Here is a 57671-nt window from a genome sequence, read left to right as displayed (position 1 = left end):
CCTGACGCACGAGTACGTGCATATTAATGCTGACTACGAAAGCTGACGGAAGATGAGCCAACTTAAAGGACCTGGATATCATCTGGACGTGCACACCGACTTGCGCCCAGACCAGAAGGCTGAAGTACTGATTGAAGCGCTGCCGTGGCTGCAACAATTCGCGGGCAAACGAATCGTAGTCAAATACGGTGGCAACGCCATGATTGACGAACATCTGCAGCAGTGCTTTGCGCAAGACATGGTGTTCCTGCGTCAAGTGGGGCTGCACCCGATTGTTGTGCACGGGGGAGGACCACAGATCTCTCGCATGCTGCAGTCACTTGGCATTAAATCAGAATTCCGAGGTGGCTTGCGCGTTACCACGCCAGAAGCAATGGACGTGGTGCGCATGGTGCTGACTGGAAAAGTTTCACGCGATCTCGTCGGGCTCATTAATGCACATGGTCCGTATGCTGTTGGTCTTTCTGGAGAAGATGGTGGTCTGTTCTCAGCTTCGGTGCGTGAGCCGATTGTGAATGGACAGCCAATTGATGTGGGTCTTGTTGGTGATGTTGTTGGCGTGGATGCGTCGGCAGTGGAAGACCTTGTTATGGCCGGGCGAATTCCAGTGGTGTCATCGGTTGCGCCAGTTGAAGAGGATCCAACAACGGTGCTGAACGTCAATGCAGATTCGGCTGCTGCAGCATTGGCCGCAGCAATTGGTGCCGAAAAGCTCGTTATTCTCACCGATGTTGCAGGCCTGTATGAGGACTGGCCGGATCGTAATTCGTTAATTGATGCGATTGGTGTGGAATCACTGCGTGATCTTCTACCGTATTTGGAAACGGGTATGCGTCCAAAGATGGAAGCATGCGTGCGAGCAATTGACGGTGGCGTGAAAACGGCGCACATCATTGATGGTCGCAAGCCGCATTCGATTCTTAATGAGATTTTTACTACAGCAGGTATAGGCACGATGGTCAGTGCCGGAGAAGGTATGAGTATGCGCAGCAATTATCGAGACTAAACGACGTAGAACAGTTGCAGCACCGAAACAAAAGCCAAGAGCGGGTGCTGCAACAGAACAACTGAGATGCTTGGGAATAGGAGATTGAACAGTGAGTGACAGTCATATAACTGATTCGAATCTGAACGAATCACAGCAGTGGCTTACCCATTACGACGATGTACATATGCATGTGTTTGGCAAGCCGTTGCGTGTTATGGATCATGGTCAGGGTGCGCGTATCTGGGATATTGATGGCAATGAGTATCTCGACTTTTTGGCTGGTATTGCCGTCAACGCACTCGGCTATGCACATCCAGCATGGGTCAAGGCATGTAGCGAGCAGGCAGCGAAAGTAGCGCATGTCAGCAATTATTTTGCAACGAAGCCACAAATTGAACTGGCCCAAAAACTCATTGATCTGGCTGATGCGCCACAAGGTTCGCATGTCTATTTCGGTAACTCTGGTGCCGAAGCCAATGAAGCAGCATTGAAGCTGGCCAAGCTCTACGGCCATACATTGCCAGGTGCAAAAACAGCCGTGGATGGTAAGCCAACTCGTATTTTGGCACTGACACATGGTTTCCATGGCCGTACGATGGGTGCGCTTTCGGCAACCTGGAAGCCAGCTATTCGTAAGCCTTTTGAACCGCTGCTGCCAGATATTGAATTTATTGAAGCCAATAATCTCGAAGCCATGCACGATGCCTTTGCAGAAACTGGTGTTGGCATTTATGGCAAGGGGCCTGTGGCTGCCGTCATTATGGAGCTCATTCAGGGTGAGGCTGGCGTTATGCCATTGGATGCCGACTATGTGCGCGGTGTTCGCAAACTTTGCGATAACCATAAGGCATTGCTCATTATTGATGAAGTGCAAACGGGTATGGGGCGTACTGGCTCGTGGTTCGCATTCCAGCGCGAGGATCTTGGCGGTGTTCGCCCAGATATTGTTTCGTTTGCAAAGGGCGTGGCCGGTGGCTTCCCAATGGGCGGCATTATTGCATTCGGCGAAGAACTGTCTGCCTTGTTCTCAGCAGGTAAGCATGGTTCCACGTTTGCAGGCAACCCATTAGGTGCTGCTTGCGCGTTGGCCACGATTGACACGATTGAACACGATGGCCTGATTAGCAATGCTGAACAGCGTGGTGAACAGCTGCGTCGTCAGGTTATGAACTGTGGCAATAGTTTGTTCACGTCGGTTCGTGGCCGTGGTCTGCTCAATGCAATTACACTCAAGCATCCATGCGCGCATGCAGCTATGGAGTGGGCTCTTGATCATGGCTTGATTATTAATGCCGTTGCACCAAACGCATTGCGCCTTGCGCCACCGCTGATTATTAGCGAGCAAGACGTAGACGAAGCAGTCAATATTTTGAAGCACATTCCAACTGATCTGTCAAATGATTAGTAGATAATACACGACCACACAACAACAGATAAAGGGGTAGTTATGGCCGGCACTTTACGACACATGCTGCGCGACGACGATATTACGCATGACGAGCAGAAGCAGATTCTTGAACTCGGTATGAAGTTCAGGCAGGACCGTCATTATCACATGCCATTTGCAGGACCACAGGGCGTGGCCGTGCTGTTTGATAAACCAAGCACGCGTACACGTAGTAGCTTCTCTGTTGGTGTGGCTGAACTTGGTGGTTACCCGCTCGTCATTGATAAGTCGGGTTCTCAGCTTGGCCGTGGTGAGCCAGTGGCCGATACGGCTCGTGTGCTGACGCGTATGACAAGCGCTATTGTGTGGCGCACCTTTGGTCAGGACCGTGTAGAAACAATGGCTAAATATGCAACGGTGCCAGTCGTGAATGCACTGACCGATGACTTCCACCCATGCCAAGTCCTTGCTGATTTCTTAACAATGGCACAGTTCCAAGGCGGTGTTGATGCATTGCCAGGAAAGACAATTGCCTATGTTGGCGATGCAGCAAACAACATGTCGAACTCGTATCTACTGGCCGGCGCTATTGCTGGTATGCATGTGCGCGTTGCTGGTCCAAACGGATTCCTGCCACGCCAAGACATTGTTGAACAGGCCGAGCGACTCGCCGCAGCCAACGGTGGTTCAATTCTCGTAACCACCGATGCACGTGAAGCAGTTGCTGATGCTGATTGTGTGTTCACTGATACATGGGTGTCGATGGGCGAGGAGGGCGAATATGCAATTCGTTCAAAGCCTTTCTGGCCATATCAGGTCAATGCTGAGCTCATGAGTTTAGCCAAGCCAGACGCACTGTTCCAGCACTGCCTGCCTGCATACCGCGGCAAGGAAGTGACCGAGGATGTTATTGATGGTCCTCAATCAGTCGTCTGGGATGAAGCCGAGAATCGTTTGCATGCACAGAAGGCATTGCTGACCTGGCTTATTGGCCAGCAGCGAGGTGATGCCAGCCTGCTGGAGTAGTACGGAAGTACTGGAACAGCCGCGAACTTACGGTAAATCAGACTGATGAAGGAGTAATCATGCGAGCAGCGCAGGATGCGCACGACATGCACGATGAGGGAGCACAGCCAAGCATGTCAGGCCGACCTGGCACGAAGGCAGCACGATTAAGTGCTATTGAAGAGGCTCTGACTCAACATGTAGTGACATCACAAGCAATGCTTGCTGAGATTCTGCAAGCACAAGGCTTTGAAGTAACGCAAGCAACGTTGAGCCGTGATCTTGATGAGATGAATGCGGTCAAGGTGCATCGTCCTGATGGATCCACTGCCTATGCCATTAGTGAGCAGAACCAAGAGGTATCGGTTAACGGTTTATACAATGCAACGCGCGTAAAAGCGCAAATGGCTAAGGTACTCACTGGCCTCGTAACGTCGGTTGCACACGCTTTTAATCAAGTTATTGTGCACACCAATCCTGGTGCTGCACAGTATGTGGGTAGCGTTATTGACCGATACCCATCCACGAATGTGCTCGGCACTATTGCAGGTGATGACACGCTGCTGTTGATTTGCAAGGATGAGCAAACAGCAACAACTGTTGCAGAGTGGCTTCTTTCGCTTGCATAACCAATAAAGACATAACTGGTACAGGCGTAACCGGCACTTGCATAACCAGTAAATGCATAACTATACAACAACCAAAATCCGAGAATTTCAACGATTGAAATGAATAGTTATGCAGTCGAGTGTATATAATGTAAATAAAGTTCGAAGAGTATTCGCAATGAAGAAAGGGCTTCCATGAGCGAAACGAACACGACGCAAGACAAGAACCGCATTGTCTTGGCCTATTCGGGTGGCCTCGATACGTCGGTTGCTATTCCATACCTGAAGGACCGCACTGGTAAAGATGTGGTCGCTGTGTCTCTTGACGTCGGTCAGGGTGGCGAAAGCCTCGAAACGATTAAGGAACGCGCATTAGCATGCGGCGCAGTTGAGGCATATGTGGTTGATGCTCGTAACGAGTTCGCCAATGAGTACTGCATGATGGCGCTGAAAGCCAATGCTATGTACGAAGATGTGTATCCACTCGTGTCGGCTATTTCCCGTCCACTGATTACGAAGCACTTGGTGCGCGCTGCACACCAGTTCGGCGCCGATACGATTGCACACGGTTGCACGGGCAAGGGCAACGATCAGGTACGTTTCGAAGTCTCGATTCAGTCGATTGATCCAACGCTGAAGGCAATTAGCCCAATTCGCGATCTGTCGCTGACGCGTGACGTTGAAATTGCTTACGCCAACGAGCACAAGCTGCCAATCGTGCAGACCGAGAAGTCGCCATTCTCGATTGACCAGAACGTGTGGGGTCGTGCAATTGAAACGGGCTTCCTTGAGGATCCATGGAATGCTCCTACGAAGGATTGCTACTCGTACACGGACGATCCTGATTTCCCACCTGTTGAAGACGAAGTCGTTATTGAGTTCAAGCAGGGTGTGCCAGTCAAGATTGACGGCCGCGATGTTACGCCGCTGCAGGCTATTGAAGAAATGAACCGCCGCGCAGGTGCACAGGGCATTGGCCGCGTGGATCTGATTGAGGATCGTCTCGTCGGTATTAAGTCACGCGAGCTCTACGAAGCACCAGGCGCTATTGCTCTGATCACGGCACACAAGGAACTCGAGAACTGCTGTCTCGAGCGCGAACAGCATCGCATTAAGCGCGACATTGATAAGCGTTGGGGCGAGCTCGTTTACGATGCACAGTGGTTCAGCCCAGCCGTTAAGTCGCTTAATGCCTTCATTAACGATACGCAGCAGTATGTGTCGGGTGAAATCCGCATGGTGCTGCACGGTGGCCGCGCTGTGGTTGTTGGTCGTCGTTCCGATTCGTCGCTGTATGACTACAACCTCGCAACCTATGATTCCGGTGATTCCTTCGACCAGAACGCATCGAACGGCTTCATCGAGATCTACGGTCTGCCTACGAAGGTGGCTGCAGCTCGCGACGTAAAGTTCGGCAATGGCGTGGAAGTGCCAACGAATACGGTCGAGTAGTCCTAGAGACAACTGGAAAACAAACCGTTGCAAACACGCGGGTTTTCAAAACCGCTGTCGAGTAACTCGAGTAAATCAAATACGTCGTAAGACGTCAGCATTCTCGAGGAAATCGGCGTAATAACACGAATTGTGTTCATGCAGCAGTCGTTATGGCTTGTGTCATAACGACTGCTGCTAGTCTTACGGGAGTAATCACCGCAAGACTGCTTAAGACTTAACCAGTCTGCAAACCAAGGAGGATTGCCGCGATGGCAGAGCAGAACGAACAGCAAGGTGAGCATTTGGCTCTTTGGGGAGGTCGTTTTTCGTCGGGCCCATCACCAGAACTAGCCGCTCTGAGCAAGTCCACGCAATTTGATTGGCGCTTGGCAGACGATGATATTGCTGGTTCGCGCGCCCACGCTCGTGCACTGGGTCACGCGGGTCTGCTGACTCAGGACGAACTTGCGCGCATGGAAGCTGCGCTTGATGAGCTGCAGCGCCAGGTCGATTCGGGCGAGTTCGCTCCAATTGAAGACGATGAAGATGAAGCTACAGCTCTGGAGCGCGGCCTGCTCATGATCGCAGGTGACGAGCTCGGCAGTAAGCTGCGTGCTGGCCGTTCGCGTAACGATCAGATCGCTACATTGATCCGCATGTGGATGCGCCGCAAGGCTCGTTCTATTGCCACGCTTGTGCTCGACGTGTGCGATGCGCTCATTGAACAGTCGCAGGCAGCTGGCAAGGCTGTTATGCCAGGCCGCACGCACATGCAGCACGCTCAGCCAGTGCTGCTCGCGCACCAGCTCATGGCCCATGTGTGGCCACTGCTGCGCGATGTCAAGCGTCTGCAGGACTGGGATCAGCGCTGCGATGCCAGCCCATACGGCTCGGGTGCTCTAGCAGGTAATACGTTGGGCTTGGATCCAACGATGGTGGCTCGTGAGCTGGGCTTCTCGACGGTCACGTCGAACTCGATTGATGGCACGGCCGCTCGTGATCTCGTGGCTGAGTTTGCGTTCATTAATGCGATGATTGGCGTTGATATTTCGCGTATTAGCGAAGAAATTATTATTTGGAACACGCAGGAGTTCGGATTCGTCACGCTGCACGATTCCTATTCGACAGGCTCGTCGATTATGCCGCAGAAGAAGAACCCAGATATTGCTGAGCTCGCTCGTGGTAAGGCTGGCCGTCTTATTGGCGATCTGACTGGTTTGATGACCACGCTGAAGGGCCTGCCAACGGCTTATGCTCGCGATCTGCAGGAAGACAAGGAAGCCGTTTTCGATCAGGTCGATACGCTCGAAGTTGTGCTGCCTGCTTTCGCTGGCATGGTGCGCACCATGCAGTTCGATACGGAGCGTTTGGAACAGGAGGCTCCAACTGGTTTCGCTTTGGCCACCGATATCGCAGAGTGGCTTGTGCGCAACGGCGTTCCATTCCGCCATGCTCACGAGCTTTCGGGCGCTTGCGTCAAAATCGCTGAGGGTCGCGGCGTTGAACTCTGGGATCTGAGTGATGACGATTTTGCTCAGGTATTTGAGGAGTTCCTGCCTGCTGAAACGTCGGCTCAGGTACGTGATGTGCTGTCGACCTCTGGCTCGGTTGCCGCTCGTAATGGCAAGGGCGGTACATCGCCGCTTCGTGTGCGCGAGCAGATTGGTCAGGCTCATGTTGACGTGGAGCAGCTGCGCGGTTTTGCGCACTCTAAGTGCAGCGGCCCAGCTTTCCACACGCCAAAGGCCTGAGTTCACGCCAGTTTTGATCAGCTCAGATCTACAGTTCGTAGGTTTCTTAAGCTGAGCACAAGTTTTTCAAGAGTCCCGGAAGTTTTTCGGGACTCTTTGTGTTGTACGGGGTACAAGTACTTCACGGTTCTGGCAAAGCTGACAGTGCCGCCGCAACTACAGAAAAGGTGAGTTTTGACCTATTTATCGGACGAGCGTATTGAGCAAATTGTTCAGCACTATGGTGCCGAGATTTTAGATCACGACAACATGCAGGTTATGCAGGACGCTTTCCAGCATGGCCGCATCAGTACGTACGATCACTCTGTACGCGTCGCCTGTTTAGCCGTTAAACTCGCCGACCGTCTTCATTTATGGCGGCGAGTTGATTTGAAATCTCTCGTTCGTGCGGCCTTACTTCATGATTATTTTCTTTATGACTGGCATCACCACGATGGCGGTACGCACCGCTGGCATGGCTTCAGGCACGGCCGTACTGCGGCAACGAACGCGCATAGGGATTTCAACCTCAATCATGTGGAGCACAACAGCATCCATCGCCACATGTTCCCATTAACGCCAATTCCACCAAAACATATAGAAGGTTGGCTCGTCACTTTTGCCGATAAAATCAGCGCCACTGTAGAGACACTGTTCCATAGGTGAAATTGCGCAAACGCCTAGGTAATCGTGTCAAGTGTCTTTGAGATGATGAGACGTTGTGCGGCTTAAATGCGCGCATATCTGTTACAACACATGTTTTTCATGCAATATCTGAAAAGGGGTGGCCCTGCATGGCTCACGTCATTGATTTCAAACAGGCCGGATTTGATTCGGTACTCGATGAACTGGAATGGCGAGGGTTGGTCAATCAGTCCACAGACCGTGACCGACTCGCCGCAGCGTTGAACGGAGACCCCATTACCTATTATTGCGGTTTCGATCCAACGGCTGCATCTCTGCACATCGGCAATTTAGTACAGCTTATTCTTATGCGCCACCTGCAAGAAGCAGGCCATCATGCAATCGCACTGGTGGGTGGTGCAACGGGTCTTATTGGTGATCCACGTCAGTCGGGTGAGCGCACGCTCAACGACAAGTCGATTGTGGCTGAGTGGGCAGAACGTCTGAAGCGCCAGATCGGCAGCATTCTCGTTGTCGACGGTCCTAACGCTGTGCAGTTCGTGTCGAACTACGACTGGACTGCCAACATGAGCGTTATCGACTTCCTGCGTGATGTCGGTAAGAACTTCCGCTTGGGTACGATGCTGTCGAAGGATACGGTTGCTCGTCGTTTGAACTCGGAAGACGGCATTAGCTTCACTGAGTTCAGCTACCAGGTGCTGCAGGGTAACGACTTCCTGCACCTGTACGACGAATACGGCTGCACGCTCGAAACGGGTGGCTCCGATCAGTGGGGCAACCTGACGAGTGGTCTTGACCTGATCCACAAGGTGCGCGGCGTTGACGTGAACGTTATGACGACGCCAATCATCACCGATGCTCAGGGTAAGAAGTTCGGCAAGTCCGAAGGCAACGCTGTGTGGCTCGATGCAGACATGCTGAGCACCTACAAGTTCTACCAGTTCTGGGTAAATCGTCCTGATGCAGAAATGGAAAGCCTGCTTAAGGCATTCACGTTCCTGCCAAAGGCCGAGATCGAACGCCTCGTGGAGCAGGTTGCTATTAACCCAGGTGCTCGTGAAGCTCAGAAGACGCTGGCTTGGGAAGTGACGAGCCTTGTGCACGGTGAAGAAGCTACGAAGCATGCAATCGAAGCTTCTACGGCTCTGTTCGGTCGCGGTGGCGATCTTGCAGGCATTAACGCCGACACGCTCGAAGCAGCTCTCGAAGGCGTGAAGGTTGAGCTCGAAGACGGCACGAAGGCATTCGCTGCTGTTGAACCAGATACGCGCATTATTGAGGCAGCTGTTAAGGCTGGTCTGGTCAAGTCGATGTCCGAAGCACGCAAGACGATCCGCAGCGGCGGACTGTATTTGAACAATGTGCGCGTTGAGGACGAAGAAGCGACACTCAATGGCGAAGACTTCTTGCACAACCGTTTCGCGGTGATTCGCCGCGGCAAGAAGTCGATTGGTGCAGTCGAACTGCACTAAAACTGACGTTACTGACACCGCAACTCTGCCCATTTCTGTAGAGTTGCGGTGTCATACTGTGTGCAGGGCGGTATAACGGTTCGCCGCCTTGCTAATTTTGTTTGTAACCGACTGCAAAATCGGTTAGTCATCATCGACGGAAAAAGAGAATCAAGAGGCATCCATGGCAGAGGAACGCGGTTCACGAGGTAACGAGCACGGACGCTCATATGGCAATAACAACCACCGCTCAGGTGGTAACGGACACGGTGGATCGCATCGCCCTAACGGCGGTCACCGTAGCTTCAGGGGTCACGGTAACGGCGGCGACAACGACAACCGTCGTAACAACAACCACGGCAGGCCATCACATAACAAGTTCCGTCGTGATGACCACGCTGGTCAGCATAGGAACGGTGGCTCTGATCGCCGTTTCAACCGCGACGATCGCAACCGCAATAATCAGCATGATCATAACGAGCGTCACTCGAGTGGCGAGCGTAACTTCGACCGCAGCAAGCCAAGGACGGGCAACAAGCGTTACGATTCCAAGCGTAACGATCGTTTCAACCGTTCTGACCGCCGCGATTACCAGGATCGTCGTAACCGTAACGAGCGTAAAGACCGTAATGATCGTCGCGAGTTCACGCAGGAAGAGAAGGCACAGTACCGCGAGCAGAAGCGCCGTGAGTACATGTCGAAGTCGCACCGTAACTCCGATGGCACGGTGAGCTTCCCATCGCAGAACCCATACACGGATCGTCGTCCAGGCGAGCCAAAGATGCCAAAGGGCATCGAATGGTCGATGCTGTCTAAGGAAGAGCGTGAGCGTCTGCGCGGCCTGTCGAAGGAACACGCAGAGAACATTGGTCTGCACATTCTGGCTGCTTACTCGCTCGAAGAGTCTGATCCAGAAGCTGCTCTGGCACACGCAAAGTGGGTTGCTAAGCAGGCTTCGCGCGTTGATTTTGCACGTGAGGTGCTTGCTTTCGTGGCATACCGTCAGGATCAGTACAAACTCGCGCTGCGCGAATTTAAGACTGCTAAGAGGATGAACGGGTATCTTGATTACCTACCGTTCATTGCAGACTGCGAACGCGGTCTGGGCGAACCGAAGAAGGCTATTGAAGTTGCTCTGTCCGATGAGGCAAAGCAGCTCAAGGGCGAGGCTAAGACGGAAATGTTCCTCGTCTATGCAGGCGCATTGGCTGATCTGGAAATGTGGAACCAGGCCATTGAAGTAGTGGCTAAGCTCGCACACGCTAAGGGTCTGCCAGGCGAGTACCGTATGCGTGCTCTGCAGGCTGAGCAGTACTTCCTCGATGAGTCCGGTCGCAGCGACGAAGCCGTTGCTCTGGACGAAATCATTGATAAGTTCGAGGAAAGGTACGCCGACATGGAGCCTGACGAAACTGACGACGATTACGTCGTTGACTATGACGTTGAGGATCTGCCAGAAGATCTGCAAGCAAAGCTTGGTGTGACTGAGGATGACGCTCAGTATGCACCATTCGATGGTAATGATGCCGGCGTCAACAAGGATGACGAGACTGAGGACGACCAGGAAGAAGAACTTTCTGGCGCCGAAATGGATGTGGAGCCAGCTGAGCTCATGGAGCGCAACGAGCGCGACTACGAGAACGGCACTGAAGGCGATCCAGACCTCGACGATGAGAATCGTGACGAGGCTCAGCTCGGTGACGACGAAGATGAAATTCAAGGCGAGATGGAGTGACCCTAGGCGTGCTGCAATCTACAACTCAACCGCTCTGTGAACAATACAAACTTGCTCTGCTCGATCTGGATGGCGTCGTGTATCGCGGCGCTGATCCAATCGAATATGCAGCCGATGGCATTCGAGACGCTGAGTCTCGTGGCATGACGATTGAATATACAACGAATAATTCATCGCGTATGCAGGCCACGGTTGCACAGCAGCTGCAAAGCTTTGGCCTTGGTGTTGAACCTTGGCAGGTTATTACATCGTCGGTGGTTGCAGCACGTATGGTTGCTAAGCATGAGCCTGCTGGCGCTCGAGTACTCGTACTCGGCGCCGAGCATCTACGTCAAGAAGTGGAACGTGCTGGCCTGACTGTAGTCGATTCAGTTCAGGATGAGCCAACGGCTGCAATTCAAGGCTGGTACCCACAGATGACGTGGGAAATGATGGCTCAAATTTCGTACGCAGTGGAGCATGGCGCCGCCTATTACGTGACGAATCGTGATTTGACGATTCCTCGCGAGGCTGGCATTGCTCCAGGCTGCGGTTCTATGATTCAGGCTGTTATTAACGCCACACATGTGGAGCCAATTGCTTCTGCTGGCAAGCCTGAGTCGGCTATGTATGATGAAGCCCGCGAACTCGCTGCTCGTGATGGTGAAGACATGGTTTCTGTTGCAGCATCACTGGCAATTGGTGACCGTCTTGACACCGATATTGAAGCCGGTAACCGCGGCGGTTATGACTCGCTGTGCGTGCTGACTGGTGTTACTGATCACCGTCAGCTGCTGACGGCTCCAGCACATCTGCGTCCAACCTATATTTCAGCTGATCTGCGTGGATTGAGTGAGGCTCAGCCAGAGGTTACCGAGGTCGACGGCGCTTTCGTCTGCCGTAACGAACGCGCTTGGTTCGATGGCAATACGCTTAAAGTTTCGTCGCTGACGAGCGTTGACGCATTGCGTGCTGCTTGCCAGCTCGCTTGGACTGCAGCCGATAAGGGCGTTGATATGAGCGCTATTGAGCTGCCAGATATGGAGCCAGCCGAGTGATTCGCGAACGTCTTGACGTGATGCTCGTAGAGCGCGGACTTGTAAATTCGCGCTCTCGTGCGCAGCGACTTATTGAAGCCGGTCAAGTACTTGTTGATGGCAACGTCGTTACCAAAGCAAGTACGAAGGTCAGCGAAGCGAATCACGTCAGCGTTGATAAAGGCGACGATTATGTGTCGCGTGGCGCATACAAACTCGTCGGTGCATTTGACGAGTTTGGTGATGCCGATCCCGCTTTAGTTGATCCAACTGGACTGAATTGTCTTGATATTGGCGCTTCAACTGGCGGTTTTACGGAAGTGCTGTTACGTAGGGGAGCAGCTCACGTTATTGCGCTCGATGTTGGTCACGGCCAACTCGTGTCTCGTATCGCTCAAGATCCTCGCGTTATTGAGATGAGCGGCACGAATATTCGTGACGTTGAGGCCAGCGACCTTCCGTTCCGTCCGCAAATGATTGTTTCGGACGTCTCATTTATTTCTTTAACATATGTGATTCCTGTGGTTGCACGCATTGCAGCTCCAGGCGCCGCAATTGTTCTGCTCGTGAAGCCACAGTTCGAAGTTGGTCGAGCAGGCTTAGACCATAACGGCATTGTGAAAAACGATGCTCTTCGTCAAGATGCATTACATAGCATTGTGGCCTGTGCTCAGCAGAACGGCTTAACAGTGGTTGGTACTGCCGATTCGCCAATTGAAGGCACACACGGTAATAGCGAATACTTGTTGTACGCCCGTGCCTGATTGCTTGATTTGATCAGTGTAATTACTTGGCTTAGTCAGCGTGATAGCTCGATTTAAGCAGCGTAATTACTTGACCTAATCAGGTTACAGCACCAAGTTGCAACAGTTTAGATTGCTAAGCTATTCAACATTTCTTCGGCATTCGCAAAGCGGGTCTTTCCGCTCTCTACAGTCCGTTCTGCTTCCTGAAATGCTTCTTCGAGCTCGGTATTGTGACGTTGAATAAACTGTTTGGTTGGTGCTGCCGACTGATCCTCAGATCTTGTTGTTCCTGAAGTACCACTCATCAAAATTACCTACTACTAATCAGCGCTTACCAATCAGTGCTTACTAACAAAATCGTAGCAATCGCGGTACCGTTCAAAACTCTGCATAGGTTCAAATGCCATAGGGGATTGGCAATTGCACGGGGATCGACAATGGCTTAGAGGATTGAGCATGGCCTAGGGGTTAGCAACGGTGCGTGTGAAGAATAGCTTTCTCTTTTCGCTATTCCGCATGATGAACTTTGAGATGAAAAGAGTTTTGGATGCTATAACGAAGGGGGTATGTTAGGCCCATAGTCTGGGGAGCTGGACTGCAGATCGAACAAAGGTGTTCCATCTGTGTTTGAGAGAAGGAGACCCCAATGAAGGGCAATTGGAGCAAACGGCTGCTTGCATTTTCTGCCGCATGCTTGGCCGTTACCTTACCAATAACAATAGGTGCAACAGTAGCGATCGCAGAAGATGGAAGTTCAATTCCAATTAATGCTACATATTTTCCTGATGAAGTATTTCGCGAACTCGTGCGTGATGAATGGGATGCAAATCACGATGAAATGCTGACACAGGCCGAGTGTGAGGCTGTTACCATAGTTTCGTTCGATGGATCTCGGAATAATGGATCTACAATTTCTACGTTACAAGGCATAGAATTTGCGCCAAATGTAACGTATCTCGATGTTTCAAACAATACGATCGCATCATTAGATGTGTCGCAGAATCTTAAGTTGAGAACGCTACTGGTAAGAGCAAACAAGCAGATTCAACATCTCGATGTATCGAATCTTACTAATTTGGAATGGATTGATGCGACGAAAACAGATCTGGCAGAACTTGATGTATCACATAATGCCAAACTGTCGAATCTAGCAATATCTTCGAATCGGTTGGAAACAATTGATGTGTCGCAGAATCATGAACTGGAGGAACTGTCTGCGACGGTGAGCAAAATGACATCTTTTGACGCATCACCTAATCCAAAGCTGAAATACCTAAATCTGTCTAACGGCATACTCTCATCACTGAATGTGTCGCAGAATCCTGATCTTGAGGAACTTTCGGTACAAAATAATCAGCTTGGTACGCTTGATCTCTCGGCCAATATTAATTTGGAAGGAATCAACATTGAGAACAATAACTTAACATCGCTCACTTTGCCAGAAAACTCACCACTAGAAGATATGCAGATATCGAATAATAAACTGCCTTCGATTGATGTAACAGGTCTTCCTGACTTACAAGACTTAGATGTTACGAATAACGTTTTAGGTTCGCTCGATGTTTCGAAAAATCCGCAGCTCAAGGAACTAAGAGTTAAAAATAATGGCGTAGGTTCTCTTGATGTATCTCACAACCCTGAACTTCAACTGCTTGATGTTGAGAATAACGGACTTAAGTCGTTGGACATTACATCAAATACCAAACTCCGTGCGTTGTTTGCTCAGATTAACCATTTGACGGCACTCGATCTGTCACACAATGAGACGTTATCGTATCTTTTCGTTTACAATAACGATCTCACGTTCCTCGATTTCCCTCAGACCCATAATGTATACGAAGAGAATATGGGACTAATACATGCCATAGTAATGAACAATCCCTTGTTAGGCATGAGTTATGTGTATGAACCGTATTACTTCGAAACAGGGTCAATTAATGACGAGTCTCGCGCATATCAAACATCACAAAGACAACTGGATCTTGTAAAGGTCGCACCTCAATTAGATCCCGCGAAGATTAGCAATGTACAAGGTGGCAAACTCATTGGCTCGGTGCTGATTGCTCAAACGTATCCAGGAACGGTGACCTATCAATACGATATGGGACAAGGTAAAAAGTGGGATGCAAAGGTCAAGTTTACGGAAACATATAATGCTGTATTTACCGATGTAACTGATGCGACACCTCATCAAGAACATATTTACTGGTTAGCAGATCATAAGATTTCTGAGGGATACAAAAACACTGACGATTGGTATCGCTTCGAGCCGATGACTGATGTGTATCGTCAAGATATGGCTGCATTCCTACGCCGACTGGCTGTTAAGAACAAAATCGGTGATGCCGCAACGTGGAAGCCTACTGCGGCTGATTGGAAGCGCTTTACCGATGTGAGCAAGCAAACACCTCATGCGGAAGATATTCTGTGGCTTGCACATGCGGGTATTTCAACAGGGTATAAGAATGCTCATGGATCCACTCGTTTTGAACCAATGACTGTTGTCTATCGTCAAGATGCAGCGGCATTCTTGCACCGATTGGCCAAGTGCGCTGGCAAAGATGGTGGAGTAACACCAAAGCAGTTTAGCGATGTTACTGTGAAAACGCCTCATGCCGATGATATTGCATGGCTCGGTGGTACTGGTATTTCAACGGGTTATGACAATAAAAATGGTACATGGCGGTTTGAAGGAATGACTCATACGTATCGCCAAGATATGTCGGCATTCTTGCACCGCATCGATGATTACATTAACCAATAGTTACTCAACGTAGAGGAGTAACGAAAAAGCCGTGCATCATACGAACTCTATGATGCACGGCTTCTTGTGTTATCGCTCAAAATAGAGCTGAACGATGTTGAAAGGATCAGCCACGAATAAAGTGATCGATTTGATCCTGCTTGCCCAGAATAATGAGCTCGTCGTTACGATGCATTTCAAGATCATTCGAACCGTAGGCGAACTCGTGAGCAGGAGCCTTCACACCAATAATCGTGATGCCATAACGCTCATTAACATGAGCATCAGCAATTGTGGTGCCAACAGCCCAGCCTGGCGTATGGATCTTAACGACGTTATAGGCACCTTCGAGCTCGATGTAATCCATGTAGTTGCCAGACACCAGATGGCCAACGCGCTTGCCTGCATCAGTTTCTGCGTTAATAATGTGACGAGCGCCAATACGCTGCAGAATACGTGCATGCTCCTTGGACACACTCTTAGCCCAAATATCAGAAATACCAGCATCGAGCAGGTTGCCTGCAGTAATAACCGAAGCCTCAACACTGTCGCCAATAGCTACAACAGCAGTATCAAAATCAGAAGCGTTGAGCTGCTCAAGAGCGAGCACATCAGTGGTATCGGCCTGCACAGTTGGGATCTGCGAGCTCCAACGATTCACGAGTGTTGCATCGCGGTCAACAGCAAGCACATCTTGACCCATAGCGTCAAGCGTCGTTGCAACGGCACTGCCGAAACGGCCAAGTCCCACCACTAACACACTTCTGGTATCTGCCATTGTTGTCCTTTCGAATTAGCCCACAACAATCTGATCAGTTGGGTAACGCACAGCGTCTACGACATGTGGACGGCCTACAGCGTAGGCGATAGTCATTGGTCCGAGTCGTCCAATAATCATTGTGGCTGCGAGAACATAGAGAGCGGCCGGATAGTCGGCGTCGGCGACGCCAACCGAGTAGCCGCCCAAACCAAATGCTGAGCAGGCGTCGAACAGAGCGTGACTGAACGACACATCTTCAATCATCATCAACGAAACGGAAGCGACGAACACCAGTGCTAAGCAGCTGACTGTAATCGAAATAGCGGTCATAACCACACGCATATGAATACGACGATGGAACACGTTGACATCAGCGTGACCCGAGAAAGCCGTCTTGCAGACGAGGAAGATCACAGCCAGCGTCGTCACGCGAATACCGCCAGCAGTCGAGGTTGAGCCGCCGCCAATGAACATAACCATGCTCATAAAGACCTTCGTTGGCTCACTCACCTTTGGTACCCATGACAGATCAAAGCCCGAACTACGCGGCATAACAGCGGCCACAACACCGCGGCGCATACGCTCTTCAATACCAGCGTTGTGGAACAGTGCCTGATTGTTCCACTCCACAATAAGGAACCAGAACAGCGAAATCAGCACAATAATAAACGTCGTCAGCAGCGTAACCTTCGTGTGCAGGTTCAGACGACGAACGCCCTTGTGCTGGCGGGCGGTACGCACGAGATTCAAAATAACAGGGAAACCAAGCGTGCCACAGAATGCGCTCAACATAATTGGCATGCCGACTTCCCATTTATCAACGTACAGGCCAGCGCCATCTGGAGTGAAACCTGCGTTGTTATATGCCATAACGGCGAAGAACAGTGCTTCCCAGAGTGACTTGCCCACGTTGCTCTTATTAACGCTGAGCAGGCCAGGGAACAACGAAACGAAAGTAATGGCCTCAATCGAGAACGTAATCGTCAGCACCACGTTGAGAACGCTGCGGATCTCGTTGAGCTTGTTGGTGCCGAGTTCGGTTGCAGTCAGCAGACGCTGCGTAGCCTTCAAGTGGTGATTCACTGCCAGAGCAATCATCGAAGCGAAGGTCATCACACCAAGGCCGCCCATCTGCACGGCAACAATCAGCACGATCTGGCCGAAAATAGACCAGTGCTGTGTGGTGTTCACAATCGAAATACCGCACGTAGAAAGTGCAGAAACTGCGGTAAAGAATGCCGTGGAGAATGGTGTCGATTTGCCACTGCTACTTGCAGCAGGTGTCAGCAGTAATGAGGTGGCAATAAAGATTAACGACATGAAGTAAATAATCGTTAACTGGCCAGGATGCGAGCTAATGCGATAAACGATGCCACGTTTACGAGGCATACGTTCTTCTTGAGCTTCGCGGCTAAACGAATCGCCAGAAAACCACCAGGCATAACCATCAGAACGGCGTGAGCTAGGTCGATCGAAGGGATTGCGTGCCATGAATAGCCTCTCCTTCAATCATCTTCTCTGGCCGCGGGGTAGCGGCGCTTGTTTCTTACCTGTTGTATGCAAGTGCACATTCTGAAGAGGCTGCCAAAAAAGCTGCAGCATTCTTCACAAAACTGTTAACGTAACACTATTGTAGGAGAACTCACGCCAATCTGCTGATACATCCAGTCATAAACACCCCAGAGGGGGTAAGGTAGAGTTCGCTAGATAGCCATGGAGTAAATCAAAGGAGACGCAATGGAACGAACCCGACTTGCGGTCGTTGTCACACATCCAAAGCTACGTCATCATGGCAATATTGTTTCCGAAACAGTGCACAAACTTGAAGAACAAGGTTTTGAAGTTCAGGTTATTGATAACTTCGATGCTCCTGAATTTGGCGGAATAACAACCAAAGTTGATCCACGCTCAGAAATCGTGGTCGTGCTGGGCGGTGATGGCACGATTCTGCGCGCCACGGAGCTCACACATTGCACCGATGCACCAATTCTTGGTATTAATTTGGGCCATGTTGGATTCTTGGCTGAGTTTGAAAGTTTCCAGCTTGACGATGCAATCGCTCGCATTAGTGCGCGTGACTATGCTGTGGAAGAACGTCTCGTTGCACACATTGATGTGTGGCTACCAGGTGCCGATAAGCCACTCGTGGATTGGGCACTGAATGATGTCACGCTCGAACGCGCCGATCGCGGCAAAATGGTTGAACTGTCGATTGCCGTGGACGGCGTAGAAATGAGCTCGTTCGGCTGTGACGGCATTATTGTTTCCACACCAACAGGATCAACGGCCTATGCATTCTCGGCAGGCGGTCCAATTATGTGGCCAAATGTTGAAGCGCTACTTATGGTGCCGTTGGCTGCTCATGCCTTATTTGCACGCCCAGTGGTTATTGGCTCAGACTCGACGTTCTCGTTCTATATTTCTGAAGACTCGGCTTCAGAAGGTTGGATTTGCTGCGATGGTCGTCGCGGTCGCAAGCTGCCAAAGGGTACGCGTATTGATGTGCGCCAGTCGTCAGCACGCTTGAAGCTTGTGTCGCTTTCGCAGGTACCATTCACTACGCGACTTGTGACGAAGTTTGATTTGCCAGTGGTTGGTTGGCGTGAACAGGCCAATATTGACCACAAGAGGCAAGATGCAACAGGCGAGTGCCCAGGCTCGTGCAATATTGCTGCGCATAACCATGCCAAGCTGAATCCTGACTATCTGCAGCAGCATGAGCAAAAACCAGTGCCAGATATTACGCGTGAATCACAAGGCCATCGCGTCCGTGAAATTAATGCAGCACACGTGCGCGGAGCATCCTTGCGTGGACTGGTAGACTATGACGATGTGCAACTCGACTAGTTATTTGAGACTAACCTGCATGCCACGTAATCGCATGTAACTCATATGACACCGACCAGTCGAAGCAACGCACAGAAGGACCTGCATGCTCGAAGAACTTGAACTGACCGATTTAGGACCAATTCCGCATGCCACAATTCAGCCGTCACCGGGAATGACGGCAATTACGGGCGAAACGGGTGCTGGTAAGTCAATGCTGCTGAGTGCATTGAAACTTATTGGCGGTGGTCAAGCCGATGCTACGCGAGTACATCCAGGATCAATTCGAGCATGGGCACAAGGTGTGTTTACCGTCAGTGACACCTCGCAGGCTATGGCTGTTGCTCGTGATGCTGGCGCTGAAGTTGAAGACGACGAGCTGTATTTGTCACGTACGGTTCCAGTGCAAGGGCGTTCGCGTGCTGTGCTCAATGGTCGCACAGTGCCGCGCAGTGTGCTCGCACAGGTTTCTGAACACTTAATTACAATTCACGGTCAGGCTGATCAGCTGCGTATTGCGTCGGCCTCACGCCAGCGTGAATTCCTTGATCGTTTTGCTAATAACAGCAAGCAGCGCAAGGCGTTTAGCGATGCATGGCAGGCCTATTGCACGGTGAATGAACGCTTAGAACGTTTGCGCACGCAAGAAGCTGATATGGTGCAGCGCGCCGATTATTTGCGTGAATCCATTGCTCGTATTGATCAGGCTGATCCTCAGGCTGGTCAGCTCGACGAGCTGAAAGAGCGTCGTACGCGTATTGAAAATGCCGCACAGATCGAGGAGGGCGTTTCGCTCGCTTTGGCGGCTCTGGACGGTAGTGCTGAAGACGATGCCCAGGGTGCAGTAGATCTGCTTGGTCATGCAGCAAACGCACTGCGTTCTATGCATTTGGGCGGTGTTTTTGACGAGCTAGCCACGCGTTTGGAATCAGCTGGTGCAGAGCTCGACGATGTGCGCTTTACATTGGCTCAGCAAATGCCCGACCATGAAGAAACCGCCAACCTTGATGAGCTCAATGCTCGTATTCATGAGCTTGGCGAATTAGTCCAGCGCTGGGGACCAACACTGGAAGACGTTATTGCTTGGCGCGATCAGGCTCGATTAGATGTAGAAGACTTGGACGCTTCGCCAGAAAAGCTTGAGGCATTGGAGGCTGAGCAGGCCAAGCTGCTCAAGAAAGCACAGCAGTGTGCGAAGGCGCTTAATTCATCGCGCGTGAAGGCAGCGCAAGAGCTGTCCACTCATGTGACTGAAGAACTTGGTTCGCTAGCCATGGCTGGCGCTCAGCTCGACGTGCAAGTGCACCGTAGGGAAGAGCTTGACGCTACGGGCGGTGACGATATTGAATTCCTGTTCCGTCCATTCCCTGATTCGCCAGCACTGCAAATGGGCAAGAGCGCGTCGGGCGGTGAGTTGAGCCGTTTGATGCTCGCTATGGAGCTGACGGCCGCTTCCGCCAAGCTGCATGATGATGAAGCAGCAAGCGATGCTATGACGTTTATTTTCGACGAGGTTGACGCTGGCGTTGGTGGCAAGGCCGCTGTGGAGCTCGGCCGCCGCTTGGCCATGCTGGCTCAGAACGCGCAGGTGATTGTGGTGACGCACTTGCCACAGGTAGCGTCGTGGGCTGGTCGTCAGTTCGTTGTGACGAAGGGTGATGGTCCTGGCGGTATTGAGACGACGGTTCGCCGCGTAGAAGGTGAGGAGCGTCTCGAAGAAATTGCCCGTATGCTGTCTGGCTCAAGTACGCAAACATCGCGTGCCCACGCCAAGGAATTGCTCAAAGATTCGCAGCTTGATTAATTCAGCTCGAGTAAAAGAGCTCAATTCATTCGGTACCCCGATTTTTCCGATACTTTGATTCATCCGAAACGAAGGAGAGTGCAATGGAACCACGAGTTGAACAGGTAAACGCTGGTAAAGCCGCGATTTTCGATCTCGATGGCACGTTACTGGACTCTCTGGGTGTGTGGAAAAAGGTTGACGAGATCTTCCTCGCTCGCCGTGGTTTTGAAGTGCCTGACGATTACATGCAGGCCATTGCGCCACTGCAGTTCCGCGAGGTCGCTGCGTACACAATTGAGCGTTTCGGCTTGGACGAGACTGAAGACGCGCTCATGCAGGAGTGGGATGAGCTCGCTGCCTACCAGTACACACACGAGGTGCAAACGAAACGTGGAGCTGCTGAATATTTAACGTGGCTCAAGCGTTCGGGAGCCAAGCTTGCTGTGGCGACGACGCTTTCCGCTGTGCTGCGCAAGCCAGCGCTCGTTCATGTTGGGTTGTGGGGTTTGTTCGACGAAGTCGTTGGCGTCGAAACCGTTGCGCATGGCAAGGGTGAGCCAGATATTTATTTCCGTGCAGCCGAACTCGTAGGTATTGAACCCGCACATTGCACAGTATTCGAGGACTTGCTGCCAGCAATCCGATCGGCTAAGCGTGCTGGTATGCAGGCCTACGGCGTCTACGACAAGTCGTCAAAGATGTTATGGAACCAGATTGAGCAAGAAGCCGACGGTACGATTTTCGACTTTACGCAAGCGCCACGTGAACTCGTCTGAGCACAGCACGATGGCCACGCACTCATTGACTTGAGAACTGTGCACTCATCAATTTGAGTTGTTGCTGAGATACGTTAAACGTTTCTATACCAGTGATGCCCGCCAGTTCTAGAACCGGCGGGCATCACTGTTCAGTAGTTATCTTATTTCAGAGCTGTGCTGCTGAATCAGCAACAAACTGTTCCATACCAGCAACCGGTACATCGTCGCGGAAGCGTACTTCTGCGGTTTCAAGATTGCGCAGCATGGCAGGAATTGGCGTACCTGTAGCCTTCGAAAGCACATCCATGCATTCGAAATCAGTACCCGTAGCATCAAGACCAAGCGACTCGTTGACGACGCGAGGGAACTTGTATGGGCTAGCCGTAGCCAACAGCACACGAGGCACCTCAGGATCACGAGGCATCTGCTGCATAACGAAGTAACCGCATGCCGTATGTGGGTCAATAACATACTGATGCTTGTTCCAGCAATCAGCAATCATTTCACGGACCTGATCTTCGTTAGCCCAGCCCGTGTTGAACACGTGACGAATCTTCTGCAGCAGCATTTCCGGCACTTCGAAAGCACCCCATTCGCGCAGATCGTTCATGCAATCAGCAACCAAGTTTGGATCATTGCACGACAAGTAATAGAGCATGCGCTCCAAGTTCGAGGAAACGAGAATATCCATAGAAGGAGAAATCGTTTCGTAGAACGGACGCTGCTTGTTATAAGTGCCAGACACCAAGAAATCGAACAGCACATTATTACGATCCGAAGCCACCACAAGGTCACGCACTGGCAGGCCCATGCGCTTGGCATAGTAGCCAGCAAGCACATTACCGAAGTTGCCCGTTGGCACCACGAACTCAACCTCGTCGCCAACCTTGATCTTGCCTGCTTCGAGCAGTTGTGCATAGGCCGCGAAGTAGTAAACCACCTGTGGCACCAAACGGCCGATGTTAATCGAGTTTGCGGAGGACAGCTTCACATGGTGTTCAGCAAGCTGCTCAGCAAATGCGGCGTCACCGAAAATGCGCTTGACCTCAGTCTGTGCATCATCAAAGTTGCCATCAACAGCGCTAACATGCACGTTGTTGCCTTGCTGCGTCGTCATCTGCAGCTCTTGCACACGGCTGACTTTGCCCTGAGGATAAAACACAGTAATGCCCGTGCCAGGAACATCAGCGAAACCAGCAAGAGCAGCCTTACCCGTATCACCTGAAGTAGCCGTAACAATCATGATCTGCTCGTTTGGATCAGACTCTGGCTTCGTGCACGCCATAAAACGAGGCAGAATCTGCAGTGCTACATCCTTAAATGCGCAGGTAGGACCATTGAAGAGCTCCAACACATAGTCAGAACCAACCTGCTTCAATGGCGTAATGCGCTCATCAGACCACTGTGCACCATAAGCACGCTCAATGCAGTCGCGCAGCTCCTGCTCACTGAAGTCATCAAGCAGCAAGCTCAGCACTTCATAAGCAATTTGCTGATAGCTTTTTCCTGGCAGCTCAGCCACATTCACATTGGCATTACCTAATGCGTCAGTAACAAACAGGCCGCCATCATCAGCAATGCCTTTACGAATAGCCTGCTTGGCTGTCAATGAATCCGTTGTGCTTCTAGTGCTGTGGAACTTATTCACTATATGCTTGCCTTTCTGAGCAAACGAGTGTTTAGGACTGCGAACCAGTCTAGCGGCACACCGTGGAGTAGGCGGGGAGTGGTCCCAATCATCGGACGATTCTGACCCTCTGAGCTGCAAAGATTCGAAGAATTGATTATTGTTGAGTTTCAATACGTTCTAAGGGCTTCATGAATACAAGTGAGGACGGTTGAAGCAGTGATGCAATCAAGCGATAACACGAACACAGTGGCGAATGTAGATGCCGAAGTTTTCAAGGCAGTATGCGGCCTTGCAACACAGGCTCGCATTGCGCAGCGCAAGCTAGCTAACGCACATGCATTAGCAAAGAATGAACTGCTGCTTGGCATTGCCAAGGCACTTGATGAGCATGCTGATGAAATCGCAGCAGCCAATGAACTCGATATGCAGGCTGCGTTCGCTGACGGCATGGACGAAGGCAAGCTCGACCGCCTGCGTTTCGACGTACCACGTATTGCTGCTGCAGCACAGGGTGTGCGCAATGTGGCATCACTGCAAGATCCAGTTGGCCAGCTTGTGCGCGGTTACACACTGGAAAACGGTGTGAAGCTGCAGCAGGTGCGTGTGCCATTCGGCGTTATTGGCATGATTTACGAAGCTCGTCCAAATGTCACTGTTGATGTGATTAGCCTGTGCATTAAGTCGGGCAATGCCTGCATGCTGCGCGGTGGTCATGCAGCAGAGAAGACGAATGCAGCCACAATTGCTGTTGTTCGTGACGTGCTGAACGAGTTCGGTTACGACACTGGTTTGGTCGCGTCGGTTGATGAATTCGGTCGTGAAGGTGCAACAGCTCTGATGGAAGCTCGCGGCTTCATTGACGTGCTCGTGCCACGTGGTGGTGCAGGTCTGATTCAGGCTGTTGTGCGCAACTCTCGCGTCCCTGTTATTGAAACTGGTGCTGGCAACGTCCACATTTTCGTTGATAAAACAGCTAAGCTCGACGACGCCGTGTGCATCGTTATGAACGCAAAGACCCAGCGTATTGGCGTGTGCAATGCTGCTGAAAAGCTGCTCGTGCATAAGGATGTGGCCCAAGAGTTCCTGCCTATGGTCGCCAAAGCATTGAGTAAGGCTAACGTTGTGCTGCACGTCGATCCCGTTTCTCGCGCTTTGATTGAGGGCTCCGGTCTTGAGGGTGTTCAGCTGCTCGACGCTACGGAGCAGGACTGGCAGACCGAGTATCTCTCGCTTGATATGGGTGTGCTGGTTGTTGATTCCGTCGACGAAGCTATCGACCATATCAACCGTTATTCCACTGGCCATACAGAATCTATTATTTCCGAAGATTACGAATCTATTGAGGCATTCACGTCGCGCATCGATTCTGCTGTGGTGATGGTGAATGCTTCTACACGCTTTACCGATGGTGGCGTATTCGGCTTCGGTGCTGAGCTGGGTATTTCTACGCAGAAAATGCATGCGCGAGGACCAATGGGCCTTGCAGAAATGACAACAACGAAGTGGATCGGTTACGGTTCGGGCCAGGTGCGTGCATGAGCGAGACGCAAAATAGGGAACTGAACAACACGATGAATCAGCAGACAGCAACACAATCCGAATCTGAGTCGCAGACTGCACTGCAGCCTGCAGTAGACGAACCATTAGAAACGCAGAATCCAACAGAAGAACAGAATCTAACGGAAGAGCAGAAGCTATCGGTTCTGGGTGATGCGTATGCCAATCCTTGGCATCTTGATATGTCAAATCCAATGATCGGCCTCAAAATCGCTGCCGAACGCTTAAGCATTGTGCGCTATGTGTTCTTGGTTTCGGTTGAAGATGGTATTGCTTCAGCCGCACAGCGTGCATCGCTGGAATACTCCGATGCTGTGCTGATTGGCTGGCCAGAAATGGATTCAGCGCAGGTTGTTGAACCAACCGAAGCTCAGCTTGTTACTATGCGTGAGCTTATGCGTCAGTTGGAACGCGGTATTGCACGCTTTAGCCGTGAAGAAGCTGACCGCGATGTTGATGGCATGACGAATACGCTTGTGTCGATTACGCATCGTGTTGCAGAAATGCGTCGCATTTATGAGCCATCGTTCCCACTGCCAACCTTTGCTGAAATTCGTCGCGTGGTGCAAGCCGAATGGGACGAAGACATGGGCAAGATCGACACCGGAGAGAGCGAAGCTGAACCAACAGTGCAGGGTGCACTTGATATGGGCGGTGACGCGGATGCGGCGCCTACGTTAAGTGAAACACTTGAACAAGAAATCCGATCTGAGGATCAACAGTGATTCAACAAGAACACAACACAACAGAACCTGCTGATCTGGCGTTGAATAACGCTACAGAAGCTGCTGAACAGACGGAAGGTCGTCGTATGGCTGAACTGTCTGCACACAGCTCGACGCACGTGGTGACTACCAAGCAGGGCATGCGTTCGGCGCGCGGCAACTGGCATACCAAGCCGCGCATCGGCATTATGGGCGGTACGTTCGATCCAATTCACAACGGCCACTTGGTTGCTGCCTCGGAAGTCGCGTGGGTGTATGACTTGGACGAAGTTATTTTCGTGCCAACAGGTCGTCCGGTGTTCAAGCTCAACAAGCATGTGACGAACGCAGAAGACCGTTATTTAATGACCGTGATCGCAACAGCTTCGAACCCTAAGTTCACGGTTTCACGCGTAGATATTGATCGACCAGGCATTACATACACGATTGATACGCTGCGTGATCTGCGTGCTATGCATCCTGATGCAGAACTGTTCTTCATTACTGGTGCTGACGCAGTTGCTGAAATTATGCAGTGGAAAGATGTTGACGAAATGTTCGAGCTTGCACATTTCGTGGCAGTAACTCGCCCTGGATACTCGCCGGAGGCAGCATCGAATCTCCCAGTCGGTCGTGTAGACATGATTGAGATTCCTGCACTGGCTATTTCCTCAACTGATGTACGCAAGCGTGCAACGAACGGGGAACCAACGTGGTATCTCGTTCCTGACGGTGTTGTGCAATATATTGCGAAACACGGGCTTTATAGGCAGTAAATCAACATTTTATGAGGCCCGAATGGACGCCCTCTAGACGTGAGTCGAATGAGCGCACTACACTGGAGCCTCGGTATTCGCACCCGAACAGTCTGGAGACACGGTGAGCTCAATCCTTGAAGGAAAGCCGGATAAAAACCTCATTCTCGTAACGGGACGCGCGCATCCCAAGCTGGCACGTGATGTTGCCGACCAGCTGGGTATTGACGTGCTCGAAACCACGGCATACGACTTTGCAAATGGTGAAATGTATGTTCGCTACACCGAGTCCGTGCGTGGCGCTGATGTATTTGTGCTGCAAAGCCATTCGAATCCTGTGAACCAGGCCATTATGGAACAGCTCATTATGATTGATGCACTCAAGCGTGCATCGGCTCGTTCTATTACGGCTGTGTGCCCTCTGCTTGGTTACTCGCGTCAGGATAAGAAGCACCGCGGCCGTGAACCTATTTCTTGCCGTCTGGTCTTCGATCTGCTGAAGACTGCTGGCGCAGATCGCATTATGAGCGTTGATCTGCATGCTGCACAGTCGCAGGGCTTCTTCGATGGTCCTGTGGATCACCTGATTGCAATGCCTGTGCTCGTGGATTACATTCGCGATCGCTTCCAGGGTCAGCTCGACAACGTGACTGTGGTGTCTCCTGATGCAGGCCGTATTAAGGTCGCAGAGCAGTGGGCACAGCGTCTCGGTGGCGGTCCTCTGGCCTTCGTGCACAAGACGCGCGATATTACGCGTCCAAACCAGGCTGTTGCTAACCGCGTTGTTGGCGACGTCAAGGGCAAGGACTGCGTGCTGGTTGACGATCTTATTGATACTGCTGGCACGATTGCTGGCGCATGCCACGTGCTGCGCGAAGCCGGCGCTAAGTCGGTGACCGTTGTGGCAACGCACGGTGTGCTGTCTGAGCCTGCTGTACAGCGTCTGAAGGATTGCGGCGCAAGCGAAATTGTGCTGACCGATACGGTCCCAATTCCAGAAGAGAAGCGTTGGGATGGCATGACGGTGCTGTCTATTGCTCCACTGCTGGCAAGCGCTATTAAGGCTGTGTTCGAGGACGATTCGGTGGCAAAGCTGTTCGATACGTATCCTGAGCACCACGGCGAAGGCTTCCTATTTGCCTGATGCGCGGAAGGGGAGCGGAGAACACTCTCGCCCTCGTGGCCTAGTGTGATCTAGGTCACAAAAACTGAAAAACTTGGTTCATATGAACATGCCGGGCTTGTTTTTGTCTGGGGCTATGGCATAATGAACCGTGGCGGTTACGACCGCCGGTCCCCCATGGTGTAATGGCAGCACACGGGTCTTTGGAACCCTTTGTCTTGGTTCGAGTCCAGGTGGGGGAACTGCCAAGAAAGCTCACATGTTTTGCATGTGAGCTTTTTTCTGTATTGGAATTGGGTTGGACCGGCGTACACAATTCCTTTACAATGAGCAGTGGATCTGAACACAGACACCACAATGACGATGAATAACAACAGCATTAGCTACCGCAACATGGGAGCTGAACGCAATGTTGTGCACTCCATGCCAAAGCCGCATTGACGCGGCAGGCAGTATACCAACGCAGAGGAGCGCTGATAGGAATGCAAAAGAACTGTAGAGTACGACATGCTGCAATGGTCGTGTGCGGTTTTGCTTTAGCTATGAATGCCGCATTAAGCAGTGCAGCATATGCGCAAGATGCTGATACACGCCATAGTGTGCAGCCACGGACTACGCAAACAAGCCGCATGGCACAGCTCAGTACAGATTCCATACCTACAGAAGGCAAGTGGGGTAGCTGTACATGGAAGATGGGGCCTGATGGCCAGATGCGTATAGCTACTGATGGTGATTGTGTTGTCACAAAAAAAGATGAAGCATTCCTCAAATCTTATGATGAGCAAGCATTGACGATTAAGTCGCAGATTAAGGCTGCGAACGTTGAGCACACTATTCTCTTCGAGTCTGGTAGCTCGTTTGCTCATATGTTTGATCAAGCACATCAGATGACGAGCTTTACGGGTATGGGTAAGTTCCAGTTACAGGATCCAAAATCCACGGCCTATCTTTCGTATATGTTTGCTGGCACCAAAGTTGATTCGGTGGACTTTGACCAATTCCGCCCTTCAAACAATGTGATCACCGATTTTATGTTTGCTGCAACCACAGTAAAGCATCTCAATCTTTCTCAGATGTCGCCACAGATGGTGGGATGGCTACTTACGGCTGATGGCATGTTCAAAGACAGTACAACACTGCGCACGGTGCAATGGCCGCACGAAGAAGCAACCCAACTGAGGTCAACTGCAGAAATGTACAGCAATGATACAGCGCTAGAAAGCGTGAGCATGCCAATGCAAACCATGAGGCTGAGCAGTACGCGATCCATGTTTGAAGGATGTACGAATTTACAAACGCTAGACCTAAGTGACTTCATTGCCAGCGATGTAGGCAATGCCATAAAGATGTTTAGCGGCTGTACGAAGCTACGCCATCTCGATATCAGTAATCTGGTGATCACCAAACACTGGTCTTACACGATGGCTGACAATATGTTCGATCAAACCAATATTGCCGATATTGCTATTGATGTGAATATGGCCATAATGCTAGATCATCTACATAATGACAAGAACCAACCAGCAGCATATCCAGGTTCAGATCAGACGCTGTGGTATGAGGGGCAGACGCCTACAAACACTGATGGCAAAACGTGGACAGAATGGTTTGGCAGTAATCGCGCCAACCATGACCTCGTCTATAGACTGCATCAGTAACACAACAATCAACAGGTACAAGCAGAGTATCTGATCAACCTCGTGAATACTAGAAGCGGCTCGGCATACTTACTTGCGTAGCTGAGCCGCTTTCTCAATGTAATTGGAATCACAGTTCATGCAATACCCCCGAACTATGGATGATTTGCGGCGTGGCATTGCAAACATAGCGGATTATTCCACACCCCCCAAGCGCTGAGCGGAATTCATCAGACAAGCACGCTCCTATAATTGGATCCGTCAAAAATCACATCTACGGTCCTGCATACGGATCGAGGCATTCCCGGACGTTTCGATGGCTTACGCATTAGCTTAAAGCCTGAGATATGTCTAAACAGCGCCAAGGAGAGAGAAACTGTTGCTGGTATTAGCAGGCACTATCGGAGCTGGAAAATCATCGCTTGCAGAGCTCGTCGGCGAACACTACGGTACCGACGTGTTCTACGAGTCCGTTGATGATAACCCCGTACTCGACCTGTACTACAAAGACCCAAAGAAGTACGCATTCCTTCTGCAGATTTACTTCCTGAACAAGCGTTTTGAATCCATTAAGAAGGCATACATTCAAGACAACAACGTGCTCGATCGCTCGATTTTCGAGGACGCTCTGTTCCTTGACCTCAATGTCGACAATGGTAATGTCACGAAGACTGAGCAGAAGATCTATCATGAGTTGCTCGACAACATGATGGAAGAGCTCGAAGGCATGCCTAAGAAGGCTCCTGATCTGCTCATCTACATTGACGTGAGCTTCGATAAGATGCTTGAGCGCATTAAGATGCGCGGCCGTTCGTTTGAACAAATCGATTACGATCCAGGCCTGTACAACTACTACAAGCAGGTTCACGATGCATACCCAGATTGGTATGCCAACTACCACACGAGTCCAAAGCTGCGCATCGATGGCAACAAGTACGACTTCGTGAACGATAAGGCAGCTGCCGAACACGTGCTCAAGCAAATTGATGAAGCACTGACGACGATTCGCTGATTATCAAGCATTACAGCAATAGTTTTGAATAGAAAGCCACCCGCGAACCATGCGAGTGGCTTTCTTCATAGGAATTCATCGGCTTCGTGGTGTACGCTCAGTGGAGTTCGATATCTTAAGACATGTCACGAGAATTTAGCCGTACACCATACGTCTTCACCATGGATTGAGCCGATGGAAGCGGCTAGGAGGCAAGAACAATGGCACTGACTGCAGCAATCATTTTGGCAGCAGGCGAGGGAACCCGTATGCGTTCTTCGACGCCTAAGGTTTTGCACACATTTGCAGGTAAAACATTCCTTGAGCGCGTGATGGCTTCAGTGGAAGCGCTGAAGCCAGAGACCACGGCTGTTGTAGTGCGTTACCAGGCTGAGCGTGTGGCTCAAGCTGCTCGTGACGTAGACGAGCAGGTTTGCATTGTAAACCAGGATGAGATTCCTGGCACCGGCCGTGCAGTTCAGTGCGCAATGGCACAACTGCAGCAGCAGGCATCACTCGAAGGCTCTGTACTGATTGCAGCCTCCGATATGCCATTGCTCGACACGGATACGCTGAGCCAGCTGCTCGAGTTCCACAAGAACAGTGGAGACTCGGCAACCGTGCTGACGACAATTCTTGATGATCCAACGGGTTATGGCCGTATTATTCGCGACTCCGAAGGCGATGTGCTGGGCATTGTTGAGCAGAAGGATGCCAACAAGAACGAGCTCGCTGTGCACGAGGTGAACACGTCGGTGTACGTGTTCGAAGCACAGGTGCTTGCTGATGCTATTGCTCATTTGGATTCCGATAACGCTCAGCATGAGTTCTATCTGACTGATGCACTCAAGGCTGCGAAGCAGTATGGTCGCGTTGGTGCTTTCGCTGCTCCAGATCCACTGAGTGTGGAAGGTGTCAATGATCGTGTGCAGCTCAGTGCTATGGAACGCGCATACAACACGCGCGTTTGCGAACGTTGGATGCGTGCAGGCGTGTCCATTCTTGATCCAAGCACGACGTGGATTGAAGATGACGTGGAAATTAGTGCTGACGCCACGATTCTGCCAGGTTCGTTCCTCAAGGGTCACACCACGATCGGTGAGTATGCCGTTGTTGGTCCATACACGACGCTGATTGACGCCACAATTGACGCTGGCGCTACCGTAGAGCGTTCTCGCGTTCAAGAAACGCATATTGGTAAGAACGCCAATATTGGTCCTTGGACCTATTTGCGCCCAGGTAACGACTTGGGTGAGGGTACGAAGGCAGGTGCTTTCGTGGAAATGAAGAAGGCCCATATTGGTAATGGCACGAAGGTGCCACACCTGAGCTACGTTGGTGATTCCACGCTCGGTGAGCACACGAATATTGGTGGCGGTTCGATTACCGCTAACTATGATGGCGTGCACAAGCACCACACGACGATTGGCTCGAATGTTCACGTGGGTGCAGGTAACCTGTTCGTGGCTCCAGTCACGGTTGGTGACGATGTGACGACGGGTGCAGGTTCCGTGATTCGTCACGATGTGCCAGACGATTGCATGGTCTACTCGACGAACGACCAGCATGTTGTTGAACACTGGCGTCCTCACACCAACGACTGATTATTTTCGTATAACAAACACCATTGCAGTATTCATGCACTAAAGGAGACACTTCGGATGAGCGCATCCCAAGCTTCGATTGAATTAGTTCGCGCTGCAGCAAAGGCTGCTGACGAGCTCAAGGCTACGGATCCAGTAGCGTACGATGTTGCAGACCGTCTGGGCATTTGCGACATCATGCTGATCGTTTCAGCAAATAACGAGCGTCAGGTGCTCGCTATTGCTGAGCGCATTGAGCACGATCTGTATGTGAACTTTGATCGTCGCGAACCAAAGTCGCGTGAAGGCGTTGCAGAAGGCCAGTGGATTCTGCTTGATTTCGGCGACGTCATTATTAACGTGATGCACGATGATTCGCGCGTATACTACAACCTCGAGCGTCTGTGGAACGACTGCCCAGAAGTTGATTTGGAGTTGCCTTCTCCAAGCGAGGTTGAGGACTAATATGCTTGCATCGCCAAATGGTCAGAGTCGCACGGTGACCATTGTTCGCCATGGTCAGACTGCATTCAATGCTCAGCATCGTTTTCAGGGTGATATTGATATTCCACTCGACGAAACGGGCTTGTGGCAGGTGGAATGCACTGGCCAGGCACTGCGCGATTTGTATGTCACCGATCATCCAGCATGCAATCCGTTTGTTATCTGCTCAGATCTGAGTCGAGCACAGCAAACGGCTCATGCTTTCGCTGATCCACTGGGGCTCGAAGTACACCCAGATAAGCGCTTGCGTGAGCGTAACTTTGGTACTTGGGAAGGCCAAGTTGTTGAAGACATGGCTGCAAAGTATCCAGAAGATATTGAGTCGTGGCGCGTTGGTGGTGGCGGTGAGCTCAAGCATGGTGCAGAAGAGCGTAGGCATGTGGGCATGCGTGGCTTAGAAGCTATTAGCGAGTGGTCACGTAAAGCTGGTCCAGAAAGTGACCTGTTTGTTTTTGCTCATGGTGCATTAATTGAGCAAACATTGCAGTGCGTTCTGGGTATTGCCGATCGCTATCCAGATTTCATTTCGATGGCTACCATGCGTAATGCTCATTGGGCACGTTTGAATAACGCTATGATTAACGATCCTGATCGCTGGGTGCTTGTGGATTACAACCATGGTCCAGCTATTGCGGATACACCGCAATGGTTTGAACCGCATACTCGATAGATTTCCTTTGATGCTGGTGCTGCAATGCGGTGCCAGCATCGTACTACCTATGGGGTGAGTTGTTCCCATGCAACTAATTGAGGAATCATAATGAAGAATTTCTTTAAGGGACTGAGTTTCTCTCAGCTGTTTGCGGGTGCACTTGCAGCTGTGACGTCGTTCCTGCTTTCTTCAAAAATCGGTCTCGCTGGCTCGGTAATTGCTGTTGTTGTCAGTTCGTTGGTTTCGGCAACGAGCTCACAGGTGTACAAGAACATCCTTGAAGAGTCCGGCAAAAAGCTGTTGAAAAAGAAGAAACGCAAGTTCCATAACACAACTGTTGATGAACTTGACAAGGAGAACACGCAGGACTTGCCAGCCGTTGATGACAAAACAACGGTACTGGATGCCGCAACTGACGAGAACAAGCCTCGTTCAGTGAAATCGACGCCAATTATCGAAACCGAACACGGCGAGAAGTCAAGTACGCCGGGCGCTCATGAGTCTGACGAAACCACGGTTTTGGACAAGACTTCGACACTGGATAAGACTTCGGTCCTGAACCAGACCACGGCACTGGATAAGACCGCAGTACTGAACGCCGGTAAGAATGGCCAGAACGCAGCTCACGGCTCGACGAAGCCAACGCAACATGCCGCAGGCGTCAAGGGTCTCAAGGGCGCGAAGAACGGTAAGCTGTCCGCTCTGGATCGTGCACGCAAGGCAAAGCGCATGGGCATTATTGTGGCCGTCGCAAGCTCCTTAGTTGCCGTTGGTATTACCGCAGCGCTTGTGCTGATGTTCACGGGAGGCAAGGGCACGGATACGGTTGTGCGCGACGCTATTACGCCAACGCAAACGCCAACACAGACTGTGACGCCACAAGTGAATGAGTCGGATCTGAACAAGTCAGATCAGAAGACTGAGCCAACGCAGAAGCCGACACATGACACGAAGCCAACGCCTGAGCCTTCGTCGTCGCCAAGCCCATCGTCAAGCTCGAGTGCCAAGCCAACGCCTGAGCCTTCGTCATCGCCGTCACCAACGGATACGAAGTCGCCAAGCCCTGCGCCAACGCCAACCGAAACGCCTTCGCCTGCACCAACTGCTGATGGTGGTCAGACGGAGTCGAACAATTCGGGTGCCAACGGTGCAGATCAGGCCACGCCAAATGCTGACCATATGAAGCGCACGAAGTAAGAGCACACGCACTGTATTTCGGCGTATAAGTTCGAAGCGGCAGTACTGGATTCTTTCTGGTACTGCCGCTTTTCGTTACCTTTAATCTGTTTCTGTATTGTTTATCTGTTTCTGCATTGCAATGCAGATCGCTCTGGTGTGCTGCTCTTCGGATTATTTGCCGCTTTCCATCACTCAGAGTGAACAATGACACGCCGCGCTTGCATGATCTAGTGCAGCTAGGTAATATGCCTAACTGTTGCTTCGGCCACGAAGCAGCGATAATTCAAAACGGGGCTATGGCGCAGCTGGTAGCGCATCTCCATGGCATGGAGAGGGTCAGGAGTTCGAATCTCCTTAGCTCCACGATGTACGAATCTGATGTTCGTATTTCCATTCGTTAACTCGAGTTGGTAACAGCTTGGTTGAATGTTTGGGGCTATGGCGCAGCTGGTAGCGCATCTCCATGGCATGGAGAGGGTCAGGAGTTCGAATCTCCTTAGCTCCACAGATAAGAGCCGGAACAGTGAGTTCCGGTTTTTTCGTATTTCGGCACCGAAAACTCAGTGCAGGTCTTAGTACAGGTCTTTCTGACACAGTGTGCTGTAAATCGTTACGTTTCAGCGTTTCTTTTTCAGTTGGCTTCTTGTATTCTTTGTATTTCTGTTATTGCACCATGAGCAGTTATTTGCCGCAGTTCTATACTCTGATTTCTTTCATAGTGTGTGCAGGTAATCCTCGGGCGCAATGCAGTTCGCTAGCTGAATTCTCCAGTAGAGTGGGTTCTACAAATCCCAAAGGAAAGGAACCACCATGGTTGCCATGACTCCAGAAATTATTGACTTCCTCAACGAAAACCTGTGCTGGGTTGCGACGGTGAGCCCAGACGGTGAGCCAGATCTTGGCCCAAAGATGTCGATGTTCGTACTCGACGAATCGCACCTGGCATACCACGAGCGCACCGCAGGCAAGATGTTTGAGAACCTGAAGAACGGTAGCAAGCTTGTTGTTGCAAGCGTGAACTTCGAGCAGAAGAAGGGTTACCGCTTCCACGGTAACGTGACGCTGCACACCGATGACGCTATTTACGAGCAGCAGGTTGAGCTCGCTAAGGAACGCGGCACGAAGGTGCCAGCATGCATCCCAGTGCTCGAGATCACGCAGATTGACGACCTTTCGGCAGGCGCAAACGCCGGTAAGCGTCTCGCATGATTCAATCCGTTGTTTTAATGCGCCACGGGCGCACCGCATTTAACCTCGCACGACGTATGCAGGGCTGCATTGACGTGCCACTTGACATTGTTGGCCATTGGCAAGTTGATCAAAGCGCCTACGTACTCGCACAGCGCTACTACTGGGCAAAAGTCTCACAGATTAGCGATGTGGAACGAGGAGATGCTGCTTCCACACTCTCGGCTTTTATGAGCCCAACCGTTCCTCGTGACTATGAGTCACCGAACGAAGGCCGTGATGAAACCTTAGCCGAGCTGGGTCGTGATGTAGCACAGCAGTATCGTCAAGCTCCAGCAGCACACCGATACATGCAGGTCTATAGCTCTGATCTGCTGCGTGCACAGCAAACTGCACACGCATTTGCTGACATTCTGGGTCTTGACGTACAGACTGATACGCGGTTGCGTGAACGTGATTTTGGCCAGTGGGAGGGTATGACTCGAGCAGAAATTGCCGAGAAGTTCCCAGAAGCCTATGAATCGTGGCGCAGGCATGAGGGCGGAGAAGAAGCCTATGGTGTCGAAAGTCGCCATGCAGTAGGCGAGCGTGGTGCTCGCGCTATTTGCTCGCTCGTTGCTCATGCCAATGCAACGCATGCTGACTTAGATGGCACATTGTTCATTGTGTCGCATGGCTCGTGGATTAACGCCACCGTGCAAACACTTATTGGCATTGATGTTGATGATTTAAGCATTCTGTCTGGTATGCGAAACGCATTCTGGACTACGTTGACACCTCCAGAAGGCACGGATCCTCAACCAGGCAAGTGGATTTTGGAATCGTATGATGAAGGCCCAGCATTAGCGCAAGTTATGGATTGGGATAACGGTCCGGAAATGCTACGAACCAGCGATATGCCACAGTGGACAGAAATCAATGGTCCCAAGGCTTAACGCAGGTTAAGCTGATGTAAGTCGGCACTTAGTGACTAAAGTGTATGGTCGGTCGGATTACCACAGTAATAAGTCTGAAGTCTTATGCATGTGGTGAGGGACCGGCCATTTCTCTATGTCGTATGAATACCTTGTACGGCATCCCGCAACCATCGGAAGGCGGTGACAGTCATGCTGCGCATGTTCAGCACAGTCAATGGACAAGTTGAACAGATTAGTGAACCGTGTAATGGTGCATGGCTGAGTCTTTCTGACCCTACCGATGTGGAATTAGCTACGGTCTGCCAGCAAACTGGCATCGATCTGGCTGATCTGCGTGCACCTCTGGATGATGAGGAACGTTCACGCGTTGATGTTGAAGATGATTACACGATGATCATCGTCGATATTCCAACTGTGGAAAACCGTGGCGGTCGCGACTGGTACGAAACCATTCCTCTGTCAATTATTTTGACGAAGGATCTGATTATTACCGTCTGCATGCAAGATACGCCTGTGCTGCACCCATTTATGGAAGGCACAATCCGCGGATTTAACACCTTTATGCGCTCGCGATTCATTCTGCAGATTCTGTACCGCAATGCCACAATGTATTTGCGTTATCTGCGTATTATCGATCGCGAAACCGATAAGCTCGAACTTCGCCTGCGCTCTGCTATGCAGAACCGCGAAATTATTATGCTGCTCGAGCTGAGCAAAACATTGGTCTATTTTGCAACGTCCTTGAAGTCAAACGAAATCGTTATGGAAAAGTTGACGACGTTGCCTCGTTTTAAGCAGTATCCAGAAGACGAGGATCTGCTTGAAGATGTTATTACCGAGAACAAGCAGGCAATCGAGATGGCTAACATCTACAGCGGCGTCTTGGGTAACATGACCGATGCATTTGCTTCGATTGTTTCGAATAACTTGAATAACGTGATGCGTATCTTCACGATTATTTCTATTACACTTTCGGTGCCTACGTTGATCTTCTCGATGTACGGCATGAACTTCCAAGATGGCATGTTCGGTATGCCACTTTCGGATTCACGCTGGGGCTTCATTATTATTGTTGTCATTTCGATGGCGCTCTCGGCCCTCGTGTATTGGTTCTTAACCCGTTCTCGTTTGTTCAAATAAACTCGGAAAGGCTCATAGTTGAGCCAATTTGAGTTGGTGTAAGGGAGAGCATGCAACACAACCACACAACAACTCGTCACGCACTTCGTCGCGCTGCAGCTGCATTAACCTGCCTGCTGACCGTAGGCGCTGCGTCAGCATGCGGTACGTCAGTGAAGGTTATGCCACAAGGCCAGCCAGATGGACCTGTGCTGACCATTGGTGTGCCTGCTCGTGAACCTGCGTTGAGTGTGCTCAAGCAGGGCGAGTATAGCGGTTTTGATGTGGATGTGGCTCGCTATGTAGCTCAGGTGTTGGGCTATGGCTCTTCACAAATTACGTTCCGTACAGTAACGCCAATCACTGCTGACACAATGCTGGAAAACGGTGATATTGCGCTCGCAGTTGGTATTCAAGCCGCTGATTCCGATGAAGTCTCGCTGTCGGATTCGTATTTGACAGTGCCAAACACGTTTATGGTGTTAGATCAGGGCGCTGATACGATTCGTTCCACAAAACAGCTCGAGGGCTCAACCGTTTGCGCTGTAGAAGGTACGCATGATGCTGACTCAGTTGAGCAGGCGGTCAGCGATGTTGCGGTACGTGAGGAGTCAAGCTATCAGAAGTGCGTTTCTGCACTGATGTCTGGTGCTGTACAAGCCGTTACTGGCAATGAGGCTATTATGCGTGGACTCGCTCAGCAGGCTGGAACACAGTATGTTGCGATTATGCCCGATACGTACGGTTCTGTGGGCTTGAAGATTGGAACGCCATCGAGCAAGCCAGAACTCGTTGAAATGTTGAACTCGGCAATTAAGCAAATGATTCAGGACGGTCAGTGGACGGCAATGACTGACCAACTGCAGCACAACTTGCCGGGGCTGAATGACGGTAAGGCACTGCCGAAGCCGACGAATAAGTGAGATATTCAAGAAAAATCTCATAAAATACCGCCGAGCACGCGGCACTGGCTGCTTCTGTCCAAGCAAAAAACCATACTTTTCAACTATGAGTGACACTGAACAGAACACGGCCACGCAGCCTGAAGAATCGCAGACCCCGTCATTCCGTTATGACGCGGCACTTGCACAAACTATCGAAGAGAAGTGGCAAAACATCTGGGATGAGCGCGGCACGTTCTGGGCCGCCAACGTTTCTGGCGAGTTGACGGACGGTAAGGGTCAGCATGCTGACGGCCGTCCTTCGTTCTTTGCTATGGATATGTTCCCATATCCTTCGGGTAAGGGCCTGCACGTGGGCCACCCACTCGGCTACTTAGCTACCGACGTGGTTAGCCGTTATCACCGCATGAAGGGTGAGAACGTGCTGCACGCTATGGGCTACGATGCTTTCGGTTTGCCTGCTGAGCAGTACGCTGTGCAGACGGGTCAGCACCCACGTATTACGACCGAGCAGAACATTGCTAACATGCGTCGTCAGCTGCACCGCATGGGCCTGAGCTTCGATAACCGTCGTTCGTTCGCTACGACCGATATGGATTACGTGCGTTGGACGCAGTGGATCTTCTCGCGTATTTATGATGCTTGGTTCGATCCTGAGGCTAAGAACCCAAGCGGCACGATGGGTTGTGCTCGTCCTATTAGCGAGCTGGAAGATGAGTTCCGTTCGGGCAAGCGCGAAATTCCTGAGCACGCTGGTGAGTCTTGGGATTCGCTTGATGAGCAGACGCGTTCCGATATTTTGAACGAGTACCGCCTGGCTTATATTTCGAAGTCTCCTGTTAACTGGTGCCCAGGTCTCGGCACGGTGTTGGCAAACGAAGAGGTGACGGCTGAGGGCCGTTCTGAGCGTGGCGATTTCCCTGTGTTCCAGCGTGAGCTGCGCCAGTGGTCGATGCGTATTACGGCTTACGGTCACCGTCTGATCGATGATCTGAAGTCCATTGATTGGCCTGAGAAGGTCAAGCTCATGCAGCGTAATTGGATTGGTGAGTCTCACGGTGCGTACGTGAACTTCACGGTGCCAACTGCTGATGGTGATCAGAAGCTGCGCGTGTTCACGACGCGTCCTGACACACTGTTCGGTGCTACGTTCTGCGTGATCGCTCCTGAACACCCTCTGCTGGCTCACGCTCCAGCTGAGTGGCCAGAGGGCATTCCTGCTGACCAGCGCGACGAGTGGACTGGTAAGTATGCTTCGCCAGCTGAAGCTGTTTCGGCTTACCGCAAGGCTGCTGAGCTCAAGACGGCTCGTGATCGTCAGGAAGAAGCAGGCGAGAAGTCGGGTCTGTTCACGGGTCTGTACGCTGTCAACCCAATTACTGGTGCAAAGCTGCCTGTGTTCACGGCTGATTATGTGCTCATGGATTACGGTACGGGCGCTATTATGGCCGTTCCTGGCGGTGACCAGCGCGACTACGATTTCGCTGACAAGTACGGTCTGCCTGTTATTTACACGGTTCAGCCACTGCCTGAGTCGGGTGAGTCCCTCGCTGATTTCGAGGGCAAGGCTCCATTTATTTCTCATGATGGCATCGTGATCAACTCTGCCGTTGATGCCACCGCGGCTCGTGGCGACGCTCTGTCGCTCGATGGCCTGCGCGTTGACGATGCTATTGCTAAGGCAACTCAGTGGCTTGAAGAAGCTGGCATTGGCGAGGGTACGGTGAACTACCGTCTGCGCGATTGGCTGTTCAGCCGCCAGCGCTACTGGGGTGAGCCATTCCCAATCGTCTATGACGAGCAGGGTGTGCCTCATCTGCTGCCAGATTCGATGCTGCCAATCGACCTGCCTGAGGTTCCTGATTACGCACCTAAGACGTTCGATCCAGAAGATGCTGATTCGAGCCCAGAGGCTCCACTGAGCCGTAACGAGGACTGGGTGAAGGTGACGCTCGACCTCGGTGATGGTGAGAAGACCTATTACCGTGACACGAACACGATGCCTAACTGGGCAGGTTCGTGCTGGTACTACATGCGCTACCTTGACCCACACGACAAGCAGCACATGGTCGACGAGTCTGAATACGACTACTGGATGGGTCCAAACCACAATGCTACGGCTGGTAAGTCGGGCGGCGTGGATCTGTACGTTGGCGGTGTGGAGCACGCTGTGCTGCACTTGCTGTACGCACGCTTCTGGCACAAGGTACTGTTCGATCTGGGTTACGTGGATTCGGCAGAACCATTCCACAAGCTGTTCAACCAGGGCATGATCCAGGCTTACGCATACCGCGATGAGCGTGGCGCTTACGTGCCTGCTGATGAGATTGAAGAGCAGGACGGCAAGTTCATGTGGAATGGTGAGCCTGTTCGCCGCGAGTTCGGCAAGATGGGCAAGAGCCTCAAGAACATTGTGACGCCAGACTACATGTACGAGAACTACGGTGCTGATACGTTCCGCCTGTACGAGATGAGCATGGGCCCACTCGATGAGTCCCGTCCTTGGAACACGCGTAACGTTGTTGGTTCGATGCGCTTCCTGCAGCGTCTGTGGCGTAACGTCATTGACGAGACGAACGGTGAGGTTACGGTTACCGAAGCTGAGCCTGACGAGAAGACGCTCAAGGCTCTGAACAACACGATTGCCGATGTGACTGTGGAAATGGAAGCTATGCGTCCAAACACGGCCATTGCAAAGCTCATTGTGCTCAACAACCACCTGACTGGTCTCAAGGCTGTGCCTCGTAAGGCTATTGAGCCACTGATTCTGATGGTTGCTCCAATTGCTCCACACGTTGCAGAAGAACTGTGGAGCCGTCTGGGCCACGAAGAATCGCTGAGCAACGCTCCATGGCCTGTGGCTGATGAGCGTTATGTTGGCCAGGATCTCGTGACTGCTGTTGTGCAGATTAAGGGCAAGGTGCGCGCCAAGCTCGAAGTCAGCCCAGACATCGATCCAGACACGCTTGAGCAGATGGCTCTGGAAGCTGTTGCTGATCGTCTTGGTGGCAAGGCTCCACGCAAGGTCATCGTCAAGGCTCCAAAGATCGTGTCGATCGTTCCAGCCGAGTGATTAAACGCTGAACATCAGAGACAAACGAATCTGCTCGTAACGAGTCAGAACGTTTGATCTGAGCAAACAAAGACCATGTATGCGAAATCGTGTACATGGTCTTTTTGTATGTCTGAGGTAAAGGAATAAGAGTTCTGATTGTGACTTTGCAGTTAGGCATCTTTTGGGAAATTGACGAAAGTATGTCTTTCTGGCTGTAAATGCATTATTTTTCTGATTCTGAGACTGAACTTGTATAGTTCATGGGCATTTTGAGGTGTACCGCTGTCATATTGTGCACTGCTGCCAAGTATCTGGTGACAGTGCACAGGAACCACCATTCTGCGTGCCACGCCACCACGTACTTGGTGAGACTGCACACGAAGCGCCGAATTCGTGTATTTGAGGGGCTTAATGTGCATGCCCGCCACATATCTGGTGGGTTTGCATATGGAGGGGTGCTTGGCATGCGAACCCACCATGTATCCGGTGGAGTTGCACTTGAAGCGGTATTTTGTGATGGTTATGGATCTTGATGTGCGTTCTCACCACATACTTGGTGGGTTTGCACGCAGAGGGGCTAATCAAGTGCAGCATCGCCACATATCTGGTCAGAATGCATTATTAGTAGGTTGAGCAAGATAATGAGACAGCGCTGTAATGGATCAGTACTGAGATGAACTAGAACGGTTACAAAATGGTGCGGCAAAAATCTGCAGTTGTTGTAGTAAGAAGTGTTCTTCATGACTGTGGACGATATGAACGGTTAACCACATTGCTGTGTTGAGCTCGATTTCATGAGTCGGATGCGTTCATAGTAAGGCTATGGGAGCTTCAACACGATGTACAGCGCAATTACATCCACCAGATCCACCAACTAGCACGGGTTCGCTGGGCAACACGGATCGTGCAAACGGTGTGGATCATGTCAGTAGCACGGATCATGCAAACGATGTGGATCATGTCAGTAGCACGGATCATGCAGATAGTGCGGGTCATGCCATGCTGCGCTCGCTGGTGACTATGCGTGCGTCGGATGCTGAAGAGTCACAGACCATACAACAGCAACGAACGCGTGCTCGTGTGTTTATAGAACCGAAGCATGCCATTATTGCGGCCATGATCCTGCTCGCTGCATTGGCAACGAGTTTGACTCTGCTTGTACAACAAGCAATGAATTTGCGAGATCTCGACGGTGCTGTTATCTCGAGTAGTCAAAGGTCTGCAACATCTGACTCATCATCTCGATCAAGCACTGATTCGCCATCGCATTCAACGGCAGATTCGTCATCCAATACTGCAACTGATCAGTCAGCGAGCGCCAGTAATCAATCTTCATCGAATGTTTCAAATGGTACGAAGTCGGATGAGTCTACATCGACTGAGTCTGATGCACAGCGTCGTGTGTTGGAGGAGCAGCGTGCGTTGGAGCGTGATGGGTTGATGAATTTGAATACGGCGTCTGAGGAGCAGTTGCAGACGATTGATGGTATTGGTCCGGTGACGGCGTCTCGCATTGTTGAGCATCGTAAAGCGAATGGACCATTCTCGAGTGTTGAGGAACTGGTGGCAGTGAATGGGATTGGTCCTAAAACGTTGGCGAAGATTAAGCCGCATGTGTTTGTCAGTACTGGTGGTGGTTCGTCATGAGGTGGAGAACTCATGTGCGGCGGCACAATGCAGGGTTGCATAACGCATGGTGGCATCATGCGCCGCGATCTCATCAGCTGTTTCGAGTTTTAGCGTCAGTGCGTATGGCGTGGAGTACACGGTCGTATATGGCGAAGGTGTCTGGTTGGCGTGATTGGCGTATGTTGCTGGTTGCTCTGGTGATGTGGGTGGTGACGTTAGCGACACCAATGGTGGTGCGTTGGCAATGGTCGCCGCAGGATGCGTGGTGGTGTGTGCTGCTGGGTGGTTTTGTTATGGCACTGTGGATGAGTGCGCTGCGTATGGTGCGGTATGGCTTTGACTCGGTGCAGTGGAAGCATCTGGTTGGTGCACAGGTTGTTGTCTGCATGGTGGCGGCATTGGTAGCGTTAGTCAATGTGAGTATGCGCATCATGATGGAACGCCATGATCGTGTAGTACTGCTCGCGCAGGATCAGGTACAACGTATGCTTCCACGATTAGTACGTGTGCGATTGGACGCAATGCCAGTACAAGCGTCACAGCGTGCGTTCGACTGTCAGGTACTTGCTCATACGCAAGCGGTGCAGGTAGACCAAATATGGCAGGTGTCGAGTCAGCCGGTTCTGCTTATGGGTACGCATGCGGATTGTGGTGCATGGCATAGGGGAGTTGCGGTAACGATTCGAGCAACGGTGACTCCTGCACAGTATGGGCGTACAGCAATATGGGTACAAAGTGCAGCTGCTCATGAGGAACAGTCTGCCGTAGTGTCCATGGAATCGAGTGCACCATTGTGGCGTGGTGTTGCACGTATGCAATCAGCGTTTATTGATTCAACTCGGCAACTATCCCAACAAGGGCAAGTGTTGGTTCCTGGACTGGCCTTAGGTGTACTCGGTCAACATGTGTATGGGTCTACGGCAGCAACATCGTTGGATACGGATTTTGCGCAACAGTTAACTGATCAATGTAAAGCTGCTGGCATTATGCATATTATGGCGGTTTCGGGCACGCATTTTGCAATTGTGAAACGGCTTGTTGGTGCAGCATGTCGTCGTTGTGTACTGCCGAGACAGGGGACAGCGCTCGCTGTTGTGAGTGCATGTGTGTTGATGGCACTGATTATGCAACCGTCTGCTTCAATTTATCGTGCATTGGTTATGGCTGGATTTGGTGCTGCAGCATTATGGGTGGGCCGGCGCTCGCAGACGATGGCGTGTTTAGCGTGGACGATTATTGTGATGCTGCTCATTGATCCTTCGTATGCGAGTGATATTGGCTTTGCTTTGTCTGCGAGCGCTGTATGCGGTATTGCTTGGTGTGCGGATCCTGTGGCTGAACTGTTGCATCGGTGGTTGCCGCAGCGTTGGTCGCAAGTGATTGCGGTGTCTATTGCTGCACAGTGTTTTGCGATTCCAGTGCAGTTGCTGATGCAACCGAGTATTCCAATTTGGGCGTTGCCTGCCAATCTTGTGGCCAATATGGTGCTTGATGCGGCGACGGTATGCGCATTGTTGGCGTTGCTGACGTGTTGGTGTCTACCCATGGTGGGGTTGATGTTGAATCATATGGCGTCATGGGGTACGTGGCCCATCTATGTGTCTGCGCGATGCTTTGGTAAGGAGTCGGCACAAGTCACCTGGGTTGCTGGCTGGCAGGGTGCACTGTTATGTGCGGTAATGCTTGCCTTGAGTGCGGCCATAGTAGTGGTGTTGGTGCAGCTTCGCGCGCTTACAGATGGTGTGCTGCATGGTGGTAGAAGACCAATGCGACGGTCGATGAAAAATCAATCGAAATGGTGGTGGCAAGAGACTCGGACGATGCTGAACGAAATGCAGTGGAAGGAGCAGTGCCGTGAACGGACGAGCTGGAAACGACGATGTCCAACGATATGGAAAGATTGGAAGCATGGTTAAAGCGTCGTCAAACTGTATCGTCGTCTATGAAGGTGACGAATTCCTTAATCGTCGCCAAGTCCTTGACCTGGTGCACGAGGCAGAACAAGCACACCCAGATCGAGACACAGTAGAACTCGACGCGACGCAAGCGAACGCCGCTGACTTTGATCAGGCGACGAGCCCAAGCCTGCTGTCGGACTCGTCAACCGTCATTGTTTGGAACTATCAGAATGCGGATGAAGATCTGATACAAGCTATTGTGGCTTGGCTGAAACAGTTGAAGAATGATCCAGACCCATCATTCGTGATTCTGTCGAAGGCTGCGGGGCAAAAGGGCAAGCGTGCCTACGATCAAGTGCATAAAGCTGGTGCGGACACGATTAAGGTGCCCGACCTTGCTAAACCAGAAGCACGCTTGAACTATGTGTTGAAGATTTTTGAACAGCACAAGCATCAGATTGAACCAATGGCAGCACAGCAGCTGGTCAGCGTTTACGGTGATCAATTGGGTGAGTTGACCGCCATGTGTGAGCAACTCTGCTTCGACTTCGACGAACCAATTACATTACAGCTTGTACAACGCTATCTGATCGGTAATCCACAAGTTACTGGTTTTAACGTTGCTGATATGGCCGTAGCAGGCAATGCGCAAGGTGCTGTAATTGCTATGCGCGATGCTATTAAGCAGGGTATTGAACCAATTGCACTGATTGGCGCACTTGCTATGAAACTGCGCACCATGGCTAAAGCGAGCGCTGTGAACTCCGGTCAAATCACGCATGCAGAAGCCAAAATGGCACCATGGATGCTGCGTAACGCTACCAAACAAGTCCGAGGATGGACGAGCGCAGGATTAAGCCGATGCATACGCTTACTGGCATGGGCTGATGAACAATGTAAAACAAATGGTTCCGACCCAAGCTATGCGTTGGAACGCTGTATCTTAAGCATTGCAGCAAAAGGTATGCGCTAAACCCAAGCAGTATCGCTACAAAACGTCACCAACAGGTACAAAGGACAACGACCATGACTACAACTTCGACAACATGGCAAGCACCAACCGCAGAGCGTATGCGTGAACTCGGCAAAACGCTCGCACAGAACGTGCAAGGCGGTGACGTCATCCTACTGTCAGGACCATTAGGCGCAGGCAAAACCACGTTCGCACAAGGCTTCGGTCAAGGACTCGGCATTACCGGGCCAATCGTGTCACCAACATTCACGATTGCACGAGAACTTAAAGGCACGTTCGCGAACGGTCAGCCAGCAACCCTTGTACACGTAGACGCTTACCGTCTCGGCGGCGATGCATACGCACCAGGACAAAACACCACGGAACGTTTGCTCGACGAACTCGAATCACTCGGCCTTGATGAAGAACTCGAAGCACCAGGACAAAACACCGTGGTGCTTATGGAATGGGGTGAGCAAATGGCCGCAGCGCTCGCACCAGAACGACTCGAAGTACACATCGCACGACCAATCAACACGGCTACAACCGATGAAGAGAATCCAGCCGATTATGCTGAAATGACAAGCGACGGAACACGAATCGTAACCATGACCGCAGTCGGCGCCGATTGGAATACACGACTCAACCAAATCAGCGAACAACTACCAGCCGAACAACACTAAGCACCAACCCCGCCTAGTACAAGGCACACTGGTACACCACAACAGTTCGGCTGACACCCACGTTCAGTCACCACAGACGGTATAACAGCGACAACCAAGAACGGGAAACCGAGGAACACACATGCACACGCTCGTCATCGACACCTCATTCGGATCCACCGTAGGATTCGTCGACCACACGCCAATTATCGACGAAGACTCACGAAGCCACGTAGAACACCTGCAAACCAACATCGCGCTCGCAGCCAAGCAAGCAGGCATTACACCACAACAGATTGAACGCATCGTAGTTGGTATTGGACCAGCACCATACACAGGTTTGCGCGCTGGCATTGTTGCAGCCAAGGCGCTCGCGATTGCTACTGGTGCTCAGGTACTGGGTCAAGATGATCTGACGCCAAACGTGGCCATGATGCGCATGGCTCATCAGAAGGATGCTCGCGTAGCCGATGTTGACTTCTTGGCAGAGGTGCCTGCAGCGCAGACTGATGGCAAGCATGTGTATGCAACGTTAAGCGTCAATGATGCACGTCGTAAGCAGCTGTACTTCACGCTGATTGTGGACGAGTACAGCAATGAAGGCGCACAGACGGTACTCATCGATATGGATATTGACGCAGCAGATAACATTGCTGTTCGCGTCAACGATGCAATCGCCAAGTATTGCGATGAGCACGCTGGTGTGGAAGTGAGCGTTGATGTTGCTGGTCACGGTGCGGCTAAGTATGCAGCAAGCTGGCAGAACATTGCGAAGCTGGGTGTGGTTATTGATCACTCAGTGCTTGATTGCGGTGCAGCAGGTCTTGCAACATTCGCAGCGTGCGCTGAACAGGATGTGGATAGCAGTAATGAGGCGAATGCGGTGCGCGATGTTGAACCACTGTATTTGCGTCGTCCTGACGTGTCCGTGCCAAACCCACTTAAGCACGTGCTGAACCACGGTGGCGTCAAGAGCCACGAGTGATCGTGCGCAAGTAACGGAGTAGAACAATGATTGTGTCGTATGACACGGTAGACCGTGCCTGGGTAGAGCAGCAGATCACGCTGTTGGAACAGCAGCTGTTCGGCGCTGGCTCATGGACACTTGGCATGGTCAGTCAAGAACTCAGTGCGCCAGCACGCACCTACTTGTTGGATATTGAGCCAGCCGAAGATACGGCTGATGAAGATACCGTACTGCACAGTACGAGCGGTGCATCCGAAGCTGGCAATAGTGCTGATGCCGGATTAGCGAACCAGCAGCTGTGCGGGTATGCAGGCTTCTGGTATGACGGCGACGATGCAGAAATCATGACAATCGGCGTAGCCAAACAATTCCAGCAGCAAGGCCGTGGCGCACGACTGTTACAAGCATTAATTGATGCAGCTCGTGAGCAAGGTGCAAACCGTATGCTGCTTGAAGTGCGAACCGATAATGAACCAGCCTTAGCGTTATACGAACACTTCGGATTCGAACGCTTAGGCTTACGTAAACGCTATTACATGCCTGAAGGCAAAGACGCGTACACGATGGTGCTTGAATTGAAACCTCGCGTCGTCGGATTCACGGCAACCACATCAGACCACGCATAACCCCGACACCAAACAGTCGTACGCATGCATGTGTGCGCGTACAATCTCGTTTCGAGCAATAACCAGTGCCAAGGAGCAGTAACCAACAATGAGCGAACCAATTGTGCTCGGTATCGAATCCACTTGTGATGAAACAGCAGCAGCTGTGGTCCAAGGCGGAACCCTACTGTCAAACGTTGTTGCCTCATCTATGGATGAGCATGCACGCTATGGCGGCGTTATTCCAGAAATTGCTTCGCGTGCACACGCCCAGCAGTTCGCACCAGTGGTGACGAAGGCACTGGCTGACGCCAACATGGATATTAGTGATGTAGATGCTATTGCCGTGTCTGCAGGCCCAGGCTTGGCAGGCTGCTTGGCTGTTGGTGTTTCTGGTGCCAAGGCACTGGCATGGGGTGCGAATAAGCCACTCTATGGTATTAACCACGTGATCGGTCATATTGCTGTAACGCAGCTGCAGTTTGGCCCATTCCCAGACGATACGCTCGCATTAATCGTCTCCGGCGGCCACACGTCACTGCTGCATGTACAGGATGTTGCTCGCAACGTTCAGGTTGTGGGTACTACGCTCGACGATGCAGCAGGCGAGTGCTTCGATAAGGTGGCACGTCTGCTTGGCTTCCCATATCCAGGTGGCCCTTATATTGATCGTCACGCTCAGCAGGGTGATCCACACGCACTGCGCGTACCAATGGGCTTAACGCAGGGTCGTGCAGCAAAGGCACACCCATATGATTTCAGCTTCTCTGGTGTGAAGACTGCTGTGGCTCGTTGGGTAGAGCAGCGTCAGGCTCAGGGTCTGCCAATTCCAGTTGATGATGTGTGCGCATCGTTGGCTGACTCGGTGGCTACCGTGCTGGCTCGTAAAGCTATGCAAGCTTGCAAGGTGTTTGATTCGAAGACGCTGATTGTAGGCGGCGGTTTCTCGGCAAACTCGCAGCTGCGCGCCAAGCTCACCGAATACGGTCAGAAGCATGGTGTTGACGTGCGTATTCCACGTATCCAACTGTGCACGGATAACGGTGCTATGGTCGCTATGCTCGGTTCGAACCTGGTCAGCGCTGGTGTGAAGCCATCGTCACCAGACTTCGGTATCGACTCGGCAATGCCTATGGATCAAATTGTTATGCCTTGAATTCGTCTGCAATGAATTGGCGTTATCCCGCTATTTGACTACGAAACGCCGATAAATTTGCATTCAAATTACAAGTGTGTAATATACATGTCTTGTGCGAAGGAGAAATCCTTCAAGCAGTATTCCTGCGTAGCTCAGTTGGCAGAGCATCCGACTGTTAATCGGACGGTCGCTGGTTCAAGCCCAGCCGCAGGAGCCACAAGAAAAAACCTCGCAAGGAATTGCGAGGTTTTTTGTTTATCTGATGACGGTCTCAGTGGGCAATGGTCTGTAGCAGCATGGTCTGATCCTGAATATCACATTGTGTCAGCAGTGCAATCAACGCTATACGGCTGTAATGCGTCCAGTTGAGATCGAGCCTGATCTGCTGCAGCCAGCCACTGTTTAACATCAGCATCGTGTTCCAGACGTGATAGAACGTCAGGGAGCATGCTGATTTTCTGAGGAATACTACTAGAGCTACCGTGCATAATTTCATCGTAGCTACATACGCGTTCGCATACATACATCACATACATCACTGCTTGAGCAAACATTCGAACAAATGTTCGAATAATTATCAACCCCGTAAAATCGGTACACCACAATCAGTCTCAACAGTGGCAAAACCTAAGCGTCATAAGGGTTTACAGCAATTTTCGTATGCGGATTGAGCATACGCGTAATTTGAAAGCCTTGATATAAGACAACGCTTGTAGGAAACCAACAGTTCTACGTACGATACGAATACCTTCGACACGAGCACATTCGAAACGAATAGACTCAAGTCGCCACACTGCACCGATCTATGCCGTGCATAAATCAAAAAAGATTATGACACGACCAACAGAAAGGGGAGAACAATGAAAGACCATGCCGTACCACAAGACCAAGCACAGACGCGACAGGACGCAGCAAAAATGCGCGCCACGCATTTCAAAGACAACCCACCAGAACAAACCGTCAATTCACTACGCTCCATACTGCAAGACTGCGGACTCAACGTAGAAGAAGAATGGGCCGACCCAAGCATTATCAACACGCACTCACTACGTATACAAATACCAGGAACAACCATCGGTACCAATGGTAAAGGCATGACCAAAACCTACGCCCAAGCCAGTGCATACGCCGAATTCTTCGAACGCTTCCAAAACGGCATCTTAAGTAAAGACGAAGTTGACATCGAAGGCTACAAATACTTCAACGATGAAGCACACTGGACCGCACGCCAAATCGCAGAACAAGACAACGGCTTCTTCCGCCTCTGCTTCGAAAAACTCGGCATGACCGAATGCAGTCTCGAAGAAAAAGCCACGATGATAGAAGAACTCTTCTGCCCAGACTGCGCCGACGGCACCTACGTTATGATCCCGTTCTACGACGTCGCCCCACACACCACCATCTACCTGCCATACATCGTCATCATGATGTTCTACGGCACAAACGGTATGAGCGCTGGTAATACACCGCAGGAAGCAATTGTGCAGGCGCTCGCAGAAATAATAGAACGTCACGTACAAATCATTATGTACGAACAGCATCCTGTATTCCCAGAAATGCCAGACAGCTACGTCCAACAATTCCCTGACGTCTACGAGATGCTCACCATAGTCAGAAACGACCCAACACTGGACGTATCACTACGCGACTGTTCATGCGGCGGCAAATATCCAGTAGCGGCACTGTACGTCATAGAAAAAGACACCGGACGCTACGGTATTAAACTCGGCTGCCACCCAGACATGGGCATAGCCATAGAACGCGCCTTCACAGAAATGACCCAAGGCAACGACTTCAAAGCCTACGCACGCAGTAGAAGCCGCCTTGACTTCACCAACGACTTCGTTTTCGACAAACGCAATATCAAAAGCTGCTTCAGAACAGGCCACGCACAATACCCGTATGAGCTGTTTGGTACTACGCCAACCTACGAATTCACATCAATGCCAGACGTCTCAGCATTAACAAACCAAGAACTACTGGACTACTGGACCAACGACCTGCTCAACGACTACGACATACTCATACGAGACGTGTCCATAACAGGATTCCCGAGCTACCACGTCATCATTCCAGGAATCTCCGAACTTGATGCCGTCACCTCATTCGATATACGACTGCAATACACCAAACATCTCATAGCACAAATGTTAGGTAATCCAGAGCAAATCAACGCCCAATACGCCAACCTCATGATCGGCGTACTACGCCACTACATGCTCGAAGTAGGCACCACCATCAGCTCATTCCTCCCAGACGGCATAACAGTAGCATGCCCATTCCGTGACGTATCAGACGCGCACTACCTCTTAAGCATGTGCTACATCACCATAGAAGACTACGAGCACGCCTTAGCAACCATAACCGAAATGTTCGAATACGCAGACCGATCAGAAAACTGCAGTGAGGTAAGCAAGCGACAAATAACCGCGCTGTACTACTACCTCCAAGGACGATGCATGCTCCACTCACACGAACAAACTATGAACTACCTCACGCGATTCCTCAGCGACGACATGTACGCATTCGTCAACGACCTCATGAGTGAACCAACAAAAGTGATACCAAAGCAATACAACGACATCATCGTCGACAACAACCACAACTATCAACAATTCATGGCCAACGTATTCGAACGATACGGCCACAATGTCATTGATCAAAACAAGCTAGCCAACGTATTCAACGAACGTGACACTGACTACACCGATCCCGAATGCACCGATACCGACTACACCGACCATGAACAACGACTAAACACCCTGTAAACAATAAACAACACCGACATTCGACCAAAAGAATCATTTACAATAGGGAACATCCATACTCCAACGACGAGATGGAACCACAAAATCATGTATCCCCACACAAGGAGAACTTACTATGAATAAATACATGCTCACGCCTGCCGACGTACAAACCATCGAAAACAACAACGCCGGCACACGTGGCAACCTAGGCCAGTCACCAGCAAACTCCCAGAAAATCCTCTGCTGGCCAGTAAAGAATTCCCAAATCCTGCGCTCGAAGGAAGGCTGCCGAATCGGCCAATGCGCCCTGTAAACCCGTCTCTAGTAAACACGTAAAGTAGATGCGTAAAGCCAGCCTGGTGATATATGTGCTGGGCTGGCTTTGTATGTTAGGGAATAGGGCAGGGGTCAGCGCTCGCAGTATTTAGTTTCTATATTGCTTGTCATAGTGGCAGAAGCAGCGCTCGCAGCAGTATTCGCCACGGCGCTCGCGACACGCCGATTTGCGTTAGTCTCCAGTTTTGTGTAAGTTTACTGACTGTTGCCGGAACGAAGAGTTCCAAACACAACGCATTCCTGCGTAGCTCAGTTGGCAGAGCATCCGACTGTTAATCGGACGGTCGCTGGTTCAAGCCCAGCCGCAGGAGCCATTTAAAGCCCATCGGTTCTCCGGTGGGTTTTCTTGTATCTGACGAAATCGTCGACTGTAGCGCTCCACAATGAATTCGAGGTGAGTCATGAGTGAGAATCAAGAAAATCGCCGTGCCCTCGAAGAATTGGGTAATGAATTGTTTGAAGAACAGCTCGCGTACGTTAGAAAGCCATTTATGGTGCTCTGGGCGGCCGTTCAGGAAGCGTCCGCAGAAGTAGAAGAGGATTACAATCTTTCGCCTGATCTGGCCCAATTATGGGTTGCTGATCAGCTGCGCCGTGTTTCTGACTCGCTTGTTGACCGTCTCGCCGAGAAAGCCATTGCCCGCGGCTCGAGTAAATCGAATGTCTCGCGTGCCGCAGGTGCCGCGCCGTCCAACGCCACGCGCCGCTTCCCGCGCTTAAAAGACAATAATCCTAAAGAACGCATGCTGATCGACGAAGTACTCGATTTATTCGAGTCCTGATACGGCTTCTATTGCGTATGCAGTGACTCATTATTCGTTGTTTTGTTCTGTTGATTTATGCACAGCGTCATACGCGTTCCTAGCAGTTAACCACAACGATGCTCTGCGCTTGCTGCGGCTGAACGCTTTCATGCATGCTCGATCTACGAGCACAAGAAAGCAGGTGGTTGGCGATGTGGGGGAGCAGCGTACTTCATCAAATCCGTGAGCATGTACGGCATATCAGACATCTCTGGCAGCGGTATCTCGATCAGTTGCAGCACTACTCGGCTGCAGCCGGGCAATCGGTTGCTGTTGTGCTCTGTGCAGGCTGCATGACCGTTATGGCGATGGTGCTACCACAGCGTGCTGTGCTTGCCTCCGCACAAGACGGTGCATGCCGTGCCGATGCCGTAGCCCCAATACAACCGTCGACTGTGCTCCAACATTTCGACGGACCAGCCAAACCCTGGCTCTCTGGTCATCGCGGTATCGATCTCGCTGCATCTGATCAAGCAGCCATCGTGGCACCAACAGCAGGCGTGATCTCGTTTGCAGGCACCGTAGCCCACAAACAAGTCGTAAGTTTGAAAACCAAATATGGCACAATGACCTTCGAACCAGCAGTGACCGCATATCAGGTAGGGCATAGCCTTACACGAGGCAGCACGCTCGGCCATGTAGAAGGCCACAGTGACCATTGCGACCATCACTGCCTACATTGGGGTATTAAGCTCGATCAACGCCAGTATCGAGATCCAGAAACACTCTTAGAAAAACAACAGGTCAGGCTCAAACCATGGGAATGAACCTGACCTGTGATGTACAAGCTATGCGAGCTTAGCGATTACAAACCTGCATCAGCCAACGAAATATATCCTGGATCAATCAGCACGCTCTTCAAGTTGCTTGCCGCAGCCACCACAATTGGACGCGTCACATATGGTGTCTGACGACCTTCAATATCAATGGACGACACATACTGCAACTTGTCAATGGTCTTATTTGCATTCAAGTCCAGAGCCAGAATACTGAGCTTCTCAGCAAAGTAATCACGGTCTTCAAAGCCCGTAATCCACTGCTTACCATCAACAATATTCTGCATATTGCTCACATACGCGCCAAAACCAGTAACCAGAGGCCACGTATCCTTCGAAGGCACCATATCCTTCGAATGAGCATCCTGCGTATCAGCCTGAGGAGCCTTTGCAGGTTCAGGAGCCTGCTCACGATCCAGGTCCTTACGACCCGTGATGTTATTGACAATACCCAGCAAATCAATATTCGGATTAATATCCGCAGCCGAACCCGTATAACCAAGCGAAGTAAGCTCAGACACTGCAGCAGATGCAACCTGGTCATTCATAGCGATCAGACCATCAATAGCCACAGGCTTATTCGAACCATTCGTCGACTTTAAACGAGCGCGAATAGCCTGCTTAATCGTGTCATCCTTAGAAGCATCAATAGCCACTGAACGCCAATCATTCGATGACGTTTCCACATTTAATAAGCCAGAAGAGCTGCGCAATTTACCACTGACAAAATAAGGCTGCAATTCATCCCACATACCTTGGAATGCCTGCTTAGCAAATAATGCTTCAGCATCAGATTGTTCATCAGCATGCGAAGCATCCTTCGATATTGGCAATAGCACTTCAATGTACTTAGGATTGTCCTTCGTCGTCTTGTCGAGAGCCAACTTATTAATCAGCTGGCGAGCCTGCATAGCACCAATGTTCTGCGCATTCGTAAACTGCACATACGCATCAGCCTTCACATTAGGCACCTGATCGCGCAATAACACAACATGCATGCCAGCACGCTTTGCCAGCTTCAACGAGTCAGCAATACGGTTCCAAGCAGCATGCTCCGAATCCTCAACATGCTTTGGCGTATCCTGCGTAACCAAATCACCATAGGCACGCAGAGCAGGATCACGATCCGTAGCAGGAGCCACGACCAGCGTCATAGGCTTCGGCGAACCCGTATTGTCATCCTCATGCTGATCAGCCAGATCGCCAACCTGACGCACCACATAATCCTGAATAGCATGGCTTTGATCATCCAATGACTTCGACTTCACCGAAGAAATTTGTGAAGACTGGAAACCTTGCTTCTCTAACGACTTCTTTACAGCAGGAACAAACTGATTCCAACGATTTAAAGGAATTGACGTAGACAGCGTCAAATCATCAGACGGTGTGAACAGAGCAACGGTGCCCGTATCCGTTGATGATGAAGAAGCACTCGAAGATGCGGAGCCTCCTTGAGAACCGCAAGCTGCAGCACCGACGAGCAGACCAAGCGTCAGCAACGATGCTAGTGTGCGTGAACCATACTTGAACAGGGGATTAGTCATGCCCGCTCTTGCCTCTTCCAAACTTTGCGTCATACACAATCCAATACGGCATGCCATTGCCTCGCATCTCAGTACAGTTATGCAGCGCATGAGCATGCAACCAACAAATGGCATGACATTCATGTGGAAACCCACACCAATGCCATGCCATTCTAACCACGGACTATGCCAAGCAGTGTTCTTTCATCACATCGAATGCAATGCACGCGCTAACTCATCATCAAGCGCATCCATAAATGATTCCGTATCCAGCCACTCATGCTCAGGACTAATAAGCATGGCCAAATCCTTCGTCATACGACCCGATTCCACCGTATGAATAATGACCTGCTCAAGCGTCTGAGCAAAATGCGCGACTTCAGGAGTGTTATCCAACTTGGCACGATGCTTCAAACCACCAGTCCACGCATAAATAGAAGCAATAGGATTCGTCGACGTTTTCTCGCCATTCTTCCAACGACGATAATGACGCGTCACCGTACCATGAGCTGCCTCAGCCTCAACTGTCTGACCATCAGGCGTCATCAGCACCGACGTCATCAAACCCAATGAGCCAAATCCCTGTGCCACCGTATCGGACTGCACATCACCGTCATAATTCTTGCAAGCCCATACATAGCCGCCATGCCATTTGAGTGAGCTGGCAACCATATCATCAATTAAACGATGCTCGTACGTTAAGCCTGCCTCGTCATAACGCTGCTTATATTCGGTTTCGAACACTTCAGCAAAAATATCTTTAAATTCGCCATCATAGGCTTTCAGAATTGTATTTTTCGTCGAAAGATATACCGGGTAACCGCGCAGTAAACCATAGTTAAAGCAAGCACGAGCAAAACCACGAATCGACTCATCAACGTTGTACTGCACCTGAGCCACACCAGCACCGTCATAGGTATAGACCACATGCTCAATAGGATCAGAACCATCGGCAGGCGTAAACGTCACCGTCAACTGACCAGCGCCAGGTACTTTAAAATCAGTAGCTTTGTACTGATCGCCAAACGCATGCCTTGCCACAACAATTGGCTTCGTCCAGCCAGGTACCAAACGAGGAATATTCGAAATCACAATAGGCTCACGGAAAATCGTGCCGCCCAAAATATTGCGGATCGTACCATTTGGCGACTTCCACATTTTCTTCAGCCCAAATTCAGTAACACGAGCTTCATCAGGCGTAATCGTGGCGCACTTCACACCCACATGCTCACGCTGAATAGCACGAGCAGCATCAATGGTGACTTGATCATCAGTTGCATCGCGGTTCTCAATGCCCAAGTCATAATATTCCAGATCAACATCTAAATATGGCAGAATTAAGCGATCCTTAATATCCTGCCAAATCACACGGGTCATTTCATCGCCATCGAGCTCAACGACTTTACCGGCAACCTTAATTTTGGCCATTGTGGGGTATCCTCCCTTGAAGCAACAGACCTTGTTCGTGGTCTCTTTCTTCATACCGAAGATATGTTTCGTCTCACTATATATGTCCAATATGCGTCGTGTCAGTTATTGTCGTTAATCTTGGCCCTATGGCTCAAGAAACAGAAATTGGTCTAGGAAAAAAGGGCCGTATGGCCTACTCTCTTGACGACATCTCAATTGTCCCGTCGCGACGAACGCGTGATCCACACGACGTCGACACAACGTGGCAGATTGACGCATACGAATTCGATATGCCAATCCTTGGCGCCCCAATGGATTCGGTAGTTTCCCCACAAACGGCCATCGCACTTGGTCGTCTGGGCTCGCTGGGCGTGCTCGACTTGGAAGGTCTGTGGACTCGATACGAGGATCCAGAACCTATTCTGCGTTGGCTCGCACAAATTCCAGAAGATCAGGCAACGCAATATCTGCAGCGCGTGTATGCGGAACCAATTAAGCCGGAACTGATTAAGCAGCGCCTGCACGAAATTCGTGAAGCTGGTGTTGTAGTTGCTGGTTCGTTGTCGCCTCAGACGACGCAAGAATATTTGACTGCAGTGCTTGAAGCAGGCGTTGATCTGTTTATGATTCGCGGCACGGCAGTTTCGGCAGAACATGTGTCGAGCGATCATGAACCACTGAACTTGAAGCAGCTGATTTACGATCTCGATGTGCCAGTTATTGTTGGCGGTGCTTCGGATTACACATCGGCACTGCATCTGATGCGTACGGGTGCTGCTGGTGTGCTTGTTGGCTTTGGCGGCGGTGCTACGAGTATGAACTCGCGCACAATCGGCATTGATGTACCAATGGCAACGGCAATTAGCGATATTGCAGAAGCACGTCGCGACTATATGGATGAGTCGGGCGGCCGCTACGTCAACATTATTGCTGACGGTGGCACGGGCTACTCGGGTAACTTCGTGAAGGCTCTGGCTATGGGTGCTGATGCCGTTATGCTCGGCGCACCATTGGCTCGCGCAAAGGAAGCACCAGGTCACGGCATTCACTGGGGCGCAGAAGCACGTCATGCAACGTTGCCTCGCGGCAAGCGCACGAATGTGGGTAC

At 51.1% G+C, this 57671-nt stretch carries 50 protein-coding genes and 5 tRNA genes (2 of these 55 running past the window's edge); 48 read left to right on the top strand and 7 right to left on the bottom strand.

The window, feature by feature from the left end; translation table 11 throughout:
* From argJ to D2E26_RS03565, 12 genes are all read left to right on the top strand, one after another.
* Positions 1-46, top strand: partial view of a bifunctional glutamate N-acetyltransferase/amino-acid acetyltransferase ArgJ gene (gene argJ / locus D2E26_RS03620; RefSeq protein WP_125963277.1) — the 3' end only. 1124 nt of this gene lie to the left of the window's left edge; only the last 46 of its 1170 coding nucleotides appear in the window; its start codon lies off the left edge, out of view; it ends in the stop codon at positions 44-46.
* A gap of 6 nt (positions 47-52) precedes the next feature.
* On the top strand, positions 53-1006 hold the full coding sequence (gene argB / locus D2E26_RS03615; protein ID WP_125963276.1) for an acetylglutamate kinase: 954 nt from the start codon (positions 53-55) through the stop codon (positions 1004-1006).
* A 121-nt stretch (positions 1007-1127) separates the two neighbouring features.
* Positions 1128-2393 (top strand): acetylornithine transaminase, encoded by a 1266-nt coding sequence (locus D2E26_RS03610; protein ID WP_420897201.1) that lies wholly within the window; start codon positions 1128-1130, stop codon positions 2391-2393.
* A 42-nt stretch (positions 2394-2435) separates the two neighbouring features.
* The gene (gene argF, locus D2E26_RS03605) at positions 2436-3401 is read left to right on the top strand and encodes an ornithine carbamoyltransferase (protein ID WP_125963275.1); all 966 of its coding nucleotides are present in this window, start codon (positions 2436-2438) and stop codon (positions 3399-3401) included.
* Between the two features lie 86 nt (positions 3402-3487).
* Positions 3488-4009 (top strand): arginine repressor, encoded by a 522-nt coding sequence (gene argR, locus D2E26_RS03600; RefSeq protein ID WP_125963414.1) that lies wholly within the window; start codon positions 3488-3490, stop codon positions 4007-4009.
* A 174-nt stretch (positions 4010-4183) separates the two neighbouring features.
* Positions 4184-5440 (top strand): argininosuccinate synthase, encoded by a 1257-nt coding sequence (locus D2E26_RS03595; RefSeq protein WP_125963274.1) that lies wholly within the window; start codon positions 4184-4186, stop codon positions 5438-5440.
* 251 nt (positions 5441-5691) lie between these two features.
* Complete coding sequence (argH, locus tag D2E26_RS03590; RefSeq protein WP_125963273.1) at positions 5692-7173, top strand: argininosuccinate lyase; 1482 nt, start codon at positions 5692-5694, stop codon at positions 7171-7173.
* 174 nt (positions 7174-7347) lie between these two features.
* A complete protein-coding gene (locus tag D2E26_RS03585; protein ID WP_241218840.1) occupies positions 7348-7818 on the top strand; it encodes an HD domain-containing protein in 471 nt (156 codons plus the stop codon).
* A 128-nt stretch (positions 7819-7946) separates the two neighbouring features.
* Positions 7947-9269: a tyrosine--tRNA ligase gene (gene tyrS / locus D2E26_RS03580; RefSeq protein ID WP_125963272.1), complete on the top strand. Its 1323-nt coding sequence runs from the start codon at positions 7947-7949 to the stop codon at positions 9267-9269.
* Between the two features lie 163 nt (positions 9270-9432).
* Positions 9433-10983, top strand: a complete 1551-nt coding sequence (locus tag D2E26_RS03575; RefSeq protein ID WP_125963271.1) for a tetratricopeptide repeat protein — start codon at positions 9433-9435, stop codon at positions 10981-10983.
* Positions 10984-10991: 8 nt separating this feature from the next.
* Positions 10992-12020, top strand: coding sequence for an HAD-IIA family hydrolase (locus D2E26_RS03570; RefSeq protein ID WP_125963270.1), 1029 nt, complete (start codon positions 10992-10994; stop codon positions 12018-12020).
* Positions 12017-12763: a TlyA family RNA methyltransferase gene (locus D2E26_RS03565; RefSeq protein WP_277599555.1), complete on the top strand. Its 747-nt coding sequence runs from the start codon at positions 12017-12019 to the stop codon at positions 12761-12763. The genes D2E26_RS03570 and D2E26_RS03565 overlap by 4 nt, the downstream gene beginning before the upstream one ends.
* 107 nt (positions 12764-12870) lie before the next feature.
* Here D2E26_RS03565 and D2E26_RS03560 read toward each other — a convergent pair whose 3' ends face one another.
* A complete protein-coding gene (locus tag D2E26_RS03560) occupies positions 12871-13050 on the bottom strand; it encodes a hypothetical protein (protein WP_125963269.1) in 180 nt (59 codons plus the stop codon).
* 341 nt (positions 13051-13391) lie between these two features.
* On the opposite strand from D2E26_RS03560, the gene D2E26_RS03555 reads away from it, so the two are divergent.
* Positions 13392-15509 carry a leucine-rich repeat domain-containing protein gene (locus tag D2E26_RS03555; RefSeq protein ID WP_125963268.1) on the top strand — a complete coding sequence of 706 codons (2118 nt, stop codon included), beginning with the start codon at positions 13392-13394 and terminating at the stop codon, positions 15507-15509.
* 106 nt (positions 15510-15615) lie between these two features.
* On the opposite strand, the gene D2E26_RS03550 is transcribed toward D2E26_RS03555, so the two are convergent.
* Both D2E26_RS03550 and D2E26_RS03545 read right to left on the bottom strand, forming a co-directional pair.
* Positions 15616-16266: a potassium channel family protein gene (locus tag D2E26_RS03550; protein ID WP_125963267.1), complete on the bottom strand. Its 651-nt coding sequence runs from the start codon at positions 16264-16266 to the stop codon at positions 15616-15618.
* Positions 16267-16281: 15 nt separating this feature from the next.
* Positions 16282-17739 carry a TrkH family potassium uptake protein gene (locus D2E26_RS03545; RefSeq protein WP_125963266.1) on the bottom strand — a complete coding sequence of 486 codons (1458 nt, stop codon included), beginning with the start codon at positions 17737-17739 and terminating at the stop codon, positions 16282-16284.
* 246 nt (positions 17740-17985) lie between these two features.
* On the opposite strand from D2E26_RS03545, the gene D2E26_RS03540 reads away from it, so the two are divergent.
* From D2E26_RS03540 to D2E26_RS03530, 3 genes are all read left to right on the top strand, one after another.
* The gene (locus tag D2E26_RS03540) at positions 17986-19095 is read left to right on the top strand and encodes an NAD kinase (RefSeq protein ID WP_241218839.1); all 1110 of its coding nucleotides are present in this window, start codon (positions 17986-17988) and stop codon (positions 19093-19095) included.
* An 85-nt stretch (positions 19096-19180) separates the two neighbouring features.
* Positions 19181-20878 (top strand): DNA repair protein RecN, encoded by a 1698-nt coding sequence (recN, locus tag D2E26_RS03535; protein ID WP_125963265.1) that lies wholly within the window; start codon positions 19181-19183, stop codon positions 20876-20878.
* Between the two features lie 83 nt (positions 20879-20961).
* Entirely contained in the window at positions 20962-21636 is a 675-nt protein-coding gene (locus D2E26_RS03530; protein WP_125963264.1) for an HAD family hydrolase, read from the top strand.
* A 148-nt stretch (positions 21637-21784) separates the two neighbouring features.
* Here D2E26_RS03530 and thrC read toward each other — a convergent pair whose 3' ends face one another.
* A complete protein-coding gene (gene thrC / locus D2E26_RS03525; RefSeq protein WP_125963263.1) occupies positions 21785-23266 on the bottom strand; it encodes a threonine synthase in 1482 nt (493 codons plus the stop codon).
* A gap of 201 nt (positions 23267-23467) precedes the next feature.
* Between thrC and D2E26_RS03520 the strand changes: the two genes are divergently transcribed.
* The 26 genes from D2E26_RS03520 (at position 23468) to D2E26_RS03395 (ending at position 49182) form a co-directional block, all read left to right on the top strand.
* The gene (locus D2E26_RS03520) at positions 23468-24787 is read left to right on the top strand and encodes a glutamate-5-semialdehyde dehydrogenase (protein ID WP_125963411.1); all 1320 of its coding nucleotides are present in this window, start codon (positions 23468-23470) and stop codon (positions 24785-24787) included.
* Positions 24788-24987: 200 nt separating this feature from the next.
* The gene (locus D2E26_RS03515) at positions 24988-25530 is read left to right on the top strand and encodes a phosphoribosylglycinamide synthetase (protein ID WP_241218862.1); all 543 of its coding nucleotides are present in this window, start codon (positions 24988-24990) and stop codon (positions 25528-25530) included.
* 86 nt (positions 25531-25616) lie between these two features.
* Positions 25617-26285 (top strand): nicotinate-nucleotide adenylyltransferase, encoded by a 669-nt coding sequence (gene nadD / locus D2E26_RS03510; RefSeq protein ID WP_125963410.1) that lies wholly within the window; start codon positions 25617-25619, stop codon positions 26283-26285.
* 103 nt (positions 26286-26388) lie between these two features.
* Positions 26389-27408, top strand: coding sequence for a ribose-phosphate diphosphokinase (locus tag D2E26_RS03505; RefSeq protein ID WP_125963262.1), 1020 nt, complete (start codon positions 26389-26391; stop codon positions 27406-27408).
* A gap of 150 nt (positions 27409-27558) precedes the next feature.
* A tRNA-Gln gene (locus tag D2E26_RS03500) sits at positions 27559-27629 on the top strand.
* A gap of 273 nt (positions 27630-27902) precedes the next feature.
* Positions 27903-29045 carry a leucine-rich repeat domain-containing protein gene (locus D2E26_RS03495; RefSeq protein WP_164515845.1) on the top strand — a complete coding sequence of 381 codons (1143 nt, stop codon included), beginning with the start codon at positions 27903-27905 and terminating at the stop codon, positions 29043-29045.
* A 358-nt stretch (positions 29046-29403) separates the two neighbouring features.
* Positions 29404-30036, top strand: coding sequence for a deoxynucleoside kinase (locus tag D2E26_RS03490; protein ID WP_206432059.1), 633 nt, complete (start codon positions 29404-29406; stop codon positions 30034-30036).
* Positions 30037-30236: 200 nt separating this feature from the next.
* Positions 30237-31619 (top strand): bifunctional UDP-N-acetylglucosamine diphosphorylase/glucosamine-1-phosphate N-acetyltransferase GlmU, encoded by a 1383-nt coding sequence (gene glmU / locus D2E26_RS03485; protein WP_125963259.1) that lies wholly within the window; start codon positions 30237-30239, stop codon positions 31617-31619.
* Positions 31620-31676: 57 nt separating this feature from the next.
* Positions 31677-32063, top strand: coding sequence for a ribosome silencing factor (gene rsfS / locus D2E26_RS03480; RefSeq protein ID WP_125963258.1), 387 nt, complete (start codon positions 31677-31679; stop codon positions 32061-32063).
* A 1-nt stretch (position 32064) separates the two neighbouring features.
* Entirely contained in the window at positions 32065-32772 is a 708-nt protein-coding gene (locus tag D2E26_RS03475) for a histidine phosphatase family protein (protein ID WP_125963257.1), read from the top strand.
* A gap of 90 nt (positions 32773-32862) precedes the next feature.
* Positions 32863-33951 (top strand): hypothetical protein, encoded by a 1089-nt coding sequence (locus D2E26_RS03470; RefSeq protein WP_125963256.1) that lies wholly within the window; start codon positions 32863-32865, stop codon positions 33949-33951.
* 272 nt (positions 33952-34223) lie between these two features.
* Positions 34224-34296, top strand: a tRNA-Ala gene (locus tag D2E26_RS03465).
* A gap of 69 nt (positions 34297-34365) precedes the next feature.
* Positions 34366-34438 (top strand) — tRNA-Ala (locus D2E26_RS03460).
* 305 nt (positions 34439-34743) lie between these two features.
* Positions 34744-35142 carry a pyridoxamine 5'-phosphate oxidase family protein gene (locus D2E26_RS03455; protein ID WP_125963255.1) on the top strand — a complete coding sequence of 133 codons (399 nt, stop codon included), beginning with the start codon at positions 34744-34746 and terminating at the stop codon, positions 35140-35142.
* On the top strand, positions 35139-36056 hold the full coding sequence (locus D2E26_RS03450; RefSeq protein ID WP_125963254.1) for a histidine phosphatase family protein: 918 nt from the start codon (positions 35139-35141) through the stop codon (positions 36054-36056). The genes D2E26_RS03455 and D2E26_RS03450 overlap by 4 nt, the downstream gene beginning before the upstream one ends.
* 171 nt (positions 36057-36227) lie before the next feature.
* Positions 36228-37178, top strand: coding sequence for a magnesium transporter CorA family protein (locus tag D2E26_RS03445; protein ID WP_125963253.1), 951 nt, complete (start codon positions 36228-36230; stop codon positions 37176-37178).
* A gap of 50 nt (positions 37179-37228) precedes the next feature.
* Positions 37229-38080, top strand: a complete 852-nt coding sequence (locus D2E26_RS03440; RefSeq protein WP_125963252.1) for a transporter substrate-binding domain-containing protein — start codon at positions 37229-37231, stop codon at positions 38078-38080.
* 85 nt (positions 38081-38165) lie between these two features.
* Positions 38166-41132 (top strand): leucine--tRNA ligase, encoded by a 2967-nt coding sequence (leuS, locus tag D2E26_RS03435; RefSeq protein WP_125963251.1) that lies wholly within the window; start codon positions 38166-38168, stop codon positions 41130-41132.
* A gap of 804 nt (positions 41133-41936) precedes the next feature.
* Positions 41937-42761: a ComEA family DNA-binding protein gene (locus D2E26_RS03430; protein ID WP_125963250.1), complete on the top strand. Its 825-nt coding sequence runs from the start codon at positions 41937-41939 to the stop codon at positions 42759-42761.
* Between the two features lie 128 nt (positions 42762-42889).
* A complete protein-coding gene (locus D2E26_RS03425; RefSeq protein ID WP_164515844.1) occupies positions 42890-44659 on the top strand; it encodes a ComEC/Rec2 family competence protein in 1770 nt (589 codons plus the stop codon).
* On the top strand, positions 44652-45614 hold the full coding sequence (gene holA / locus D2E26_RS03420) for a DNA polymerase III subunit delta (protein WP_125963248.1): 963 nt from the start codon (positions 44652-44654) through the stop codon (positions 45612-45614). The genes D2E26_RS03425 and holA overlap by 8 nt, the downstream gene beginning before the upstream one ends.
* 53 nt (positions 45615-45667) lie before the next feature.
* Positions 45668-46276: a tRNA (adenosine(37)-N6)-threonylcarbamoyltransferase complex ATPase subunit type 1 TsaE gene (gene tsaE, locus D2E26_RS03415; RefSeq protein WP_125963247.1), complete on the top strand. Its 609-nt coding sequence runs from the start codon at positions 45668-45670 to the stop codon at positions 46274-46276.
* A 121-nt stretch (positions 46277-46397) separates the two neighbouring features.
* Entirely contained in the window at positions 46398-47240 is an 843-nt protein-coding gene (gene tsaB, locus D2E26_RS03410) for a tRNA (adenosine(37)-N6)-threonylcarbamoyltransferase complex dimerization subunit type 1 TsaB (RefSeq protein WP_125963246.1), read from the top strand.
* Positions 47241-47266: 26 nt separating this feature from the next.
* Positions 47267-47848 (top strand): ribosomal protein S18-alanine N-acetyltransferase, encoded by a 582-nt coding sequence (gene rimI / locus D2E26_RS03405; RefSeq protein WP_125963245.1) that lies wholly within the window; start codon positions 47267-47269, stop codon positions 47846-47848.
* Between the two features lie 88 nt (positions 47849-47936).
* Positions 47937-48983: a tRNA (adenosine(37)-N6)-threonylcarbamoyltransferase complex transferase subunit TsaD gene (gene tsaD / locus D2E26_RS03400; RefSeq protein ID WP_125963244.1), complete on the top strand. Its 1047-nt coding sequence runs from the start codon at positions 47937-47939 to the stop codon at positions 48981-48983.
* Between the two features lie 123 nt (positions 48984-49106).
* Positions 49107-49182: transfer RNA gene (locus tag D2E26_RS03395), tRNA-Asn, on the top strand.
* Positions 49183-49236: 54 nt separating this feature from the next.
* Here D2E26_RS03395 and D2E26_RS07465 read toward each other — a convergent pair.
* Entirely contained in the window at positions 49237-49374 is a 138-nt protein-coding gene (locus tag D2E26_RS07465; protein ID WP_164515843.1) for a hypothetical protein, read from the bottom strand.
* 451 nt (positions 49375-49825) lie between these two features.
* Here D2E26_RS07465 and D2E26_RS03390 point away from each other — a divergent pair, with 451 nt between their 5' ends.
* From D2E26_RS03390 to D2E26_RS03370, 5 genes are all read left to right on the top strand, one after another.
* Positions 49826-51733, top strand: coding sequence for a YcaO-like family protein (locus tag D2E26_RS03390; RefSeq protein WP_125963243.1), 1908 nt, complete (start codon positions 49826-49828; stop codon positions 51731-51733).
* Positions 51734-51848: 115 nt separating this feature from the next.
* Complete coding sequence (locus D2E26_RS03385; RefSeq protein ID WP_125963242.1) at positions 51849-52028, top strand: hypothetical protein; 180 nt, start codon at positions 51849-51851, stop codon at positions 52026-52028.
* Positions 52029-52289: 261 nt separating this feature from the next.
* Positions 52290-52365 (top strand) — tRNA-Asn (locus D2E26_RS03380).
* A gap of 87 nt (positions 52366-52452) precedes the next feature.
* Positions 52453-52833, top strand: coding sequence for a transcriptional regulator (locus D2E26_RS03375; RefSeq protein WP_125963241.1), 381 nt, complete (start codon positions 52453-52455; stop codon positions 52831-52833).
* A gap of 314 nt (positions 52834-53147) precedes the next feature.
* On the top strand, positions 53148-53621 hold the full coding sequence (locus D2E26_RS03370) for a peptidoglycan DD-metalloendopeptidase family protein (protein ID WP_164515842.1): 474 nt from the start codon (positions 53148-53150) through the stop codon (positions 53619-53621).
* Between the two features lie 38 nt (positions 53622-53659).
* On the opposite strand, the gene D2E26_RS03365 is transcribed toward D2E26_RS03370, so the two are convergent.
* Entirely contained in the window at positions 53660-55174 is a 1515-nt protein-coding gene (locus tag D2E26_RS03365; RefSeq protein WP_164515841.1) for a type 1 periplasmic-binding domain-containing protein, read from the bottom strand.
* Positions 55175-55360: 186 nt separating this feature from the next.
* Positions 55361-56581 (bottom strand): NADP-dependent isocitrate dehydrogenase, encoded by a 1221-nt coding sequence (locus D2E26_RS03360; RefSeq protein WP_125963238.1) that lies wholly within the window; start codon positions 56579-56581, stop codon positions 55361-55363.
* Positions 56582-56709: 128 nt separating this feature from the next.
* Here D2E26_RS03360 and D2E26_RS03355 point away from each other — a divergent pair, with 128 nt between their 5' ends.
* Positions 56710-57671, top strand: partial view of a GuaB3 family IMP dehydrogenase-related protein gene (locus D2E26_RS03355; protein WP_125963409.1) — the 5' portion only. It continues 157 nt past the right edge of the window; the window shows 962 of its 1119 coding nt (coding positions 1-962); its start codon is at positions 56710-56712; its stop codon lies beyond the right edge, outside the window.

Source organism: Bifidobacterium dolichotidis, from assembly GCF_003951975.1.
Taxonomy (GTDB): Bacteria; Actinomycetota; Actinomycetes; order Actinomycetales; family Bifidobacteriaceae; genus Bifidobacterium; species Bifidobacterium dolichotidis.
This window is presented reverse-complemented; position numbering and strand designations above follow the sequence as displayed.

Bases quoted from the DNA above. Each gene is read 5' to 3' on its own strand.
- tsaE (WP_125963247.1), top strand. From the start codon at position 45,668: ATGACTACAACTTCGACAACATGGCAAGCACCAACCGCAGAGCGTATG.
- D2E26_RS03575 (WP_125963271.1), top strand. From the start codon at position 9,433: ATGGCAGAGGAACGCGGTTCACGAGGTAACGAGCACGGACGCTCATAT.
- nadD (WP_125963410.1), top strand. From the start codon at position 25,617: ATGGCTGAACTGTCTGCACACAGCTCGACGCACGTGGTGACTACCAAG.
- D2E26_RS03555 (WP_125963268.1), top strand. From the start codon at position 13,392: ATGAAGGGCAATTGGAGCAAACGGCTGCTTGCATTTTCTGCCGCATGC.
- tsaD (WP_125963244.1), top strand. From the start codon at position 47,937: ATGAGCGAACCAATTGTGCTCGGTATCGAATCCACTTGTGATGAAACA.
- D2E26_RS03545 (WP_125963266.1), bottom strand. From the start codon at position 17,739: ATGGCACGCAATCCCTTCGATCGACCTAGCTCACGCCGTTCTGATGGT.
- tyrS (WP_125963272.1), top strand. From the start codon at position 7,947: ATGGCTCACGTCATTGATTTCAAACAGGCCGGATTTGATTCGGTACTC.
- D2E26_RS03445 (WP_125963253.1), top strand. From the start codon at position 36,228: ATGCTGCGCATGTTCAGCACAGTCAATGGACAAGTTGAACAGATTAGT.
- D2E26_RS03360 (WP_125963238.1), bottom strand. From the start codon at position 56,581: ATGGCCAAAATTAAGGTTGCCGGTAAAGTCGTTGAGCTCGATGGCGAT.
- tsaB (WP_125963246.1), top strand. From the start codon at position 46,398: ATGCACACGCTCGTCATCGACACCTCATTCGGATCCACCGTAGGATTC.
- D2E26_RS03550 (WP_125963267.1), bottom strand. From the start codon at position 16,266: ATGGCAGATACCAGAAGTGTGTTAGTGGTGGGACTTGGCCGTTTCGGC.
- D2E26_RS03470 (WP_125963256.1), top strand. From the start codon at position 32,863: ATGAAGAATTTCTTTAAGGGACTGAGTTTCTCTCAGCTGTTTGCGGGT.
- D2E26_RS07465 (WP_164515843.1), bottom strand. From the start codon at position 49,374: ATGTTAAACAGTGGCTGGCTGCAGCAGATCAGGCTCGATCTCAACTGG.
- D2E26_RS03560 (WP_125963269.1), bottom strand. From the start codon at position 13,050: ATGAGTGGTACTTCAGGAACAACAAGATCTGAGGATCAGTCGGCAGCA.
- D2E26_RS03370 (WP_164515842.1), top strand. From the start codon at position 53,148: ATGACCGTTATGGCGATGGTGCTACCACAGCGTGCTGTGCTTGCCTCC.
- rimI (WP_125963245.1), top strand. From the start codon at position 47,267: ATGATTGTGTCGTATGACACGGTAGACCGTGCCTGGGTAGAGCAGCAG.
- D2E26_RS03520 (WP_125963411.1), top strand. From the start codon at position 23,468: ATGCAATCAAGCGATAACACGAACACAGTGGCGAATGTAGATGCCGAA.
- D2E26_RS03495 (WP_164515845.1), top strand. From the start codon at position 27,903: ATGGTCGTGTGCGGTTTTGCTTTAGCTATGAATGCCGCATTAAGCAGT.
- argH (WP_125963273.1), top strand. From the start codon at position 5,692: ATGGCAGAGCAGAACGAACAGCAAGGTGAGCATTTGGCTCTTTGGGGA.
- argF (WP_125963275.1), top strand. From the start codon at position 2,436: ATGGCCGGCACTTTACGACACATGCTGCGCGACGACGATATTACGCAT.
- leuS (WP_125963251.1), top strand. From the start codon at position 38,166: ATGAGTGACACTGAACAGAACACGGCCACGCAGCCTGAAGAATCGCAG.
- D2E26_RS03430 (WP_125963250.1), top strand. From the start codon at position 41,937: ATGGGAGCTTCAACACGATGTACAGCGCAATTACATCCACCAGATCCA.
- D2E26_RS03515 (WP_241218862.1), top strand. From the start codon at position 24,988: ATGTCAAATCCAATGATCGGCCTCAAAATCGCTGCCGAACGCTTAAGC.
- D2E26_RS03530 (WP_125963264.1), top strand. From the start codon at position 20,962: ATGGAACCACGAGTTGAACAGGTAAACGCTGGTAAAGCCGCGATTTTC.
- holA (WP_125963248.1), top strand. From the start codon at position 44,652: ATGGTTAAAGCGTCGTCAAACTGTATCGTCGTCTATGAAGGTGACGAA.
- D2E26_RS03385 (WP_125963242.1), top strand. From the start codon at position 51,849: ATGAATAAATACATGCTCACGCCTGCCGACGTACAAACCATCGAAAAC.
- D2E26_RS03540 (WP_241218839.1), top strand. From the start codon at position 17,986: ATGGAACGAACCCGACTTGCGGTCGTTGTCACACATCCAAAGCTACGT.
- D2E26_RS03475 (WP_125963257.1), top strand. From the start codon at position 32,065: ATGCTTGCATCGCCAAATGGTCAGAGTCGCACGGTGACCATTGTTCGC.
- D2E26_RS03595 (WP_125963274.1), top strand. From the start codon at position 4,184: ATGAGCGAAACGAACACGACGCAAGACAAGAACCGCATTGTCTTGGCC.
- D2E26_RS03375 (WP_125963241.1), top strand. From the start codon at position 52,453: ATGAGTGAGAATCAAGAAAATCGCCGTGCCCTCGAAGAATTGGGTAAT.
- D2E26_RS03440 (WP_125963252.1), top strand. From the start codon at position 37,229: ATGCAACACAACCACACAACAACTCGTCACGCACTTCGTCGCGCTGCA.
- recN (WP_125963265.1), top strand. From the start codon at position 19,181: ATGCTCGAAGAACTTGAACTGACCGATTTAGGACCAATTCCGCATGCC.
- D2E26_RS03450 (WP_125963254.1), top strand. From the start codon at position 35,139: ATGATTCAATCCGTTGTTTTAATGCGCCACGGGCGCACCGCATTTAAC.
- D2E26_RS03390 (WP_125963243.1), top strand. From the start codon at position 49,826: ATGAAAGACCATGCCGTACCACAAGACCAAGCACAGACGCGACAGGAC.
- argR (WP_125963414.1), top strand. From the start codon at position 3,488: ATGCACGATGAGGGAGCACAGCCAAGCATGTCAGGCCGACCTGGCACG.
- D2E26_RS03365 (WP_164515841.1), bottom strand. From the start codon at position 55,174: ATGACTAATCCCCTGTTCAAGTATGGTTCACGCACACTAGCATCGTTG.
- glmU (WP_125963259.1), top strand. From the start codon at position 30,237: ATGGCACTGACTGCAGCAATCATTTTGGCAGCAGGCGAGGGAACCCGT.
- D2E26_RS03455 (WP_125963255.1), top strand. From the start codon at position 34,744: ATGGTTGCCATGACTCCAGAAATTATTGACTTCCTCAACGAAAACCTG.
- argB (WP_125963276.1), top strand. From the start codon at position 53: ATGAGCCAACTTAAAGGACCTGGATATCATCTGGACGTGCACACCGAC.
- D2E26_RS03425 (WP_164515844.1), top strand. From the start codon at position 42,890: ATGGCGAAGGTGTCTGGTTGGCGTGATTGGCGTATGTTGCTGGTTGCT.
- rsfS (WP_125963258.1), top strand. From the start codon at position 31,677: ATGAGCGCATCCCAAGCTTCGATTGAATTAGTTCGCGCTGCAGCAAAG.